This is a genomic window from Paraflavisolibacter caeni (genome assembly GCF_025628885.1).
Taxonomy (GTDB): Bacteria; Bacteroidota; Bacteroidia; order Chitinophagales; family Chitinophagaceae; genus Flavisolibacter; species Flavisolibacter caeni.
The window spans coordinates 1-57,671 of the sequence record NZ_JAOTIF010000024.1 but is presented as its reverse complement, the minus strand read 5'-3'; the positions used below and the strand labels follow the sequence as shown (position 1 = coordinate 57,671).

Genomic DNA, 57,671 nt, shown 5'->3' with positions numbered 1-57,671 from the left:
TCCATTAGTAAAAACACCTCCAATATAATATTCACCATTGTATTTGATCACACCTGCATCTGCGACCCCCGGAAGAACAGGGTTATCAATATTTATCTTTTGGCCATGAACCCGGACAGTGCCTATGATACATAGAATGAATATCCAATAAAGGCTCATTTCATCAAACCTCTTCATAATTGTTTATTATTAGCCAGTTTCCGGATAACTTCAACTTCTTCTGTTCTGTAGGCAGTACCGTTCTTCTGAAAAATATCATGAAACCATACCGGTGGCTCAGATGAATATGTTTTCGTCCAGCTATCCCATGGATAAATAGTTTGGGTTTTACCATTCACAAATCCCCAGTTGTACATGGCGACGTTGTATTTCTTGGCAACAGGCAAGGAACCCTGGAAAGTGCTTCCATTGGGCCTGGCCATATACTCAGTACATATGATTGGTTTATTATACCTTTTCATGAGCAGGATCCGCTTTTCAAATTCCTGTGCGTTATCATAGTTATGAAACGATATGATATCAGATTCTTCTATCTGCAGTTTTTCAATTGGCTTCATCACATTGTGAGTTGACCAATCTCCCACCCATATACCGGAAGTCAATGGCTGAGAAGGGTTGACAGAGCGGGACCAGGCAAAGGCTTTTTTTAATAATGGCATAACATATTCTACTTTATTGGGAATTTCTACCTTTTCATAAGAAGGACCGGTCATATTATCAGGTTCATTCCAGATATCCCAGCCCAGGATTCTTTCATCATTGGCAAACCTTGATACGACACCTTTTACATATTTTTCGAGCCGTGGATATTGGGTCGAGTCTTTCAAGGCGTACTGCCCCGGACTTTGCACCCATCCTGAATTATGCACATGGGGTTTCGGCTCGCGCTGTTTTCCAGGCTTAGGGAAAGGATCCCAGCAAGAATCAAATAGAACAAATAAAGGTTTGATACCATGACGTTGGGCTATTTGCAAAAAGACATCCATTCTCTGATACAACCCTATGGAATCCTGCTGATGTAAAAGGTCGTGCAAAAATACACGCATGGTATTCATTCCTATTGATTCTGCCCAGGCCAGTTCGCGGTTAATGGTTGCCGTATCAAAAGTTTCTGCCTGCCACATTTCCAACTGGTTGATCGCATTGCTCGGTATAAAATTGGCACCTACCAACCACCCTTGTTTTGCGTACCAATTGTTCGCTTGTTCAGAAGTCCATATCTCTCTTTGTTGAACAATGGAAGTCTTCTGTGTAGAACAGTTGAAAAAAAACAGTGAGATCAATACAATAAGAACATGAATCCTGACTTTCATTTTAAGAGATTTAGAACTTGTGATTATGGTGTTGAAGGTTATTTATCAATATTGGGGATTTTGGGTCAGGTTTGAATTGTTCTGTACTTCAATCTGGGGAAGCGGTAAACGTATATGTTTGCCTACCTGGAAGTTATTAAAATCAGGATCGCGTTCGGCCACTTTCGCTACTTTTTCCGCTGTTTCCAAATCTCCCCATCTCTTTAAGTCGGCCCATCTTACACTTTCACCGCTTAACTCCAAGACTCTTTCCATTTTCAGGCGGTCCCTGAATTTATCCTTATCCATACCAATTGTTGGGTAAGCTACTGCAAGGCTTGCCATCTTTACACGTGAGCGCACCTTATCAACATATTGATATGCATTTGCTGTTTGGCCCAACTCATTCAATACTTCAGCATACATGAGCAGGATATCAGCAAAACGAACCAACCTGAAGTTATTTTGTGCAAAGTAGTCTTCATTATTGCGGTAATAATCACGGGCATATTTCCTGAACCAGGCTTCATCACTATCCCACTGCCAGGAACGGCCGTAGATCTTATCATTGAAATCTGCCTCCAAAGCAGGATAAAACAGGCTGTGTTGTAATCGAGGATCTATTTTCCCCTCTGTTGTCTTTTCTTTCTTGAACTCATTCACCAGCCAATACCTTGCCTGTCCATCGGACCAACCAATGCTACGAGGTGCAAAAAATTGAGGACGGTTGGTACTCATTGTTGCATTAGGATCATCGCCATCACCACCCTTATTGACATCGGAGAACTGAATTTCATAAACCGATTCTTTATTATTCTCGTTGGTATGCGTGAAGTTATCCTTGTAGTTAGCCACCAAATCGTACTTACCTGCACCAGCCCCGGTAAAGAAATAGTCCAATGCTGTTTTTGCTTCCTGCCATTTACGTTGTTGCATATAGGCTCTTGCCAAATAAGCCATAACTGAACCCTTGGTAGGCCTGCCTACATTTGGAGCATCCCATTCAACCGGAAGTACCTGGGCAGCCTCAGTCAGATCCTTCTCCACTTGTGCCCATACTTGAGCCAACGTACTTTGTACCGGCAGATCATCGGGTTTTGAAGGCTCCAGTACTAATGGAACGTTTTCCCACATAATGGCAGCATAATAATAATGAAGCGCCCGTAAAAACTTGGCCTGTGCTAATATTTTGTCCTTTTTGGTTTGATCAGCAAACTCTATGGCCGCTACATTCGCCAACACCTGGTTGGTCCTGAATACAGCTTTATAGGTATCGCGCCAGGATTGCACATTACCTTCCCAGAAATTATAATTGATGTATTGAAACCTTGTCCAGTCGGCCAGTTCTACCCATGGACTTTTACTAAACCCTTCATCGGAGGTAAGATCCAAACGAAAATATATCCAACGGGACCATAAGCCAGGTTTATAAAACATGGCATAGGCCGCATTCAAACCTTGTTGCGCATCGGATTCCGTTTTCCAAAACTGGTCTTCCGTGATTACGTTTGGATTTTCCACGTTCAATTTCTCCTTCTTGCATGATACAAGAATGAGCAGAGGCATTATGAAGTATATTACTTTATATAAAGTCTTTTTCATTGTCAGAAATTTTTAAGGATTAGAAACCAAATTGCAAGCCCAGGGAGTACATTTTTAAATTAGGGAATGAGTAGTTATCAAAGCCCCTTTCGTAGATGCTTGAGTTGTTAAACTCCGGATCTAATCCATCATACTTTGTAAATGTGATCAGGTTTTGTCCTGACAGTGTTACTGAAGCATTAGAGAAACCTATCTTATTGGTCAATGAAGGTGGAAGGTTATAGGCAATGCCAATGTATTTCAAACGCATAAAGCTGCCATTTTCCAGGAACCTTTTGGTATCACCCCTTGAATTGAGTGTTGATCCATAATAGGCCCTTGGAACATCGGTGTTCGTGTTCTCCGGAGTCCAAGGTTGAATTCCTTTCCTGTAATTGCTATTGTCGTCAAAACGGTCGACCAGGCTTTTCATTCCGTTATACACAGTAGCTCCAAAAGCGCCAAACCAGTTCATGGACAATTCAAAGTTTTTGTAAGAAGCACCCAAATTCAAGCCCAGCTCCCAATCGGACCAGGGAATACCCACTAAAGCTTTATCTGCATTGGTGATCTGGCCATCGCCATTGTTATCCTTGAAACGGATATCGCCGGGTTTTGAAGTGGGCTGGATAACCTTGCCATCCTTATTTTTATAATTATCTACCTCTTGCTGGCTTTGGAAAAGGCCATCGGTTTCCAGCACATACCACATGCCTATAGGTTTGCCAATCTCGGTTACTGTGTTGCCCACATAAATGTTGTTTCTGCCGTAGCCCAGTTCCAATACTTTATTTTTCAAAGTTGTTATGTTGGCTGTAGCGTAGTATTTAAAGGGCTTGAGGTCCTCCCTATATGTTGCCGATAACTCAAAACCCTTGTTCCTCAGGCTGGCAGCATTCACAACTGGATTGCCTCCATCATTACCAGTAGTATAGGCAATAGGCATTGCGGTCAGGACATCTTTCGTATCTGCAATGTAATATTCAGCAGTCAATGACAACCTGTTATTCAAGAATGTAGCATCGATACCAATGTTCTTTTGCGTTAACTTTTCCCATTTCAGATCATCGTTGACCAAGCGAACTACGGTAGCTCCCGATTCGATATGCTGGTCGGCGCCCATTGCAATCGTAGAAAAGGTATTGATCGTAGCGAGGTAATCCCAATAACCGATATTGCTGCTTCCCAACGTACCATAACTTGCTCTTAATTTCAGGTCGTTGATCCAATCTACATTAAAGAAAGACTCTTTAGATATCCTCCACGCAGCGGAAACAGAAGGGAAGTTGCCCCATTGATTTGCGGTACTTAATCTTGATGTTCCATCCCTGCGAATGACTGCATTTAATAAATACTTATCGGCATAGTTATATTCTACCCTGCCCAAATAGGAAAGCAAAACAGCACGTTGGTTATAGCCTCCGGTCTGGGGTTCGTTGCCCTGATCCAAAACATCGATGAACTCACCAGTTGAACTCCTGATGATATTACGTTTCCTTCCGGAAATCCTGGCGTAATCATCCCTTTGATACGTTTGTCCAACAACCGCATTCACTGAATGACTGCCAAATGTTTTATTAAAGGATAAAGTATTTTCAACCAGCCCGGATTGCCATCTGGCCCTGTTTTCTTCGGCAATGGCAGGATCATAAGGCTGATTGAGTGTCCAGTTGCCCTCTTTTCTCAAATAGTCGTAGTGATCATTACTGGTTTCGTAACCCAGGTTCAACCTGTATTTGAGGAATGGTAAAAATTTCAATTCGGACCAGAGGTTACCACGTACCCGGAAGTTCTCATTGGTCCTGTCCTCAAGATTTGCAATCGCCACAGGGTTGGTACCAAATGTTCTTGCTTTTGCTTCATTGCCATAACCATAGCCACCCGGGTTAGCGGGGTCATGAACCGGAATTGTCGGAAGCAGCCGGGTTACGTCTGCATAAGGATTTCCGGACATTTCATCAGTCTTGGAATTTGAGATCGCCAGGTTTTCACCGATACTGAAAATCCCCTTTGAGCCCTGCGTATTGACCCTGAAACTTAAACGGTCGAAGTTTGTGCTAATAACTGTTCCTTTGTTACCAAAATAGCCCCCCGATACCATATAACTTCCGTTGGAACTTCCACCGGAAAAAGCCAGGTTATAATCATGCATATTTCCCACCTGGAAGGCTTCATCCTGCCAGTCTGTATTCACAGACATATCCAATTGTTGCCTGGGCTTGCCTGCATTGTCATATGCCATATTGTTCAGCCGGGCAAACTCTTCTGTTTCAGCAAGCTCAAATCGAGGCGTTACCTCTAAGCTGCTTTTGCCGGAGAACTCAACTTTCATTGGTCCCTGGCGCCCCTTTTTAGTGGTAATAATGATCACGCCGTTAGCAGCCCTAGAGCCATAAATGGCAGCTGCAGAAGCATCCTTTAAGATTTGGATGGATTCTATATCGTTGGGATTGAAGTCGCGGTTTGCCGTTGTGATCATACCATCGATCACATATAAAGGATTGCTGTTGCTCAGGTTCTTGATTCCCCTGATCTGAATATTTGCCTCAGAACCCGGACGGCCTCCACCTCTGACATATACTCCGGAAGCCAATCCCTGCATCGCTTCAGCAACGGTAGTTGCTTGCCTTTTTTGAACTTCAGAAGCTTTAACCAATGATATGGCACCAGTCAGGTCCTTTTTTTGCTGGGTTCCATAGCCAACTACGATCACTTGTTGTAAATCCTGTGCTGTTGATGGCTGCAACTGTACATCAAGTGCAGACTGATTTGTTACCTTAATTTCCTGTGGAGTGTAACCAACATAACTCACCACCAACGTACTTCCAACAGGAACATCAAGGGAAAATGCCCCCTTTTCATCAGTAACTACAGACTTATTGGTTCCTTTGAGGATAATTGTTGCGCCACTTAGAGGTTCTCCGTTGGCTGAGCGCAACTGACCTTTGATCGAATGCTGGGCAAGTAACTGCATACTGAATAAAAGCGCAGCACATGTTCCCATGGCATAGTGAAACAATCGTTTTTTCATTTTCATTTTGGCTGTTTAATCGTTTTTATAGAATAATAACCCTCCAAAGGGTCAATGTCACTAGATTTAAGGGCCTGTCTTTTAAATTACTTGTGTAAAGGAAAGAATATGGCAGAAGATCTTTTGATCAATAAGTATCAGAATTTTATCAAAAAATATCAATCTTTCTACCACCAGTTAGAAGTATTTTTAAAGACCAGAATATATGTATTGCAGCTACATTTATATATCTAAACTTTTGTATACCATTGAATAAGAGCCTATTTTTAGTATTCTTCTTAATAATTACCAATGCATGTGCCTCTGCACAGAACTATTATTTCAAACATTACAAAGTTGAAAACGGGCTTTCCAATAATTCTGTTTTCTGCAGTTTGCAGGATAAAAATGGCTTTCTATGGTTTGGAACAAAAGATGGATTAAACAGGTTTGATGGTTATACATTCAAGGTGTTTAGAAATGATCCGGATGATAAAGCTAGTATTGGCAATAACTTTATTTTAAGTCTCCATGAAGATAACAATGGTGTATTGTGGGTAGGCAGTAGTAATGGCCTGTATCAATATGATGCCAATTCCGAAAGCTTCAGTTTGCTGAAAGGAACAGATAATGAAATCAGGGATATAGAAATTGATAAACAAGGAAATATCTGGTTCATTTCAGGATTAACGATTCACAAGTATCATAAAGAAAAGAAGTTGCATCAAACCTATCCAACGAATCAATTCTTCAATGCGACTTCTATCTGCTCTTCACCGAACGGATCTATTTGGGTATCATCAGATGATGGCACTATCAAACAGTATGATCCTTTACATGATTCATTTTACAGTTATGATGTTTTTGAACATTCCAAAAAGAGTGTATCAAAATGGATTGAAGAAATCTATGCTATAAATGACACGATGCTATTGATAGGCACTTCGAACCAGGGTGTAAAATCATTCAATGTAAAATCAGGTGCTTATACCGATATCCTTACCTACAATGCTGATAAAACAGGAATTTTCGTAAGGGATTTCATCAAGAGTAATGACAAGGAATATTGGATTGCAACAGAAAGTGGAATATTCATTTACAATTTAAAAACAAAGGGTATCATCAATCTCAAAAACAAGTTCGGGGATCCATATTCTGTTTCAGACAATGCGGTTTATACTTTATACAAGGACAAAGAAGGCGGTATCTGGGCCGGCACCTATTTTGGCGGGGCTAACTACTATTCCAAACAGTTCAATTCATTTCATAAAGCTTATCCTACCATCAGTAAAAACTCCTTGATGGGAAAAGTAGTGCGGGAGTTTTGCGAAGACCAGTATGGCAATTTATGGATAGGCACTGAGGATGCAGGGCTGAATAAACTGAACACAAAAACAGGATTCTATGAACATTTTCAACCTACCGGTTCTAAAAGCAGTATATCCTATTCCAATATTCACGGATTGTTTGCAAACGGAAATGAACTTTGGATCGGGACTTTTGAGCATGGAATGGATGTAATGGATATTAAAACGGGGAAAGTGATCAGGCACTACGATGCAAGCAATAAGAGATACTCACTAAAAAACAATTTTATTCATGATATACACCTTACAAAGTCGGGAGAAATCATCATAGCAACTGCAAGAGGCTTATACCGGTATAACAGGAACAATGGAAGTTTTTCCACAATGACCGGGTTTCCGGATTATTTATTTTATACTAAAATATTGGAGCGTAATGACCATACCTTATGGGTTGGCACCTATAGAGATGGAGTTTATTACTATAATCCACGGACAGGTGCGCAGGGAAACTTTAAAAATGAAGCCTTCAATAAAAACAGCATCAATGGAAACAGGATCAACGATTTGTATGAAGACAGCAATCAAAACCTCTGGCTGGCAACTGAAAACGGGTTCAGTAAATACAATCCAACCCTTAAAAACTTTACCAGGTATACTACAAAGGAAGGATTGCCCAGTAATGTTGTGTATGGGATACTTGAAGATAACTATAAAAAATTATGGCTCAGTACTTCAAAAGGATTGGTCGCTTTTAATCCTGGTAACGGAGAAATTGTGGTTTACAGTAAATCGAATGGACTTTTAAGTGACCAGTTCAATTATAACTCTGCTTATAAGGATGCTGATGGAAGGCTGTATTTCGGAAATGTATCTGGCTTTATCAGCTTCCAGCCATCACAATTCATTCCAAACACCTTTACACCTCCTGTATACATTACAGGATTTCAATTGAATAATAAAGAAGTCTTTGCCCGGAATGAAGGATCACCTTTGAAAGAGTCTATTTCCTACACCAAAGAAATTGAATTGAAATACAACCAATCATCGTTTAGCATTGACTTCGCAGCTTTAAGTTTCACAGCCCCTGAAATGACCAATTATGCTTACAGACTGGAAGGACTTGATAAGGACTGGACTTATCTAAAGACCAACAGGAAGGTTTATTTCACAGAACTGTTACCAGGAACCTATACATTCAAAGTTAAAGCAGCCATATTCGGGGGAAACTGGAGTGCAGAAGAAGTGAAATTAATGATCAAAATACTACCGCCTTTCTGGGCAACTATATGGGCTAAAAGTTTATATACACTCATTATATGTGCCTTATTATTCTACCTAATACGCAGTTATCATCGCAGAACTGAAGAAAAGAAAGAAAAGGAAATTTATGAAGCTAAAATTGATTTTTTCACCAATGTAGCTCATGAAATAAAAACACCTCTTACACTGATCAAGGGACCAGTTGATCATTTGATTGAAGTGAAGGATGAAATGCCTGGGTTAAAAGGAATGGTAATGATCCTGGAAAAAAACACAAAGCGGCTACTTGATCTTGTTACTCAAATTCTTGACTTCAGGCAATTAGAAATCAATAGCTTCAGCATTGATTTTTCTAAAGTAAATATGACGCAACTATTAATTGAAACATCCGAGAATTTTCAACATCTTGCCCTAAAAAGAAATTTACGTTTCACGCTCGATATCCCACCTGGTGATCTATATTTATTTGCTGATGAAGAAGCCTTAAATAAAATCCTGAGCAATCTTTTCAGCAATGCAGTAAAATATGCCGACAATGCAGTAAATATTAAACTTTACCCATTACAGCAAAATGATCAATTGATCTCCATAGAGTTTCAAAATGATGGATATCTTATACCCGCTGAAATGAAAGAAAAAATATTTGAACCATTTTTCCGGCTGAAAGAAAACAGGAAGCAGAAAGGTACCGGGATCGGATTATCTCTTGCAAAGTCGTTAACAGAATTACATCAGGGGAACTTATACGTGAAAGATTCCCAAAACGGAATGAACTGTTTTATACTTAACTTACCACTACAACCTGAAAGTTATCAATATTCGAAAAATGACAAAATTAAAAACCAACTGATCAAATAAACATTGAAACTATGTTACCGCCAATATTGCTTGTAGATGACGAAGAAGATATCTTAGAATACCTGACCTTGATATTAAGTAAAAAATATTCCATATTGACAGCAGATAATGGACAGGAAGCTTTGCAAATATTAAATAAGGAAGCAGTTCATCTGGTTATCAGTGATGTTATGATGCCGGAAATGAATGGCTTTGAGTTGTGTAAAACCATCAAGTCGAACTTAGAATATTGTCATATCCCCATTATATTACTTACTGCAAAAAATACCATTCAATCGAAAGTAGACGGCCTGGAACTTGGGGCGGACGCTTATATTGAAAAGCCTTTCTCAAAAGAGCATTTGCAAGCACAAATTGCAAGTTTGCTTTCTAACCGGAATATGATCAGGGAGTATTTTGCAAGTTCACCGCTCGTACATTTAAAGAGTATAGCTCATTCGAAAACAGATGAACGTTTTCTTGAAACCTTACATGAAATAATATACAAAAACATAGAAGATGTAGATCTGGATGTGGAAAAGCTGGCCAAAATCATGAATATGAGCAGGCCCACCTTATTCAGAAAGATCAAGGCTATTTCAAATATGACACCTTATGAATTGATCACACTCACAAGGCTAAAAAAAGCAGCAGAACTATTGATTGATGGTCAATATAAAATTTATGAAGTTTCTGACATGATCGGTTATCATCACCAGTCAAACTTTACAAGGGACTTTCATAAGCAATTCAAAATGACACCTACTGAATACATGAATAGTAAATTATCTGGAAGAAGTTTGAAATCTAAGGCGGAGTAATAGCACTAATACTACCTTTTTCCTTTGAATCTTGTTTTGTTGTTTAAAGATAGCGATGGTCCCCTGCTATTGCCATGCTCATTGTGGTCTCGCTCTATGTTTTTTCCAGCTAATACTTTCTTGCTGAATAGAGTATTAATAAGTTTTATTTATCTAAACTGTCCTTTCAATAGTTGTGCATTTAAAGCTACAACGACAGTGCTTAAACTCATGAGCACAGCACCCATTGCTGGACTTAGGATAAATGTTGGGTACAAGATACCTGCTGCCAGTGGAATGGCAACTACGTTGTACCCTACCGCCCAGAATAGGTTTTGCACCATTTTCCGGTAGGTTGCTCTGCCGAAGGCAATCATATTGACTACGTCTTTTGGATCGCTATTGACCAATATGATATCTGCAGTCTCGGCAGCTACATCGGTACCAGAGCCAACTGCAATTCCAACATCTGCCTGGGATAGCGCTGGAGCATCATTGACACCATCTCCAGTCATGGCCACTATTTCACCTTTGTCCTGGAACTCTTTTAATTTATTCTGTTTGTCGTGCGGGAGCACATTGGCCAGGTAACCATCCATGCCTAATTTGGAAGATACTGCACTGGCAATTCTTTCATTGTCCCCTGTTAGCAGGAATGATTTGATGTTCATTCCTTTTAATTCCTGAACCGCTTCCGCTGATGTTTCCCTAATAGCATCAGCAAGAGTAATAATTCCTACTGGTTGGTTATCGATTATTAGGAAACTAATGGTTTCTACATTCTGATCGATAGAACTTGGGACTTCAGGGGACGTTGTATTATTTTGCTTGAAATAGTTAGGACCAACAGACAATACTGATCTACCATTTACAGTACCACCGACACCTATACCCTGCATGTAATTAAAATTTTCAACTCTCCATAATGGCAAGTTTTTTTCTTTTAGCTTTCTTAAAATACCATGGGCAATGTGGTGTTCTGAATTTTGCTGTACGGCAGCGGCGTATTGCAAAATGTCATTTTCACTGTATTGGTTATTTAGAGGGATCACCTTTTGTACTTCGTGAGAGCCGTTTGTGAGTGTGCCAGTTTTGTCAAAAATAATGGTCGTTAACTTTCTTGCATTTTCAAAGGCGGTGCGGTTACGGATCAACAGGCCATGCGTTGCTGACAGGCTTGTGGATAAGGCTACAACCAGTGGAATTGCAACGCCTAAGGCATGGGGGCAAGCTGTGACCATAACTGTTACCATCCTTTCCAAGGCAAATGCCAGATCCCTTCCTGCAGTGAACCAGTAAATGAATGTTGCTGCGCCTATAATGATTGCTATAATAGTAAGCCATTTTGCTACTCTATCTGCAAGGTTCTGAGTCCTTGATTTCGCGTTTTGCGCCGACTGTACCATATTGATTACCTTGTTGAGGTAACTGTCTGAACCAACACCAGTGATTTTTACTTTTAAAAAACCATCTCCATTGATGGAACCACCAATCACTTTTGCTTCTTTTTCTTTCCTTACAGGTACACTTTCACCGGTAAGCATACTTTCATTGACATTAGAACTACCTTCCAGAACCATTCCATCTGCCGGGATCTTTTCTCCTGGTTTAATCAAAGCGACATCGTTATTCTTAAGGTCCTTTAGATCAATATCTACTACACTTCCATTTCTTTCTAAGTGAACTTTGGAAGGTAACAAGGCAACTAAACTTTCTAGTGCCCTGGAAGCTGCCATCTGGGAACGCATCTCCAACCAGTGGCCCAACAGCATAATATCGATCAAAGTAGCTAACTCCCAAAAGAAATCCATTCCCTGAAGACCAAACACAACTGCACCACTATAGATAAATGCAACGCTGATTGCTAAAGCGACAAGGGTCATCATGCCAATAGCGTTGTCTTTTATTTCAGAAACCATGCCTTTAAGAAAGGGCATGCCTCCATAGAAATAGACAAAAGTGCCCAGGATTAACAGAACATATTTATCGCCGGTGAATCTCAATTCAAAACCCAGCCATTGCTGGATCATGTGGGATAAGAGCAAGATGGGTATGGTTACAATCAAGCAAACCCAAAAACGCTTTAGAAAGTCTTCTGTATGATGACCGGCGTGTTTGTCGTGCATATGGCCCAGAGTATCTTTACCAGCAGAATGATCGTGGTTCATGGCAGGATGCTGATGGCTGTTATGGTGCACTGGAGATGTGTGTTCTGGTTGCTTTTGGTGATTTTTATACTGGTTATGGTGATGATTATGGTCCATGAGCATTCAGTTTTATTGAATGAGGAGTTAAGCAGAACCTGGTTAATAGGTTCTGCTTTTTATTCAAGCATTTATTTTATTGTGTCTTTTACTTCACCACATTTCATCATTTTTTCTCCTAAATAAGGATTACGGATTTCTTTGCTAGCACTGATCCAGTTGGCACCTTTTTCATTAAGAGCCATTGGACAGAAATCTACGTACAGCTCTCCACCGGATAAACCAGACTTTTTTACTAAAGCAATCATGTCATTACTTAGCTTGGAATATGCTGTCCTTTGCGCATCTATATTTGAGGCAGCGGTGATTTTAGCTGCTGAGGAAGCAATTGAAGAACCTCCATCCAACTCTTTGGAACCTGCTTCTATAGCATTGGCTGCAATTTTAGCTTCGGCAGCATCACTATTGGTGAGTGCAGTGGTTAAATGAATGTAGTGTTGATACACTGCATTGAGCCTGTCGTCTTTGATTTTTACAGGACCGGTTGGTTGTTGAGTAGTAGCTTGTTCTTTTTCCATTGCGGCATGATCATGGCCTTCTTGACTTTCTTCTTTGCTTTCGCTGTTTTGATTTCCGCAAGCAGCTAAAGTAAAAGCTGCAACTAGAGGCAATGCCACTCTGATTAAATGTTTCATTTTGTTTGGTTTTTTGTTTAGCGTTATATAAAGTTTTTAATGATTATGCCCTGCCATGGGGTTTTTACCTTTTTTCAGTACAAACTCGCTGGTTAAAAGATAGGCGCCGGTAACGACAACTTTTTCACCTTCTTCTAACCCGCTTGTAATTTCTACCTGGTCGAAATTTTCCATTCCAGTTGTAACCATCTTAGACTGAAACTTGTTTTTATCCTTCTCTACCCATACATGGGCACCATTGCCATCCCTGATCACGGCATCCATAGGTAAGGTCAAAGCTTTTCCTTTATTGGTTGAAGAAAGTAAAACAATGGCTTGTAAGCCAGGTTGCCATTGATTGTTTGGATTAGGTATTGTACCACGTATTTGCATAACCTGGCTTCCAGCCTGTAAAGACGGAGTAATAAAGCTAATGGTCATGGCTTGTGGCCGGTCTTCATACCCGGCAACAATCACTTTCACCTGCTGGCCGGTTTTCACCTTGTCAGCTTCAGATGGGTATACGTCGGCTTCTACCCATAGTTGATTATAAGCTTCCAGCTTCATTATGGTACCACCTTCTGGTACATATTGACCTTCTGCAATTGAAAGTTCTGCAACAACTCCTGATTCAGGAGCAAAATAGGTTACGAACGGATCTGTCTTTTTGCTTCTGACAAGTGCACTTAACTGTGCCTCGGTTTGGCCATAGAGCAACAATTTTTGCCTGGCTGCTTTTTCCATTTGTTGGAAGCGCTGGTCGCCTGGAAAAGAGGCAGCCTGGTCTGCCATTAACATATATTCCTGTTGCAAGGTAGAAAGTTGTTCTGAGTATATTTTATAAAGTGGCTGACCTTTAATAATCCGGACACCAGTTTCCTTTATATATAATACTTCAATTCTGCCCGGAACACGGCTAGATACATAAGTTGTCTGCTCGGGATTGATGGTCAGGCGGCCATTCAATTGTGTGAAGCTGGAAAACTCATTTGTGCCAATGGTTATTGTTGTTATGTTCGCTAAGGCCTGCTGGCTTGCTCCTAATGTTAATACATCCGCAGGACTGCTTTTGTCGAATGGAATCAGGTCCATTCCGCAGATAGGACAAGTGCCTGGTTTATTCTGAACAATTTGCGGGTGCATCGGGCAAGTGTAGGTTTGCTCTTTGCTACCTGCAGCAGTATTTGTTTTTTTATCTACGCAAGCAGCAAGCAAGACAGATGGCACCAACACTGCTATGGATATATTTCTAAGAAAGTCTTTCCTGTTCATGGCTACTGTTACTTTAGATTATTGGAATTGAGTTTAATGAAGCTTTCACTGTCCACTAAATAAGCTGCATTTCTTGCGATATCCCACCCACTGACATCATCATTGATTAAGACCATTCCTTCAGCATTCATTTTCGTTTGTACTGTTTTTGGTGTGAATACTCCGTTTTCTTTCTTGAACACAATAGACCGGCTACCCAATACCAGTACAGCACTTTGTGGAACCCACCAGCCTTTGTTGACTACAGGAATGTTGGCTGTAACCAACTGACTGACCTGAAAGCGTGGGTCTTTTAAATAAACTCTTGCTAAGGTGAAATTGCTACCTGCCCGAAAAGTGGGTTGTATCAGACCAATGGACCCGGAATAAACAGTTTCCGGATCTGAGGTTTTATAAAAAACCAGCTTTTGCCCTTTTTTAATCTGTGACGCTAAGTATGGATCAAAAGAAAATTCAGCCACAAGGCTAATGTTATTATAAATGGTAAACAAGGTTTGCCCTGCATTGACATATTGACCTTCACGCAAGAGTACTGGGGTATTTTCATTAGAAACCGGACTGCTACCAACACTGCGAGAAGAGCTACTTCCTGAACTCATTCCGCTCATTCCATCTCCACCAGTGGTAGCAGCTGAAGATGAGGGTATAGCTGGGGTAGGCGCAGTACCACCAGTAGCTGTTGACTTTTCCAAGATGTAACCACTTGTATTGCTGTAAACAGGTATGCGGTATAAAATCTTTCCTGTTTTCAGGATCCCGCGAATTTGGGCTTCCTGCATGCCTAGTAAAAGCAATCTTTGTTTTGCTTTTTGAAACATGTTATCGTTCCTATCGGTTTGATAAATAAACAATAACTCCCTCTGTGCTGCAGCTAAATCAGGGGAATAAATCTCCATGATCAATTGTCCTTTTTGAACAGGCTGATAATTGTATTTAATTAACAACCTTTCTACCCTACCAGTAACACGGCTTGATATACTTGTTTGACTTCGGGTATCATAAGTAATTGAACCCTGTACCTGCATGGAGAAAATTCGTGTACCGCTCTCTGGCTTTATAGTTGAAATATTTGCAACGACCAGCTCATTGACTGGTTTTATAAGGTGTGCAAGGCCACTGTCAATTTTAGTTTCTGTACCAGGAATATGTTTGGGCACTAAGGTCATGCCACATATTGGACATTTGCCAGGCTTGTCCTGAACAATCTGGGGATGCATAGGACAGGTATACTCCTGTTTTGCTTTATGATTGTGTTCACTGGCAATTTGATTATTGTCCTTGCTTTTACAAGCAGCAAGTGCCGTCACAGCGAACAAAAAGAATATGCATAGTCTAACGATAGATCTCTTTTTCATAATCAACGATCATTTGATACAATTTTTGTTTTTCATTGAGCAGGTCCATCTTCAGCATGTTTAATGCTTCCCAGGCATCTATGACTACTGGTATCTGCAGTTTATTTTCCTGGTAATTGATGAAGTTGGCATCCAAAGACTTTTGCATTGAGGGAATCACCTTGGTTTCTAACCCCTGGATTCGCTTTTGCATGGATTGGATTTCAGCCTGCATTCCGTATAGCATTCCCTGTGTTTCCTGTAACATAGATGATTTCTCTTTTACCATTGCCTGTACATTGTATTGCATGGCCTTTACTTCTGACTTATACATTTTTGAAGCCCAGGGCACGATGGGAATAGAGATCATACCCATTGCAGAAAAGGCTCTAGGCATCATGTTATCAAACGGACTCATGTGGTCGAACTGGACCCTGAAATCAGGCTTCCTTTCCTGTTTCATGGACTCGATATTTAACTGCATGGAACGAATGCTTTCATTCATTTTGAATACATCCCCGCGAACATTCGCCAGAGAAGATGTATCATGAGAAGCAGGATTAAATACAGGGGCATAGCTGGTATCAATTGCAAATTCTTCATTACCAGGTTTATTCATCAGGCTATTTAACCAAGCCCTTGCCTTGGCTATTTCCCCTTCCTGCATCCGGATCATGTTCCTGTTCTCTTCTATGCGTGCATCTATTTTATATACATTGCCTAATTGAGACTGATTGTAGGGATAACGCACCTCTTCTATCTTTTTCATAGTTATCATTATCCTTTCGTTTTGTTGCAGCACTTTGATGCGTTCCTCAGCCACCAGCCAGTTATAGTACAGGCTTTTGGCCTGGGCCTTAAAATCATTCAGGGTTACGGCTCTTGTGGCCAATTCAACATTACCTTGGGATGCGATGTAATTCTTCTTGGCATTTAGCTTTGCCCTGTTTGGAATATCCTGTTCAGCCCTCAGCATTATGGATCCCTTGTCCCTATCTTCCATTACTTTTTGGAACGGATAAGGCGTCATGAACGTACCTACGCCCACCATTGGTGCCATCCAGGCTGTAGCTGCTTCTGCACTATATTTATAGCCTTTGGCACGGAGGCCGTAGCTTTGAAGAAGTACATTATTTTGATCAATTCTTTGCAGTACTGAATCAAGTGATAATACAGGCACCTGCTGGCTAAAAAGCTGCAAAGGCAGCAACATTAAAATCCAGGCTATTTTTCTAGTGAGGAACATCATACACCTCCAGTTTTCCATATTTGCGTAATTCGTATTCTTTTGCCATTAAAAAGATAAGGGGCGTCACCAACAGGATATGCACAGCCGACGTCAATACACCACCAATCATAGGGAGCACAATGGGCTTCATGGCGTCTGTACCTACGCCAGTGGACCAAAGAACAGGTACCAAACCAAACAATGAAACGCAGACCGTCATGAGCTTAGGACGTAAGCGTTTCGCTGCGCCATGAATGACATATTCCTTTATGTCTTCTTTTGTGATCGTTTCGCTTGAATTCCCTTTAAGTCTTATTAGTTGGTGCATGGCATCATTGAGATAAATTACCATGACAATACCGGTCTCCACAGCAATACCAAACAAAGCAATAAAACCCACTGCTACAGCCACCGAAAGATTGACTCCCCAGAAGTAAATAATATAGGCTCCACCAATTAAAGCAAAGGGAACTGTAATGAGGCTTAAAAATGCCTCTCGAACAGAGTGAAAAGCAAAGTATAAAGAAAAGAAAATAATGATGAGCACCACAGGAGCAATCCACATTAAAGTGCGCTGGCCGCTGATCAAGTTTTCATATTGACCACTCCACTCCAGGAAATAACCTTCCGGTAAAACACCTTTCTGTTTATTCATTCTCCGAATAGCTTCTTCCACAGTGCTACCCAAATCCCTGTCCCTTACATTAAATAATACAGCACCGCGCAATAAAGCATTTTCGGAGTTAATCATTGGTGGACCGTCTTCGAATTTCACATCTGCTACTGCAGAAAGCGGCACTTCACCAAAAACAGGGGACTGAAGAGGAATGCGTTTAATTCTTTCCACACTGTTTCTGAATTCCTGTGCCAGGCGTACATTGATGGAGAAACGCTGGCGGCCTTCGATTGTTGTACCAATAGATGCACCGCCCAAAGCTGTTTCTACAGTCTGATTCACATCATCAACACTTAACCCATAGCGGCTTAGTTCAGGACGCTTTACATCAATACTCAAGTATTTACCACCTGTTATAGGTTCAACATATAAATCACTGATGCCCGGTGTTCCTTCCAAAACCGTTTTCACTCTTTCTGAAACAGATGCAAGTGTGTCGAGATTCTGTCCGTACACTTTTACCCCTACATCTGTTCTAACACCAGTAGAAAGCATGTTGATACGATTGATAATAGGTTGCGTCCAACCATTTACGACACCAGGTATCTGCAGTTTTTGATCCAGCTCGGCGATGATATCCTTTTTAGTGATGCCTTCCCGCCATTGGTCTTTTGGCTTCAGCGTAATGATTGTTTCAATCATGCTGATGGGGGAATTATCGGTAGCGGTGCTGGCACGACCTGCTTTTCCTAAGACTTTGTCTACTTCAGGAACGGATTTGATGATCTTATCCTGAACCTGTAATATTCTTTTTGCTTCTGAATTAGAGATATCCGGAAGCGTTACTGGCATGAACAAAATGGTCTGCTCATCAAGCGGAGGCATAAACTCCTTACCCAGACTCATCAAGAGTGGGATACTTACCAGTAAGGCAATAATATTAACTGCCAGAGTCGTTTTTCGCCATTTTAATACACCTTTGATCAGAGGGGTATATGCCTTTTCTAAAAAGTGATTGATAGGGTTCGCCTGATCTGGCCTGAACTTTCCCTTCATAAAAAAAGAAATGAGCACCGGCGCCAAGGTTATTACCAAAAGAGCATCGACAATCATGATGAAGGTTTTGGTAAATGCTACAGGATGGAAGTATTTACCCTCCTGGCCTGTTAACATAAATACCGGCAGAAAGGAAGTAATGATAATAACGGTGGCAAAGAAAACGCCCCGCGAGACCTGTTTGCTGGACTTTTCGATCACCTGAATCCTTTCTTCTTCTGAGATCCATTGTTCTGGCCTTCGAAAAAGTCTTTTAAAAAAATTCATATCGCTAAATAGTTTTATTTTTTTGTTCCTTTTGCCATAGGGCATACCGTTCCGCTAAATGTTTATAGGCATTTTCACTCATGATAATGCCGTTATCGACAATCACCCCAATAGCCAGGGCAATACCTGTAAGCGACATGATATTGGAGGATATACCGAATGCATTGAGCAAAATGAAGCTAATAGCGAGCGTAATAGGTATCTGGATCACGATACTTAATGCGCTGCGCCAGTGAAAGAGGAAAATGATCACGATCAAAGAAACCACGATCATTTCTTCTATAAGGGTTCTCTTGATAGAACTTATTGAGTCTTTGATCAGCTCACCACGGTCATAAACAATATCAAACTTTGCACCCTCTGGTAAGCCCTTTGCGATTTCGTTCATCTTCTTTTTAACTGCATCGATCACCTTATCTGCATTTTCGCCATAGCGCATCACGACTATTCCTCCTACCCTTTCACCTTCACCGTTCTGATCAAAAATGCCCAGACGTGTTTCCCCCGTCATTTGAACAGTAGCCACATCAGCAATACGAACAGGAACACCTCCTACATTTTTGATGGGGATGTTTTGAATCTGTTCTATTGATTGTAAATAACCTGAGGTTTTGATGATATAGCCGATTTCGCTCATTTCAAACTTTCGACCACCACTTTCATTGTTATTGGTTCTTACCGCATTAATGACACTGGTTACCGGCAATTTGTAGTAAAGCAGTTTATTGGGATCCAGCGTAATGGAATATTGCTTTTGAAATCCTCCAAAGGAAGCGATTTCACTTACTCCGGGGACATTCTGTAAAGCGAATTTTACATACCAGTCCTGAACGGCCCGCTGCTCTCCAAGGTCAAGCCCCGGGGCATCCAAAGTATACCATAAGATATGACCAACACCAGTACCATCAGGACCTAATTGAGGAGTTACCCCCTGTGGCAGGGTTTGTGAAATTGTACTTAAGCGTTCCAGTACCCGTGACCTGGCCCAATAAATATCTACATCGTCTTCAAAAATGACGTAGATAAAGCTCATACCAAACATGGAAGTGCCACGAACATATTTAATTCTGGGCATTCCTTGTAGGTTGGTTACAAGAGGATAGGTAATCTGGTCTTCAATCAACTGCGGTGCGCGGCCCATCCATTCAGTAAATACAATCACCTGATTTTCTGAAAGGTCGGGGATTGCATCAATGGGATTTTTACGAACACTGAGGAAGCCCCAGACGAACAAAGCTGCCGTCAGCACCAGTACAATAAACCGGTTGCGTAAAGACCATTCTATAATTCGATGTACCATTATTCTATGTATTATTAAGCTATTCTTTAATAGCTCTAAAGCGAGATTATAATCAACATTAAAAGGTGGAAATAAGGCAAATAGAGATGCCTTTAGCCAGACATGTATTGTCCGGCTCAATCAAAGAGAAAGATTTAAATACGGAAAACGCGGTTGCGTATAAAAGCGGCCACTTTACCTGTTCGCGGTGGTGCGTGGGCGTTGGGATTTGTAATTGCAAAAGAAGGTATGACTGCAGAAGGTGAATCGGAATAAGTTGGCGCTGCAACATGAATTTGCAGATCTGTATATTCAAACTTTGGTATCGGCGCAACCTGATCTTTTTCAATCTTTAAGGATTGATGTTTGTCTTCGCAGCAACCCTTTTTATTGGTCATTCCACACTTGGAGCATTTTTTCTTTGGGTCTACTTTATGCCATAGTTTCCAGGAAACCATTTCACCCATACAATAATGTATGTGCACCGTAGCTCCTGTGGAAGCTACGAAATACAAAATTGCTAATATGGTAACTAAAAACTTTTTCAAAAGGGTAAAAGTTATGCTTAAAGAAACCGGATAAATGGATATTTGATTCTTCAGATCAAAGTTTAGACAAACATTCTTTTAAAGGCAAAAGTAAACGATAACCTAGATTTGAACATTACAGAATTTTGCAAAAAGTTATATTTTATTCTGACCTATTAAATAAGATACAATAATTGAAAATGTTTAAACCTAACTAATTGAAATACAAATAATTAAAAATTATAATTACAAAATTTAAATGTGACTATAAAAACTACCAGATTTAGTTTCCAAGGTAGAATTGAAACAGATTAAGTTGCTAACATTCAATTGTAAGATGATGAGTTTAATGCACTAAAAGTTTTTCAAAATGACTAACTCAATAGGATCTAAGTGAAGTTTTATGTAACTGATTTCGATACCTGGTTGATCACAATGATGTATAGGCACATGGCATTTATTACCATATACAGTTTTCATAAGGTTCCGGGTTTTATTCAGTTGACCATCTATTAAAATGCATTCTTCTTTTGCTTCACTATTGGATGAATTATAAATAAATACAACCTCCTGATCAAACAATACCCTGGAAAAAGCCAGCGTGCATTTATGGCAATTAGGTAGATGAAAGTGTATGCCATCATTGGAAAGTTCACGAACGAACATTCGGCCAAACCGTAGCACATTGCTTTCATTTCTGAATCTGGCGATAGCAGCAATGGCCTGGTAAATTGCGGATTGTGTATTTAGGAGGTTGGTATTTTTATCTTCCAGGTTAAACATGCATTCTCTAATTGCACTATCATTTTCGCCACAACCATCAAAGCCCTGTTCGGTTCCATAATAAATACAAGGGGTACCTAAAGCACATAACAGGAAAGCTATGCCTGCTATAATCTGTTCAGGAGCGGCATTATTCCCAAAGCGCTTTTTAAAGTCGAAGCCGATCTGGTCATGGTTGTCAATAAAGGTGATAAGGAATTCACCATATTCTCCACGCTCTATTGCATTTTTTTGTAGCTGTACATACCTGTCTATGAGCCTTCCAGGAGAATCTTTTCCTTTGATGACACCTTCCAATAAAAAATACAATTGAAAATCAAGTACAGAATTCAGGCCATAATAGATGTTTTGATCATTATAGGTGACGAGTGTTTTAGGGCCTACATAAAGGTTGCAAACGTCATCAGCTCCCACAACTTCTCCAAACAGGAAAAAGTTTCTCTTACCAAGCGAATAAGCATACTCACGTATATTGGAACAAAAGCGGCTGATAGCTAATGCTCCCATATGCTTTACGGCATCCAAGCGAAAACCATCCACATCTGTTTCCCGGATCCAATAACAATGAATCGCTGTTAGGATTTGCTGTACATATATGGCCTCCCAGGATTCATCGCTCCTGAAAGCTTTAAGGGTAAAGAAATCTCCTTCACGGGTTTCAGGATAAGCATCGAAATTTTTGATCTGGCCTTTACGGCTATACAAAGCAGGATTGCGCAGCTCAATGGGTACAACAGGCTTGTCAGGGTATCTCCACTGTCCAAAAGGAAACTCCAGTCCACCATTATAAAAATATTCCTTCCCTTCTGCATAGCCCCAGTTGTTGCCACTGTGGTGTAATACAATATCGAGAAACACCCGCATGTCATAGCTATGAGCTTTATCCACCAGTTCTTCCAGATCAGCTTTAGTTCCAAAACGTTCATCTACCTCCAAATAATTTTCAATAGCATAACCATGATACGATTCAGGATTGTTTTTGAAAACGGGACTTAACCAAATGGCAGTACATCCAAGCTGATTAATATAGTCGAGATGTTGCGTTATACCACGCAATGTTCCGCCACATAATTTTGTTAATTGTTCCCCAGATCCAAAACCATGGTGCCGCACTTCAAATTCAGCAGTTTGCCTGCTATGGCTGTCATGAAAACGGTCAACCAAAAGAAAATATCACCACCGACGATACTTACTTTTAAGGTAAGTATTGATTTTTCCAAAATAGATAACGACTATCAGGTCTTTTGATGATTTCAGTAACTAAACCGAGCGGGCAATTTTTTCCATAATCTTGTGGCTATCACCAAACCTGCACAAAGCATCGCAATGCTGCCTCAATTCAGAAAAAAGTATATATTTTATAGGTGTATGAATGTTTTTGATGGCAGGCCTGGAGAGTTGAAGTATTACATCTTTCTCTCTTTTTTCGGGTACAACCAGGTAAAAGACGTTATCGCTTTCAGCAATGGAATAACACAAATCTGTTAACCGTAAGATACCTGAATAAATGCTTGTACTTTTCTCCACCTCAAAGGCTGCAATTACATTGCTGGTACCTTTTTCAAACCATAGAACATCTATTAGTTTCACAGTATTTAAAGTTTCTCTATCCAGTTTGTCGCGCTCGGTTTGAGGGTCTGCATTTGTTTGGCTTTCTAGAACAAATATCTATTATTGAAACCTTTCAAAGTTTGCCAATCTTGCTATTATAAAATTATTAAGTTCCATTTTGCAAATATTATAGAATTTTCCTATCTTAATTTCCACAACCTTCAAGACTCCGTCCCTGTTAAACCATCTTGTATTTCCTTATCCAGTAATTCTGAATATGAAAAAAAGTATTCTTCTTTTTAGTTTGGTGCTTGCATTGCAGCATATCTCTGCAGCGCAGAACAATACTATTGATTCTCTCCAGGTAATTTTAAAAACTGCTGGCGAGGATACCAATAAAGTAAATATTCTGAATGCCCTCTCTTATGAATTATTGTACAGCAATACCGACACAACTATCTACTATGCCACCCTGGCAAAAGATCTTTCCGAAAAATTGAATTATACCAGGGGCACTGCCTCAGCATATTTAAGGTTAGGCCAGGCATATAATAACTTGGGAAGCTATGACCAGTCGCAGTTATACTTATCAAAAGCACTTGCCTTCAGCACCGACAAATTAACAACGGCAAAAATTTATGTCAACATTGGGATTAATCATTATGAAATGAGTAATTATCCGGAGGCATTGAAAAATTATTTTACCGGGCTGAAAGCATTTGAGGAAGCCGGTGATAAAAGAGCAATTGGCAGCGTATATAACAACATTGCGCTTATATATACCGATATGGGCAATTATGACGAAGCGTTGAAAAATCATGTTGCTGCGAAAAAAATTCGCGAAGCGAACGGAGACAAAAGAGGCATTGCCGGTTCATTTCTTAACATTGGAATTATCTATTTCGAACGAGGCAATTATGCTGAGGCACTGAAAAATTATTTTGAAGCCAAGAAAATGTATGAAGAGCTTGGAGATAAAAACGAAGTCGCTTTAGCTTACAACCACATCGGAGTAGTTTACAAAAACCAGCAGAAATATGTCGAGGCATTGAAAAATTATTTTGCCGCATTAAATATACAAGAGGAAATTGGTGATAAAGAAGGTATTGCCGTTTCATACACCAATATCGGAACTGCACACTTGGAAGACGGTAAAGCACGCGAAGCAATGGAATGGTTGATGAAGGGCCTGCAACTTGCAAAAGAGATCGGAATTAAAACTACGATACAGGATTCTTACCTGAGCCTTGCCGCTGCTGACAGCGCCTTAGGTAATTATAAAGATGCCTATGCGTATTACAAGATGTACATTGTATATCGCGACAGTATTGCCAACAAAGAAAACACTGAGAAAATAGTACAGCAGAAAATGCAGTACGAGTTTGACAAAAAAGAAACTCAGTCAAGAGCAGAGCAGGCCGTGACAAAAAAAGAGCTGCAGAGACAAAAGCTGCTACGAAACGGCTTTGTAGGTGGCTTTGCCGTTGTTCTGCTCTTTGCAATGTTGTTCCTGGGCCAGCGCAACAAAATAAAGAAGGAGAAAAAGCGCAGCGATGAATTGCTGCTCAATATCCTTCCGCATGAAGTGGCGAATGAAATAAAACTGAACGGGCGTTCCATGCCAAAAACCTTCAGCATGGTAACGGTTATGTTCACCGATTTTAAAGACTTTACCCGTGTAAGTCAAAATATAAGCGCGGAATTATTAGTAGCTGAACTGGATTATTGTTTCAGCGCTTTTGACAAAATGGTACAGAAATACAAGATTGAGAAGATTAAAACTGTCGGCGATGCTTACATCTGTGCAAGTGGACTGCCTATTTCCAGTTTCACACATGCCACCGATATGGTAAGTGCAGCCATTGAAATACGCAACTTTATGCTGGAGCGTAAAAAAGAAAAGGAATCGAAAGGTGAAATTCCATTTGAAATGCGCATTGGAATTCACACCGGACCCGTAGTTGCCGGAATAGTAGGCGTAAAAAAATATGCTTACGATATCTGGGGTGATACCGTGAATGTTGCTGCGCGAATGGAACAAAATTCAGAAGCCGGAAAGATAAACATTAGTGGTAGTACTTATGAATTAGTAAAAGACAAATTCAAATGTGTTCACAGAGGAAAAATACTGGCAAAGAATAAAGGAGAAATTGATATGTTTTTTATAGAGGGTTCTTTCGCATCTATTTGATTAAAAATGAAAAGTAGAATTCCATGTAGGTACCTCTACAATTGTCACAACCACACCCTGTTGGAGTTAACCGGATTTTTTAGCTTTGTGCTGAGCTGGCTCGCCGGGAGAAATGGAGTCGGGAGTAAACAGTTAGGGGTTAGAAGTTAGGAGTTGCAGGCTTTCTGCCCAGCATAGACATCAAATCAATAACTTGCACGCCAACCATAGGCTTTTACCATGAGAACATTAATGCTTTTATTGCTAATGATTTGTTCCGTATTTGTTGTAACAAATAGCACAGCTCAGCAAATAACTGATTATCCAATCATACCTTATCCATCATATCTCAAACCAGGTAAAGGCTCTTTCATAATTAATGAACATACACAAATAAACGCCGATAACATCTTCGAAAGAGAAGTAAGCTTTCTAAAGGAATTATTGCGAAATGCAAGCGGCTACTCCATAAAAGAAACCAAGCTCCAGGCTAAGGGTACCATCAACCTGCAACAAGACAACAATTTATCAAATGAAGAAGGTTATTATCTTTCTATAAAACCAGAAACCATCCTCATTACTGCGAAAACAAATACTGGCATATACCGTGCCTTGCAAACGATAAGACAATTACTGCCCTATAATGTTGAAACAAATAACACAACCAAAAAAGCAATTAGTTTACCGACATTGGAAATTCAGGATGAACCGGTATATCACTGGCGTGGAATGCATTTGGATGTATCAAGACATTTCTTCTCCATCGACTATCTGAAAAAGTTCATGGATGTTATGGCCTTATATAAGATGAACAAACTCCACCTGCATCTTACTGATGACCAGGGTTGGCGGATTGAGATCAAAAAATATCCAAAATTAACCGAAGAGGGTGCATGGCGAACATTCAATAATCAGGATTCGGCATGTATGAAATTGGCAAAAGAAAATCCTGATATGGCAATTGATACGATGCATATCATACACAAGAATGGCAAAACATTGTATGGAGGATTTTATAAACAGGAGCAAATCAAAGAGCTGGTAGCTTATGCAACATCCAGGCATATCGATATTATTCCTGAAATAGATATGCCTGGACATATGATGGCCGCCATATATGCTTATCCCAATCTATCCTGTGAAGGTGGCAGTCAATGGGGAGCACTGTTTTCTACACCAATTTGCCCATGCAAGGAAAGCACCTTTGCATTTGCGGAAGACGTTTTCAATGAAATTTTTGAACTCTTCCCTTCTGAATATGTGCACCTGGGAGCAGATGAAGTGGACAGAAAAACCTGGATGAATGCGCAGGCATGCAAAGAGTTGATGGAAAAGGAGGGCCTGAAAAGTCCGGAAGATTTGCAAAGCTATTTCGTAAAACGTATGGAAAAATTTTTCCATTCAAAAGGGAAAAAGCTCATTGGCTGGGATGAAATCTTGGAAGGTGGTGTTAGCAAAACGGCTTATGTAATGTATTGGCAAAGCTGGGTTCCTGAGGCACCGGTAAAAGCAGCAAAGAGCGGCAATTATGTGATCATGACACCAGGCAATCCTTTATATTTTGATTATCCACCAGATATTCATTCCCTGAAAAATATTTACAGCTTTAATGTCGTACCTGCTGCCTTGAACGCAAACGAAGCAAAGTTCATCATGGGTGCACAGGCCAACATTTGGACAGAATACATTCCTTCTGAAAAAAGAGCTGATTTTATGTACATGCCGAGAATGACAGCTCTTGCCGAACGTTTATGGAGCAAACAACTCGATTATACGTCCTATCGCGGAAGACTCATCAAACATTACCCTCGCCTGGATGCTTTAAAAATAAATTACCGCCAGCCAGACCTTACCGGCTTTACACAACAAAATGTCTTTACAGATAAAGCCATTTTACAGGTTCAAAAAGAGCTGCCTACACTAAATGTCCGCTATACACTTGATGGCAGTATACCAGCTGCTACATCTCCGGTTTTACCCGGGCGATATACAATCACAAAGCCTCTGACAATAAAAATGGCCGCATTTAATGAGCAAGGCGTAAGAGGGGAAATTTATACCATCCAATACAGAAAAGAAACGTTTGCAAAACCAGTAGTTGTACAAACGAATAAAGAGGGATTAAAAACTTCATATTATAAAAAATACTTTAAATCGGCCACTCTATTAGATGGGCAAGATCCTGATAGCATTTTTGTATCAAAAGATTTCATTGTACCCTCTTCAATCACGGCTCCTTCCTTCGGACTTCAGTATGAAGGATATATCCAAATACCGGAAACAGGCATCTATAGTTTTTACCTGACCTGTGATGATGGAGGTATACTTTACATAGGTGACAAAGAAGTAGTGAATAATGATGGACTTCATTCTGCCATTCAAAAAACAGGACAAGTGGCTTTGCAAAAAGGCCAGTATCCCCTCAGGCTTGCTTTCATAGAAGGAGGTGGCGGCTTCAAACTCGAGTTAAAATATGGTAAGGGAAACACCGAAGCTCAAGACATCCCAGGAAGATGGTTAAGAAATTAGCTCCTAGATATCTATAGGGTTTAGTAAGATTTGATACTTGAAATGAATAATTACTGCTTATGGTTTTTATCTACTATTAACAGTTTACTAATTACTGTTTACTATTTTCGCGGCATGAGAATTTTGATTTGCCTGGCTTTTATACTCTTTGTTAAACCTCTGTTTGCCCAGACAGAAATTACAGAAAAAGAAATAAAAGATCATATTGATTTTTTGGCCTCTGATAAAAACAAAGGTCGCTTTCCGGGAACGAAGGGAAATTGGAAAGTGGTTAAATACATCTCCAAACAATTTAAAAATGCCGGTTTGGCCACTATAAAAGGAACTTATCTTCAACCTTTTGAAGCCAAACTTAAAGTTCCTAAGGGAGCAACCGATACACCGATTGTAAAAACATGGAATGTGATCGGATTAATTGAAGGGGCTGATTCCAAATTAAAAGAAGAATACATTGTTGTTGGTGCCCACAATGATCATTTGGGCATGGGCGGACCTTCTTCCAAGAAGGATACCATAGCCATTCATCATGGCGCCGATGATAATGCCAGTGGCACTGCAGCCTTGCTTGAGATTGCTGAAAAGTTAAGCGCCAACAGAAAGCAATTAAAGCGCAGTATTCTCATTATATCTTTTGGTGCCGAAGAACAGGGACTTTTAGGTTCTAAATATGTTACCAATCATCCTCCGGTTCCTTTAGAAAAAATCAAACTGATGATCAATATGGATATGGTAGGCCGCTTGAATGGGGAAAATCAAATTTATATGGGTGGTGCCGGAACATTTGATGGAGGTATGGAGTTGATGAAAAATTTGGGCCCTCAATTTAATTTAAACCCGGTGGTACATGCGGGAGAGGTGGGAGGCTCTGATCATGTGTCTTTCTATAAAAAGAATATTTCGGTGTTAGGATTGCATACCGGTGGGCATCCGCAATATCATACACCCGAAGACGTGGCAGCATTAATTAACATAAAGGGTGAAAAAAGGGTATGTGACTATATTTACAGCGCAATCTTTTACATGGCAACAGTTGATCGTCCAATTACGTTTATAAAACAAAATTAATTGAAGTGAACGGTTTGCGGCTTGCCGAAAGTGGGGAATCCAGCAGGAGGCGTTTGCGTAAAAGTTCAAAGCTGGCCAGCTGTTTGAAGAAGTTCGGAAGGCTGTACTAACCCCTCCCGGCAACAACACCTGATAAGTTCATTAATGCGGCAGTCTTTCTCTGAAGTAGCCATATACCCAAGTACCTGCAACAGCACTTAATTATAGCGTATTTGATGTTATGATACCATTTGTGTTGTAAATGAGATTCATTGACACATATAGTATCCTGAGCACGCACTTCGTAGTCAATATCAGGAAGTTGTTCCAATGCTATGGGTTGATGAGCTTTATGTTGATGAGAAGTGTCAATCATTACATTAGTATTTTTATGATATTAAATGTTATAGTTCCAGAGTTATAGTTTCATTATAAAAGGTAAAAGCAGGTTAGCCATAATAAAACCGCCCACCATAAAACTGAGGGTTGCAATGAGGGAAGGTTTTTGCAGATCGCTTAGTCCCATTATAGAATGACCACTGGTGCAGCCACCTGCATACCGGGAGCCAAAACCTACCAGTAAACCACCTCCAATTAAAAGCACCGAGCCTCTGAGGGAAAACAGGCTTTCAAAGCTGAAAATCTGGGACGGAATCATCTGACTGTAATCATTGATGCCATAACCTTTAAGTTCTTCTACAAGTTTTGGACTTACCTGTATTGGATCAGGACTGGATAAGAACTGAGTGGCAAGAAATGCACCAAGCAGGATACCGCCTACGAAAAAGAAGTTCCATATTTCCTTTTTCCAGTCGTATTTAAAGAATTTGATGTTTGCAGGCAGGCAGGCTGCACAGGCATGCCGAAGATTAGCTGAAATGCCAAAGTGCTTGTTGCCTAATATTAATAAGGCCGGCACTGTCAAGCCTACAAAAGCTCCCGCGACATACCATGGCCAGGGTTGTTTCAATAGCTCAATCATTGTTTTTAATTTTGAATGCAAAGGTGACCACTGAAGAGAAGAGGGTTCGTGATACTTGTCACGCTACTATTTATTTTTTATTGAGTTTAGTAGGACATATATAATCTGTAACGGACAACTGCCCAGATTCTTTGATAGCTTTAAATCCTCCCTGCACATCAATTAAGTTTTCAAAACCCCTTGCTTTTAAAATTGAAGTGAAGATCATGGACCTGTACCCACCAGCACAATGCACGAAATAAGTTTTATCCTTATCGAGTTGTACCATGATTTCATTGATGTAATCCAAAGGTGCATTTTCTGCTCCGTCTACATGTTCACTGATGTACTCGCCCTCTTTTCTCACATCCAGAATATGAACAGGCTCTCCCAGTATACGATGAGCCAATTCCTCTGCTGAAACCGACTGAATGGTGTCTATTTCTTTTCCAGCGGCTTTCCATGCTTTGATTCCACCATTCAAATACCCTATGGTATAATCGTACCCTACTCTAGCCAGACGTGTGATTACTTCCCCTTCCCTGCCTTCATCTGCCACAATCAGGATCTGTTGCTTGATATCGGGAATCAGAGCACCTACCCAAGGGGCGAAGTTCCCATCAATACCAATATTGATAGAGTTAGGAATATAGCCCCTGGCAAAGCTTTGAGGATTTCTGGTATCTAATAGAATAGCATCAGTTTCATTGGCTGCAGCTTCAAATTCATCCGGATCAAGTGCATGCTGCCCCCTCTTCATCACTTCGTCTATGCTTTCATAACCTTGCTTGTTAAGCATGACGTTCAGTGGGAAATATAATGGAGGCGGTGTTAACCCAGTGGTAACTTCCTTGATGAATTCTTCCCTGGTCATATTGGCCCGTAGAGCATAGTTGGTTTGTTTCTGATGCCCCAGGGTATCGGTAGTTTCCTTACTTATGTTCTTGCCACAGGCACTGCCTGCACCATGAGCCGGGTAAACGACAATTTCATCCGGCAAAGTCATAACCTTAAACCTCAAAGAATCGAATAAAGTACCTGCTAATTCTTCCTTTGTCATGTGGGCTGCTTTCTGGGCCAAGTCAGGCCAGCCTACATCACCGATGAATAAGGTATCACCAGAGAACAAAGCCACTTCCTTTCCACTTTCGTCTTTAAATAAATAACAGGTGCTTTCCATAGTGTGACCAGGGGTATGCAATACCTTAAACGTTATTTTACCTACCTTGAATTCTTCTCCGTCTGCTGCTATATGAGCTTTAAAGCTTGGATTGGCATTTGGTCCATATATAATCGGAGCGCCAGTTTTCTTTGAAAGGTCTACGTGGCCGGATACAAAATCTGCATGAAAGTGCGTTTCGAAAACATACTTGATTTTTGCATTGTTGTTTTCAGCTTTCTGAAGATAAGGCTCCACTTCTCTGAGCGGATCAATGACTACCGCTTCACCTTCACTCTCAATATAGTTAGCACCTTGTGCTAAACAACCTGTATATATCTGCTCTATTTTCATATTTATCGTTTGTTTTTCGTTGTGCAAAATTGATGATTGTGTCCGCCTTATTTCGTGATATGAGTCACGACATTTACTATATTGATAGACGTTAACTTTTTAGAAATACTTCCTTAACGATGATGTATATACCCATGATGAGCACAAACCATCCAAAACCCTTTTTCAACTTTTCACCAGGTATTTTTTTACTCAGAAGACCTCCGACAAAGATGCCGGCTATAGCAATCAAACTAATAAAGATCAAAAAGGACCAGTTGATTTGAAAGTGACCAATGTCACCAGCAAAACCCATTAAAGAATTCAATGCTATAATGAGCAGTGAGGTACCTACAGCCCTTTTCATAGGCATTTTAATCAGAAAGACCAGGGCAGGAATCAGTAAAAAGCCGCCACCGGCTCCCAAAAGCCCGGTAATCAGACCAATCAATACACCATAACCAACCAGTTTGAAGAATCTGACACAGTCCATGCACTCTTTTTCCGGAGCTTTTTCTCGGCGATCCTTTATCATGTTCACTGATGCCAGCAGCATCAAAACTGCAAAGAGCACCATGGTAAGCAGCGATTCTGTAATGGTAAAGCCGCCAATGGTAACTATATTTTTGGGAATGAGGGGAATGAGAAACTTACGGGTAATAAAAACAGTAATGATGGAAGCTGCACCAAAATAAAGTGCTGCCCTGATATTGACTAAACCCTTACGATAATTGTTGATTGCACCTACAAGGCTGGTAGAACCTACTATAAACAGCGAATAAGAAGTAGCTAGCAGGGGGTGCAGACCAAAAAGGTAAACCATTACCGGAACAGTAAGTATAGAACCTCCTCCGCCAATAAGACCTAATGAAATACCTACCAAAGCTGATGCAACATATCCAAAACGCTCCATTGATTTTCGTTTTTGCAAATATCAATGGAAGCAAGAAAAAGAATCGTGACTTGGGTCACGCCAGTAATCTTATTCTCTGCTGCGCGAATGATCATGAAATAGAAACTCCAATCAGTTTACCAATGCAAAAGGTGATAGCTGCTGCTGATATGCCAAAAAGCACTTGTCTTAGACCTGAATAAAGAACCCTTCTGCCTGTAAACAAGGTGATTGCAGCCCCAATTAAAAAAAGTCCTGAAGCACTTAAAACAACACTGATCAACACCGCCTTCATACCGCCTGTAAACATAAATGGTAAGACAGGAATGACAGCACCTATGGAAAATAAGATGAAAGAGTAAACAGCTGCTTCTAGGGCAGACCCCTTGAGTTCTTCCGGGTTAATGCCTAGCTCTTCTCGCACCAAAACTTCATGAGCAAGCTGCTTATCTTTCATTTGATCTGCGGCCATCCTGTAGGCCTGTTGCTCAGGAAGGCCCTTGGCTATGTAAATCAAAGCTAATTCTTTCAGCTCTCCTTCGGGATCAGTTTCAATTTCCTCCATTTCGATCTGCATCTGGTTTTCATATAATTCCTGTGAACTTTTTACCGATATCCATTCACCCAAGGCCATAGACAAGGCACCGGCCAGCATCCCCGCAATGCCCGCCAACAAAACACCTTGCTGCCCTGCTGTAGCGCCGGCAACGCCCATGATCAAAGAAAAATTGGAAACCAACCCATCATTACCGCCTAAAACAGCAGCCCTAATGGCATTGCCACCAACAGAACGGTGCCTCTTCTCAAATTTGGAGATTTGCGCTCCGCTCACCTTTCCCTCTTTTTCAAGAATGGACCGGAGAATGCTTACATGGGTGGTTTCTGTACCAGAGATGGACTGATGGTTCCTTTTCTTTGTGGCGATCATTGCATTGGAAATACTTTTCTCAGTCTCCATTAGTACACCCAAAACATAATCATACCCAAATATTTTCCCAATGATGTTCAACGTTTTTGCCCTCCAGGAAGGCTGCAATAATTGCTCACTATTTATATTGCTTTTCCTGGCAAGAGCTAAAGCATGGCCTTTTTCAATGTCGCTCATTTGCCGGAATACATTGGCAATTGTGTCATCTGTTTCATGCTCTGCTAGCTTTTGATAGAGATAAGCGGCATCTACTTCGGTTTGAATATTGTTATTTTTCATTTCATAAGAGTTAATTATTGCAGTACAGTCAGGTGACCAGTAAGATACATTGACTTTTACAAATATTTAACCGCAAAAAGATCGAAATCATACAAAAGCAACAGCCGGTGTCGTAAATTGAACGTAACCACATATGATAAAGGCATTAACCATATGTTTACTTTTCATTTTTTCTGTAACCCAAACGGAACTGGGACAACTATTGAAGCTGCCTTTCCTGTTTGAACATTATAGTAAGCACCACCAACAGAATAACGCTTTATCATTCATTGGTTTTTTAAAAGATCATTATTCAAGGAGTCACCAGGATCAGGACCAAAAAGAAGACAGCAAGCTTCCATTTCTTTCGTCTATATCACAACCGCCCATTATTGCAATTGTTTCTTCAACTGCACTTCCCCAAAGGTCATTTAAAAGTGTATTGAATAAATATTACTTACTGAATGAATTACACCATTTACCCCAGATTTTTCACAGCATTTTTCACCCTCCTCAGGATTTCATAAGCTAACTATTTTGCTTTCTATCAGAATTTACAAACCTAAAATTTTAGTTTATGAATAGCGCACAAATTCATTTAGCGTTAACACATGTGCCTGTGATCTTATCATTGACAGGACTTGTTATATTAATTGTTTCCCTTATTAAAAAAAATAACGCTCTTGTTAAGACCGCCTATTTTATTTTATTCATAGCCGGATTGGCAGCCATACCGGTGTATTTGAGTGGTGAGGGTACTGAAGAACTAGTGGAACGGCTTCCTGGCGTTTCAGAAACCATCATTGAAAGGCATGAAGAAATTGCTAAAATGGCCATGATTAGTATGGCAGTTGCAGGTTTAGGAGCATTCATTGGGCTTTTCTTATTTAAGAGGAGTGCAGTTGCCAAGATCATAAAAGGTGTTGTTTTGCTTTTGGCATTTTCATCAGGTGGCTTGTTAGCGCAAACAGCACATTTAGGCGGACAAATTAGACATACCGAGATCAGGAGTGGATCTACAGCACAAAATAGTATTGGTAATAGATCAAACCAGGCGACAGATATGAGTGAACAAACAAAAGATAATGATTAGCTATTGAACTAAAGCTAATACATACCCAATATCTGAAATTGCATAAAGGCAGGCTTGCATTACAAGCCTGCCTTTATGCAACAGCGCTGATAATAATTGGCCGGAGCTTGCTATATGCTAAAGATTCAATCGTAAGGTTTTCCGGTGAAGCAATGGAGAGGTTCGAGAATGGGCGATCCGGGAATTTAGTGTACTCATCTAACTTTTTCCTTCTGCTACTCTTCTTTGATAATCCTCTTTGAGTTCTTTGTTATGTTGTTTAGCTTTTTTTATTGGCATAATCGCTTACTCTGCTTTTACCTCGGATATTGGTGCCAATACTATGCTCAAAAAGCGCAACCCCTGCATAGCAACTTAACAGCCGGCTGTTGGAAAACTTTTGAAAATTGTCCGTATAAGCGATTATATAGGCTGCTGTATCGGTTGTACAAAACACGGAAACCTGATTGTTGATCGGATGCTTCTAAAGCGAAGATCCCGGCCAGACAGTGCTCTCTTCATCATTCCAACTGGGTTTCTACAAAATCGGCCGTTCTTGGCTCCAGATGATGACGCATGATCAGGCGGGCGCAAGTATTCCAGCGCAGGATGGCATCATCGTTACCTGTCGGGCGGACAGCTTCTGCTTTCTCATAACAGTCCATTGCATCACGGAGCCATTCAAAGGCAGTGAAGCCGGCATCAGGAACGTTTTTGTCGAAAGCCGTTTTTCCTTTCCGTTCGCAAATGATGCCCTCGTAGTAATAACGCTCATATACATTGGATAGCCGGGGCAGCAACTGTTTGGCCTGACTCAGACCTTCCGAAGAAGAACCAAATTGATCCGTTATAGCTAAGAGCATGATGACCACAGCACGAGTATTCTGCGGGTCTGCTTCCAGGATGTCGGAGCAAATGCTTTCTGCCAGCGCAGGTTCATTGAGAAACCGGTACCGTTCTGCTTTTTCCAGCGCAGCCGGTATGCTTTCCTTTGAAATCTTTTTGAGTTGCAACATATAGCATGTTTTAGAACGTGAATAATTAGTGTGAATGGTGATTGGAGGTACAAGCGCCAGTCTAAAATCTAAATCGTACATCTGCCATAATACCCCTTATTTCTTGCCTCGCCATCTCCCAAACAACCGTTTCAGAGGGTCATAAAATTTATCCACCACCCTTTCCTTGAGTGGAATGATGGCATTGTCGGTAATATGGATGTCTTCCGGGCAAACCTGGGTGCAGCACTTGGTGATGTTACAGTAGCCGATGCCATCCGCTTTTTTTAATTCCTCCCTGCGGTCCTCTACGTCGAGAGGATGCATTTCCAAAGAAGCCACATGCACAAAAAAGCGGGGACCAATAAACTCCTCGAAGAGGTGGTGTTCGCGGAGCACATGGCATACGTCCTGGCATAAAAAACATTCGATGCATTTGCGGAACTCCTGCACCCGGTCCACATCTTCCTGCGCCATGCGCCAGGTACCGTCGGCGGCGTCGGGTGGCCGGGGTTTGAATTTTTTGATCATTTTCTTTACCCGGAAATTCCAGGACACATCGGTCACCAAGTCTTTGATCAGGGGAAAGGCTTTCATGGGTTGCAGCAGTATGGGCTTGCCGGGGGGGAGATCGCTGAGCCGGGTCATGCACATGAGTTTGGGCATTCCATTGATTTCGGCTGAGCAGGAACCACAACGGCCTGCTTTGCAATTCCACCGCACGGCCAGATCAGGCGCCTGTTCGGCCTGTATCTGCAGCACGGCATCCAGCACCACCATGCCTTCGGCGACTTCGGTGGTATAAGTTTCCAGCCTTCCCCCACCGGCGCCCCCCCTTTGTACCTGAAAGGTTGCTGAGGGCATAATTTTATGTGTTAATTTTTATTGTTTTTTGGCCACATGATCCCACCATAGGCGGGATTCATCGCTATTGGTATGAATTTGTTCGAAAATTTTTAAGGCTCATTTCATCTCATTTATGATGTGTTGCAATTCAGCAGGTAGTTCCGGAAGCGCCTCCTGCCTGAGCTCCATCCAACCCTCTTCACTCTTCCTGATCACGATATTAAATTTACCGCTTTTTTCGTCCCTATCCGGGTAGTCTTCCCGGAAATGCGCCCCCAAACTTTCTTTCCGCTCCAGGGCCGCCAGCGTGACGGCTTCCGATACGGTGAGGAGGTTTTGCAGGTCCAGCGCCGTATGCCAGCCCGGGTTGAATTCGCGGTTGCCTGTGACCCGCACGTTGGCAGCCCTTTCCTTTAACTTTTTTAGTTCTTCCACAGCCCGCAGCATGTCGGCCTCATTACGTACGATACCCACCAGGTCCTGCATCATGTCCTGCAGATCAGCTTGAACTTGGAAGGAGTTGTCAGCCCCCTCCGTTTCAAAATAACGCAGAGCCTCTCGGGAATATTGATCGAGGTGTTCCCCGCTTATGGTAACGCTTTTGTTTTCTTTGGCAAATTGGGCGGCATACTCCCCAGCCCGCTTTCCAAACACCAACAAGTCGGAAAGGGAATTGCCACCGAGGCGGTTGGCTCCATGCAATCCTGCGGCACATTCGCCGGCGGCAAACAGCCCGGGTACCGTGGCCATTTGGGTGTCGGCATCCACTCGGATCCCGCCCATGATGTAATGAGTGGTTGGCCCCACTTCCATGGGTTGTCGGGTAATGTCAATATCCGCCAGCTTCAGAAACTGGTGATACATACCTGGCAATTTTTTCCGGATATGGTCTTCGGCGTGCGGAAGCTTTTTTTTGATCCAGGAAATATCCAGCAGCACGCCACCATGGGCAGTGCCCCTTCCTTCTTTGATCTCGCGGACAATACACCGCGCCACATGGTCGCGGGTGAGCAGCTCCGGTGGCCGTCTTGCATTTTTGTCACCCTGTGTATAGCGCCAGCCTTCTTCTTCATTATCAGCGGTCTGGTTGACGTACAAGGCAGGAATATCATCAAACATAAAACGCCGGCCCTGGTTATTGAGCAGGATGCCGCCCTCGCCTCGAACACCTTCCGTGACCAGGATACCCCGGACACTGGGCGGCCAGATCATCCCCGTAGGATGGAATTGCACAAATTCCATGTCCATCAGTTCGGCCCCGGCATGAAAAGCCAGCGCATGACCATCTCCAGTATATTCCCAACTGTTGCTTGTGATCTTGTAAGCCCGGCCAATGCCGCCAGTAGCCAGGATGACGGCTTTGGCAAAAAACACAAGGAACCGTCCTTTTTCTCTTTCGTATCCAAAGGCACCTACTACACGACCTTCTTCTTTCAAAAGTGTCGTGATGGTACATTCCATATGTACAGCGATGCCCTGGTAAATGCCATGATCTTGCAGGGTGCGGATCATTTCCAGTCCCGTGCGGTCACCTACGTGCACCAACCGTGGGTATTTATGTCCACCGAAGTTGCGCTGCAAGATTCGTCCGTCTTTAGTGCGGTCGAACAGAGCGCCCCATGCCTCCAATTCAAGCACCCGTTCGGGAGCCTCTTTGGCGTGGAGTTCGGCCATGCGTCCGTTATTGAGGTATTGCCCGCCGCGCATCGTATCGGCAAAGTGTACTTTCCAGTTGTCACGGTCATCCACATAGGACAGGGCTGCGGCAATACCACCCTCGGCCATCACAGTGTGTGCTTTTCCGAGAAGTGACTTACACACCAGTCCCACAGAAACACCGTGAGCAGAAGCTTCTATGGCTGCCCGAAGACCGGCACCACCGGCGCCAATGACCAGAACATCGTAGGTATGGGTATCGTAAGAAGGCATTGATCAAATATCAGCTTCAATCAGGTTTTATACTTTGTAAGGGATAAACCCAGGAGCAAACAAGCTTGCAGCTTCCCTTATATAATTTTCCAATCCGTCCATACCCCCATAGAACACAGGCGCACATAGACATCCGAAAAGGCCACCCACAATAAACTCATCCAGGCCCACATCATATGCCGCCGGTTCAGGCAGGAGACACAGCGGTAGGCGGTTCTGCGTACGGGAGCCCCAGAAAGCCGATCCCTGATACCACCCACCAGGTGGCGCAAGGAATGACAGCCGAGTGTATAGCCACCCAACAACACCACATTGATCACCAAAACCAAGGTTCCAATGCCGATGCCAAAGGTTTTTTCACCGCTAACCGGATCAGTGAACCACAGGGCTCTCCACACATCATAGGAAAGAAAGATAAGAAAGAAAAAAGCGATATACAAAAAGTAGCGATGAATGTTCTGCAGGATCAGCGGAAAGGAATGCTCGCCCCGGTAAGTTTTGCGCGGCTCCGACACGGTACACGACGGCGGATCGGCCCAGAAGGCCTTATAATAGGTGCCCCGGTAATAATAGCAGGTGAGGCGAAACAGTCCCGGGGCCCACAGGATTAGCAGGGCCGGTGACCAGGGTATGAACTGGGGCCACCAATCGGGCCGGGGTCCGAACCAGCTATGTGGCGAATCACCAAAAAGCTCCGGTGAGTAAAGCGGCGAAAGATAGGGCCCGTAAAAGTAGTGCTTGCCCTGGAAGGCCGCCCAAGTAGCATAAACAACAAAGGAAGAAAGCACCAAAAAAACAAGCAAAGGCTGTACCCACCAGGCATCTTTTCTGCTGGTGGATCCGAAGCGGGAAAAAGGGCCCACATAGTTGGTCTCCGCCATAAGATTGCTTTGAGAATCCGCTTGAAAACCCTGCGCCACTAACCTGCTACAAAATTAGACGTTAATATCCTCTTCGGTTGAAAAAGTTTGAGAAGAAGGAAGCAAAAACCTTGCGCCCAAGCAGAATACCCGGTACCATCGCCCACTCACTCCAACCCAACATTGAAGCTTTCATCCATTACCAGCTTTCCTTCGATTTCCTGATCATTGCCCGGTATTTTTAATCCTTTTATTTTACCGGTTTTCCCCTTGCTCAGCAAGTCAATGATTTGCTTATCACTTAATTTCTTTCCCAGAATTTCAAAGGGTATTTTAAAACCGCACGCATGGTAATTGGCGCATCCATAGGCGCTATGCCCTTTCTTCAATAAATGCGTTTTACATTTCGGGCAATGCAACTGTTCTATGGACAAGGGTTCTTTAGTGGTCTTTGGTTTGCTCTCCTTTTTGGGTATTTCATTTTTTTCGGCAGGTGCCGATTTTACCATGGGTTCCGGGGCGATACTAATCGATTTGGCGCTACTCATCTTTACTTCCCTGGTAAGCTCCACTACCATGTCAATCAGTTCCTGTTTAAAGGAGGCCGGCTCGTAACTTCCTTTTTCAATCATGCGCAGTTTGCGTTCCCAGATCCCTGTTAGCTCTGCACTTTTCAATAATTCGTTTTGGATCGTATCAATTAAGTCGATACCCGTTTGGGTCGCAAAAAGGTTTTTCTTTTTCTTCTCAATGTATTTACGGCTGAAAAGGGTTTCAATAATATTGGCCCTGGTAGAGGGGCGCCCGATGCCATTATCTTTCAACAGTTCGCGCATTTCTTCGTCTTCCACCTGTTTACCGGCTGTTTCCATGGCCCTTAGGAGGCTGGCTTCGGTAAAAGGTTTGGGTGGTGTGGTCTTGCCCTGGTGGATCCATGGTTCGTGCGGCCCATGCTCTCCTACTTCAAATACCGGCATGATCTTTTCCGCCTCCTCCCCTTCTTTGTCTTTTTTGGCTTTGGCCTCGTGGGCATACACATCGCGCCAGCCGGCTTCCAGCACCTGCTTGCCCGTGGCTTTAAACACCACCTGTCCCACTTTGCCCATCACGGCGGTATTAGCCACTTTACATTCGGGGTAAAAAGCGGCAATAAAGCGGCGGGCCACCAGGTCGTAGACCCGCTTTTCTTCGGTCGACAAATTCGCAGGCAATATGTCGGTGGGAATGATGGCATGGTGATCCGTTACTTTTTTATCATCGAATACCGTCTTCGGTTTTGGGATTGGTTGCGCTAACACCGGGGCCGTTAGCGCTTTATAATAAACCATGCTTTGCAGAATACCTTCGATTTTGGGGTACATGTCCTCGGGCAGGTAAGTAGTATCCACACGGGGATAAGTCACCAGCTTTTTCTCATACAGGTTTTGGATATGCTTCAGCGTTTCATCGGCGGAATAAGCATATTTTTTATTGGCTTCCACCTGCAGGGCCGTCAAGTCGAACAGGCGCGGGTTACCCTCTTTGGCATCTTTCTTTTCAAATGCAATGATCTCGAACAAATGTTCTTTCAGGTAAGCCAGGCCCTTGTTTGCTTTTTCCTGGCTGCGTAAGCGGTCGATCGTAGCAATGAACTCCGTTTCGCGGTACAGGGTCTTCAACTCCCAGTACTCTTCCGATACAAAGGCATTGATTTCTTTTTGCCTTTGTACGATCATGGCCAGGGTGGGCGTTTGCACCCGCCCGATCGAAAGCACCACTTTCGACTGGGCAAATTTTTTGGTAAAGAGCCGGGTGGCATTCATACCCAGCAGCCAGTCGCCAATGGCGCGGGAGCTACCCGCTGCATACAGGTTATTGTATTGTTCACTGTCTTTCAGTTTCTGAAAACCTTCGCGGATGGCTTCTTCGGTAAGCGATGATATCCACAGCCGTTTTACGGGTTTGTTGCATTTGGCTTTGAGCAGCACCCAGCGTTGGATCAGCTCTCCCTCCTGTCCGGCGTCACCGCAGTTGATCACTTCCTCGCAATTCTGGATCAGTTTTTCGATGATACCGAATTGTTTTTTTACCCCATCGTTGTTGATGAGTTTGATGCCGAAGCTGGCGGGTATCATGGGCAGATCTTCCAGCCTCCAGAATTTCCATGCCGGTTGGTAATCTTGCGGTTCTTTGAGTGTACAGAAATGCCCAAAGGTCCAGGTGACCTGGTATCCAGCACCCTCGTAATAGCCGTCTTTGCGCTGCTTTGCCCCCAATACTTCCGCAATATCTCTTGCCACACTTGGTTTTTCAGCAATACAAACCTTCATAATTCATTCAATATTGACAGGCGAAAATAAGTTGATTGCAATTGGCGAAAAAGCTATGTGGAAATCTATGCAAACAATTCGTGGTGAAACCCTTGGGTAGCCTGGAAAATCTAATCAACTAGGTTCTTCTTCAATTTTGGTGGAAGACTAGCTGGAATCCAGCAGTCGCTTGCGTAAGAGTTCAAAGCTGGCCCGCCCATACATCTGCCGTTTAATAGTTTTTAGCTGATTGCTCAGTAAATATTGTTATTATAATCGCTGTTTACCTGTATAATATCCGGGGCTTTGACATAGCTGTTGTTGTATCTGAAACGAAGATTGGTAGTAAGTGTGAGTTTAAATGTATTATGTTGCTGTGATTTGCGGGGGAAATACATGAAACGCAATTCTATTGTATTGAACAATAAATTCTCATTCCGTGTACGCATACCACCACCAAAACCAGAATAAAAGCCTGAATTAGAAGTTTTTTCATGTTCAGGAGTAAAAAGTGCAAAGTCGGCTGATGCAAAAGTTGCAAATTTAAAACCCAGCACCTTGCGCCTTAAAAAAAATATTGTTTCTGTGTGCAAACTAGAACGCTGGTTTCCGCTTGCTGAATCCAGGGAGATGTATGGAAGTCCGAATACATTATTAATGCCAAGCGGATCCAGGCCAATGCGGTTAAATTGCTTCGAATAACTCAATCTCAGGTATTGGCGTATTTTTAAATTTTTATAGCTGAAAACACGGCTGAAGGAACTGGCGCCTATTAAGACAACTGCATCCTGGATTTTGCCTTTATTTAAAAAAGTCCCTGTCCGCAAAAAGTACTGTATCACATTTCCCCTGCCAGTTACTACATAGAGGTTGGCGTCAGCTCCAGCATAGGCTCTTTCCAGGTGCAACTGTTTGTACCAGCCGCCGGTTAAAGCTATATTGTACCCATAAGGAACGTCCTCGGTGATACCAAAACCAAAGACATAATTGGTTTTATAAAAATTTTGCCTGAAAAAAGTGAACTGGCCCAGTATGGCTTCACGGTCATTAAATAGGAAATTGAACTTTTCACCTACCTGGTATGGAACCCTTGAAAACCTGTTTTGGAAATAACGGATACTGAGAAACTCCCGGTTTAGTACAGATTTCAGGAACAGGAATTTCCGCACTCCAAGGTTATATCCAACCCATGCATCAAAAGTATTATAAGCATAATTATAGAATAAGGTATCAGGCCTGGAATAATTATTGAAAGTTTGGCCATGGGCAAGTAATATGCCGCCTGCAACATGCAGGTATTGGGACACCAATGGCCTTTCGATCCTTGCATGCCAGGTATGTTCATCTGAAATTCTGTCGTTGAGGTTGTTATTGATCTTTGAATAGCCGATGGTTGTATTAATAAAAGTATTGGCAATACTGTTATTCCTGTACAAAATTTCATACCCAAAAAGGGGGTCACGTCCTTTTTCGAGCAATGTTGTAAACTGAACTTTTTGTGCCGTTCCCACTATATTGGCATCACCTATCTTTGATTTAAACCGGTTGCTGGTAGCGCTTTTGAGCTGAAAATAAATGCTAAGGAAGTCTTTGGTGATAACTACCAAATCAACAGAATCGGGTTCGTCTTCGATTTCATTTACCAGGATGCGTGCATCATGTATGTATTCCAGCGAACGAAGATATCGTTCATTATCTGCAACAACATTAGCCCTGAACGCAGTCTTTTCTTTAATGAAAAGATTGTTTCGAATTACCCATTCTTTTGTGTTCCTATGCAGGTGTTTTACAAGGTCTTTACCGAAATAATTGATCTCTTTTGCCGTGTCTACGAATGTTTTTTCAAATCCAAATTCCCTGATAAGAATATGCCTGATACCCTTACCCTCATAAGAGAGAAAGGGCTCATCATTTTTACTGATCAGTATGCCTGGCTGTATAGTTGAATCAACACTTTTTCGTGTTATTGCTTTTCGGATAAATTGTAAAAATGCATTAGGTTTTTTGGGCAAGCTATCATCCCTCTTAGCATTGCTATTTTGAGGATACAAACTTCTACAGGGAAGCAATGCTAAACAAAAGATAACACAAAAGCGAACAATATTTTTTCCTACAAGCATTTTCAGAGCGCTTGCTGCTGGCTCTTAGCAAATAAAAAATTAAAACATTTTCCCTTTTCGTCCTCCGATTCTACATTTACTCCAACATAATTTGACCGGATAATATCCTATGTTGCTGTTAACCCAAAACCGAGGCCGCCGGGTTTATTGGCCAAAAGCTGATCAACACAATTTATATGAATCTAATAATGTTTCTTCATAATCTCATAAGTTTTAGGTATGAGACTATTTACCAATACAAAATTGGGACCTCAGGCAATGGAAATATAAGACTTTGTTACTTTATTTTTTAAAAGTTGTCAGAACGAACATTCTTTGATTCCGTGCAGGGCAGATCCATGATTATGCGTTGGTAGTGGCTGAGGATAATGTGGCTGAACTTGTTTCAAGAGGACAGCGGCAATGTTTGGAATGGCTTTCCAAAACAAGGATGAGCTCTTCTGGTGATCTTTCAACACGGTGCAGGGTAAGGCGGCCGGCCTTCCAATTAAGCAGTTGACAGTCATCATGGCAACCATTTAATCCTGCAAGCTAAAGCATCCTGGCAGTAAATGGGGATTTTGCCGTCTTCTGACTGTTTGAGTTTGAACAGCCAAAACAGGATTGATGTGTTTTGGTTAATTTTCATGTTTTGGTGATTTTTGGTAACCGAATTTTGATTGTTTTTGATGGGATTTTGAAGAGCTGAACTGCACTTTAAATTTACAAAATAAGAAACACAGAAGTTAACATTTTGATTCAAATCTTATTTTGGCTAAACAATAATCAGGTTCTGCCAAATCAATCTTAAAATTTACTAACGGATATGGTTAAATGAAATATCCTTGCTATTTGGTTTGGGGACCTGATGGACCTTTATATTTTGATCAATAACAGACTAGTAAACAATTATGGAAGAAGAGAAATTGAACGGCACATATTTCGGCACTTTTACTTTGATTTATTCTTGCGTTATTTATAGTACTGCATACACTATTTTGCCACAATCATGCCTTAACCTGCCAGCAATGGATTTATCAACTATCATTGCTCAAACTATTATGGGTTTTCAGAAATAATCGGTTCACTTCTCCATGATCCTTTTCCTGTGCTTCTTGCCCCATTCCTGTAAGGACAATAGAACAGGCTTCAGATCCTTGCCATAGTCGGTCAACGAGTATTCGACGGTAAGTGGTACGGTGGGGAATACTTCTCTTTTCACCAGACCGTTCATTTCCAAGTCCTTCAACACAGTTGTCAGTGCTTTTGGCGTTACCCCATTGAGGTCTTTTTCCAACTCCTTGAACCGCTTCTTACCTGAACACAGGCTGTAGATCACAGGAAACTTCCATTTACCACCAATAATGTCAAAGGCATCCTTAACGGGTTGTATTTCGATAAACTTTTCTTTTTCCATTTCACTTCAATTTAGATACTATACTAAAGTATACCAAGTCTACCAGAGGCTACTACTATACTTTGTATACCAAATATAGTGAGCTTTGTGTCATCAAACAAACAACCGCCGAAAGTGATCAAAAGAATGGCGCCTTCTGTAACACTCACGAGTCGGCAACAAAAGAAAAAACAATGAAAAAGGTAAAAGTAGCATATTGGACAACCACACTCTTAGTGAGTGCACTATTCACCATGAATGTAGTGATGTATGTCACAAGAAATCCTCAAATCGTTCAAGGGATCAACTTCTTGGGTTATCCAGAATATCTCCTGGACATCTTAGCTGTGGCAAAAATCATTGGACTCATCGTTCTGCTGGTACCGAAGTTGCCCCGCCTGAAGGAATGGGCTTATGCAGGCTTCACCATTGACATGGTAGGTGCCTATTGGTCTCATGCCGCTAAAGGTGACTACAGTTCAGGGGTGTTCATCGGAGCCGTTCTGGCGCTGCTACTTACCTCTTACTTTTTGCTCAGAAAGCTGCAGGATAATAAAGAGTTGGTGAGTTTACAAAGAGACAACCGATCCTTTCACCTTTTATCTGCAAAGCAAGCCTGAGCTAATCTTCATTCATTATTTAAAAACATTAAAAAATAATCATCATGAGTTTTTCACGTTTAGCAGCCGACAATGTAGCCGTACTTTTCATCGATCACCAAACTGGACTTTCTAACGGTATCCAGGATCAGAGTGTTCCTAGTACCTCACAGCTATAACAGCCCTGGCATAACTGGCCAAAGCCTTTGATCTGCCTACAAAGATTACCACAAGCGCAGCCAATAGTCCAAATGGTCCTGTGCTGCCTGTGATCACAAAACACGCCCAGAAGCACCAGTGATCCACTGCGCAGGTGAGATCAATGCCTGGGATTACCAAAAGTTTGTGGATGCGGTAAGGGCTACAGGACGTAAAAAGCTGATCATTGCTGGCGTATCTACCGAAATATGTGTAGCTTTTGTAGCACCCTCCGCTATCCTGGATGGCTATGAAGTGTACGCTGTGATTGATGCAAGCGGTACCTGGTACAAGTTGGTTCAGGAAGTAGCAGTGGCTCATATGGTTCAAGCGGTCATTATACCGATCACATGGGTTGCTGTTGGTGTAGAGTTGCAAGGTGACTGGCGTAATCCCACTGGACAAGACCTGGGAGCCATCATGAGTGAACACCTGCCCTTTTACAGCAATTTGATCGGCTCATTTTTGGCTGCAAAAGAAACTGAAGCCCTTGTTTAAATCATCTCTCAACAGCCTCCGATAAATGACCATCGGAGTCTTTAAAAAATCTGGAAATGCAAAACAAAAAGAACAAATTAGTTGAAATTATAGAGTTTACCGACCCGGTGTGCACTTGGTGCTGGGGTAGTGAACCAGCTTTACGCAAACTGGAGACCCGCTACGGAAACCAGATAAAGATCAGTTTTATTATGGGTGGGCTTGTAAAGGATATCACCGCTTTTTACGACCACTTCAACAACATTGGTGGCGATCCGGAAAGATCCAATAGCAATATTGCCAGGCACTGGGTAGAAGCTTCGGAGCGTCACGGCATGCCCGTTAAAAGTGAAGGATTCAGGCTCTTCTCCAAAGAACATCCCTCTACCTATCCGCAAAACATTGCTTACAAAGCAGCCCTGATGCAAGATGAAGTGCTAGCCAATAAATTCCTGCGTCGAATCAGGGAAGCATCGGCGGCAGAGGCTAAACAAACCAATACCACCGAAGTGCTGGTAGAACTGGCATCCGAAATAGGGCTGGACGCTAGTCGCTTTCTGAACGATTTTACCAGTGAGGGCGCGCAAATAGCTTTTGAGCAGGACCTGGCCACAACAGCAAAGTACGGCGCTCATGGCTTTCCTTCCTTTCTGATCAGGTATGGTGAAAAGGAAATGATGGTGCGTGGCTATCAACGTTATGAAGGCTTTAAGGCCATCATCAGCCATCTCAGTGAGGGCGCAATCAGGGAACAACTTTTTATGGTGAACGAAGGGGCTATACTGTCCTTCATCGCTACATTTGGTTCCGTAGCTCCCGTGGAGATTCAGACAGCCTTTGATTTAAGTGACCAGGAATTGGAAAGCATCCTGATCTCCCTTGATGAAAAGGATCAGATTACCAGGCGGGAAGCGGGCAACGGCTACTTCATTGGCCCCAAAGTAAGTGTTATGGCATGTGATTCCAGGACAGGAGTTTGCCAGGCCTAAATTGTGTAACATTAAAAATGGTATGATCTTCATTAGTCAACCTAACGAACGAAACATCATCAACCAGGGCAAGTTCATTATTCGCATGATTGCTCCAGGACTGAAACTGCAAAACCCAAACGACAACGGAATAGGACCACTGGGAAGAGTGGATCATGCCACTCTTCAACCTGGCTGCAGGTTGGGTTTTGTGGGTTTGGTGCAGCTATAAAGTTTTTGAGCGGTATGTTGATCAAAGACATTTACCTTTTGGAATTGCTTAAAAGATTACAGAAAGTTGAATGGAGCATATTCTAAGATGCAGTCATTGGCAAATACACGTTAACATGGCAGAGGACCGTAGAGAAAATTTAATAACCCAAGTTCCGGTACTTGCTTCTATCCCAGGCACAGTAGGGAGAATTAATCTGAGCGTGAGCAGACAAACAAACAGATTTCAGGGCAAGCGAACGGCATCAATAAATCATCCGATACTGAAAGCAGCGCGGTATGATCTGAGACCTTTGTTTATCTTTCATTTAAGATTCCGCTCTCGACCTTTCAATAACTTTTTCACGATGTTGCTTACCCCAATTATGCATTGCAATAATTACTTCAGAAAGCGTTTCACTATATGGTGTAAGTGCATACTCCACGGTCACAGGCTTTGTATTACAGACGGTCCGGCTTACAAGCCCATTCATTTCCAGCTCCTGCAATTCTTTGGATAATATTCGAGGTGAGATTTCAGCCTCCCTAGCTAATTCCCGAAACCTCAATTTGCCATCCCTTAATATGGAGATCAATATAAGTTTCCATTTACCACCTACAACGTCGAGGGTATCCTGGATGGTCAATCTTGCTTTAACACATTCATCTTCCAATCCAGTTATGCAAGTATGTTTTTTTGCCATAGTATTCTTTTTGTAACCAGTATCCTTTATGTAACAGGTAACAAAAGTATATCATTTTGGTCTAAGTTTGCTAATACAAAAAAAATAAATAGAAACGGTTGTTTCTTATTTGCGGTTTTACTAAAAATACAACCATGCTACAGAAAATAAATAACACAATGTTTCTCGGCAACGGGCCAATAAAAATATTGTATCCCGGTCGTGCTATTTCCAAGACAGATACAGGCATTGGAAGTATCGGCAGGATCGATCATCCCGAGATTCATGGGAATACGGTCATCGCCATGCATCCGCATATCAATGATGAAATACTTTCTTATTTCAGAACAGGAAAAGCAGAGCACAGCGACTCTGAAGGTTTTGTAAAGACGATAGGAAGAAATACGTTGATGCTCATGAAAGCGGGGAGGTCATTTTTTCATGAAGAAAAAATCATTGGTGAGGGTGAGCCGTTGGAAGGACTGCAAATTTTCATTAGACCGGGCAAAAAAGACTTACAGCCAGAAGTAATCTTTCATGATCTGGACAGCATGCACAGTGAAAATAATTGGCGGTTACTTGCCTCCCCTGACGCCGAGACTAAGTTTCAGTTCAGTAGCCAAACGTGGCTATATGATATAAAGCTTCTAATAAATTCAAGGATCCAGCTTCCCAAACTTCCGAAAAATAACCTTACCTGTTTGTTATACGTGTTTAAAGGAAACGTAAAAATAAATGAAGAGATAGAATTGAATAAAAAGGAAAGCCTTATCATCAAAAATGAGGACGTTATGATTGGAACCCTAGATAAGGAAGCTGAACTGGTTTTATTCGTAACGGACGAAAGTGCTGAAAAATTTGATGGAGGAATGTATAGTGGTAATCAGTTATAAATAAAAAAGAGGCGCTCAGGCCTCATTATATAATATTCAAAATTAAAAAGAATGAAAATTTTAAGTGAGACAACATTAGGAAAATTAAAGCTTAAAAACAAAATGGCCATGGCACCTATGACAAGGAGCCGTGCCAATAGTAAAGGCGAGGTAACAGATGTTACTGTTTTATACTACTCGCAAAGAGCTAGTGCAGGATTAATCATTTCCGAGGGTATAAATATTTCCAACCAAGCTCTTGGCAGCCCTTACACACCGGGTTTATACACACAGGAACAAATTGATGCCTGGAAAAAGGTTACTAAAGCCGTTCATGACAATGGTAGTGTTATATATGCCCAACTTTGGCATACAGGTCGGGTAGGCCACTCGATACTTAAAAATGGTGAACTTCCTGTAGCGCCTTCTGCAATAGCTATTGAGGGGCAGCAGCATTTCACCGGCGACGGAATGAAAGATTATGAAACGCCGAGAGCCTTAAGTACTAAAGAAGTAAAACAAATTGTTCAAGACTACAAACAGGCTGCCATCAACGCTATGGAAGCAGGTTTTGACGGTGTTGAACTTCATGCGGCCTTTGGCTACCTGCCGAACCAGTTTTTAGCAGATAGCGCAAACCAAAGAACAGATGAATATGGAGGAAGTATTGAAAACCGTAATCGGTTTGTATTGGAAGTAATGGAGCAAATGGTGCTGGCAATTGGCAGCGACAAGGTAGGAATTAAGCTATCTCCTACTATCCCTTACAACAGCATTATTCATAATGAACCTACAGCGCAGTTCACTGAATTAATGAACGGATTGGATAAAATGCCTCTGGCTTATATCCATTTAATGAACGCACTTTTTCCATTGGATAAATTACCTCATTACCCTAAAAATGTATTAGAAACTTTTGGCAAACTTACCCGACATACAATCATCGCCAACGGTGGATATAATGCTGAAACAGGAGAGGAAGAACTTGAAAAAGGAATTGCAAAAATCATTTCATATGGTGCCTTGTTTTTAGCCAATCCTGACTTACCAAAGCGTTTTCAATTGAATGCAGAGCTAAATGCGGCAGATAGGGCAACAATGTATGGAGGGAAAGAAAAAGGATATACAGATTATCCCTTTCTGGATCACAAACAATACGCAGGAGCCTGACGTTTTAAAAGGATATTGAAATTTTACAGACTACAATAAGTAGATCATGCTTACAAATCTTTCAGATAAAACATTAAATGAGTTGTTTTCTCTTCAAGGAAAAACAGCTGTTATTACCGGCGGTGCAAAGGGAATAGGATTAGCAACAGCAAAAAGAATCGCTGAACTTGGAGCTCATGTTATATTAGCCGACATGGACATAGACTCAGCTCAAAAGGAAGCCGAAGTTTTCAGAAAAAAAGGTTACGCAGCCTCAGCAGCCCAAGTGAGATTGCCTGACGAACAAAGCATCAACGATGTTGCGGAGTTCGCAGTGAAAGAGACCGGACATCTTGATATCTGGTGCAATATTGCTGGGATCTTTCCTAGGCGCCCGCGCAGGTATTAAAAAAATGATTGAAGGAAAAAGAAGGGGTGTTGTAATCAATATCCATTCCACAACGGCCTGGAAAACAGTACCAGGACTTCCACATTATATCGCATCAAAGGGAGGAATTGAGGCATTGACCAGGGCACTTGCCGTTGAGTTTGGCCCAAATGAAATCAGGGTTGTTGGTGTAAGTCCCACTATGACAGAAACCCCGGGAATGGATGTACAAAAAGTTGATCTTGATAAGGCATTTGGTGGTTTTGACTCTCACAAGGTTTATGGAAGCAAGCTGCCCTTGGGTCGCACTGCTTATCCTGATGAAATTGCCAGAGTCATCGCACTGCTGTGTACCGATCTGGCTCAATCGATAACAGGCAGTATTATCTCGGCAGATCTTGGAGACTCAGCATTCTAAAAGAAGAATATCCACATAATTATCTTTAAAAATAAAATGATTATGTGGCTTGATTTACTACATTCCTAACAGCTTTTTTTCTCTTGCTTTTACTATTTCATTCTCCAAATAAATCAAAAGACGATTGAAATAAAATATAAAAACATGGATTTAAAAAACAAATCTGCCATTGTTGCCGGTGGGTCCGGCAATATTGGTATTGGAATAGTAAAACAACTCATCAATCATGGAGCAACAGTTTTTGTTCCTTATCGAAATGAGGATAAGCTGATATCTTTAAAGGAATACATTGGATTAGAATTGGATCAAAAACTTATTCCAATAAAAGCCGATTTGAGTTCTTTTGAAACAGCTGTTCAATTGAAACAAACCTTAGAAAATCAGCATGCCGTAATTGATATTGCAGTTGCGTCTTTAGGAAGTTGGTGGCAAGGAAAGAGGCTATCTGAAGTTGACGGAAAGGATTATAACCAGGTAATGAATGAAAATGTTCATCCTCATTTTTACTTTGCAAGAGCCATTTCACCAATATTAAAAAAGCAAGGATTCGGAACCTACATTTCCATAAACGGACCGGGAGGTCTTGTAGCTATGCCAGGAGCCGAACTCGTCACAATTGCTGGTTGGATGCAATATAAAATGACTGAATTTCTTAATACTGAATTAAGGGAAACCGGAGCAAAAGCATTTCAATTGATCATTGCAGGAATTCAAACAAGACAACAAGGCAGAGTTGGTGGGCCCAGTATGATTACACCGGAAGAAATTGGAGATTACATTGCCAAGCTCCACTTTGGTGAAGTAGAAGAGCCTGAAAAACTAGCTCAAACCTTTTATAGAGTTAAACTTCCATGGTTCAAACTCTAAATCTTAAAATAACGCAAACAATAAAAGAAATGAAAAAACAAAATCAAAATAAAGCTGTTCTGCTTATTGGCAGTTCCGGCAAATTGGGAGGCATGATCGCAAGAGAATTAATAAAAAAGGGGGTAAACCTTCGGTTACTACTACGTCCGGGCAGCCGTAAAAAATTAGCCGAAGACATTATTGAAGCTTCAGAGATAACAGAAAATGAAGCTAATGCTTTCAACAACGTATACTCTGTAATTTCAGCAGTACAGGGCGGACCAGAAACGATTATTAATGATCAATTACGATGGCTCCAAGCAGCGAAGGAAGCTGGAGTCAAAAGATTTATACCATCAGATTACAGCTTCAACTTTTTCAATTTGGAGGAAGGTGCAAACATTAATTCCGATTGGAGGCGTTCATTTGCACTTCAGGCAGAAGATCGTAAAGGTAATGTAGAGATCGTACACATATTAAACGGCGCATTCCTTGATAAAGACGTTCTTTTTGGTTTTTTAGGTGCTTTCAATTTAGAGAAAGGAGAAGCCTATTTGTGGGGTAATGGTAATGAAAAAATGGAGGTTACTACATATGCTGATACAGCTGCTTATATAGCTGAGGCAGCACTTGATGACGATTCCCTACCAGACAAGCTCTTTTTTGCGGGTGATTCGTTAAACTTTCACGAACTGGTGAAGAGTAGTGAAGCTGGATTAGGTAGTGCAATCACTATCCGAAAAATGGGAACGCTAGAGGACCTGAACACAGAAATCAGCCAGCGTATGCAGACTCATCCTAAAAATATTTTTGCGTGGTTACCACTAATGTATTGGCGTGCAATGTTAAACGGAAAAGGAAGGCTTGAGGCTCCAATGAATGAACGGTATCCTAATGTGAACCCAATCGGAGTTACTGATTATTTAAGGCAAACAGTTATTACCGAATGATGATAATCAATCTGTAATTTAAATTTAAGAAAAAACAAATCCGAAATTTCCTTTATTACCATTTCTTTACTCACTCGAATTTGCTCCGGTACACTTTATTACAGGTCAACCTATAAGTACGGTTCTTATTATTAAAATTCTGATCTGGATTGCGTCAGCTTTGCGTTTCCCCGAATTACCGAAATGGTTATCACCGGCTTCATAAGATATATAAAATGAAAATGACATATCCCTATAAAACAAAAGGTACAACTGAACAGATGGGCAAAGCATTTACACACTTTCTCCGTTTTACGCTTACATGGTTAATCACTCTCAACAGTATTCACAGTTTCTCACAACAATCAGGATCAAATTCCATGCATAATCCTCCTGTTAATGTTGAAGTGTTGTTGAGCAACAGAGGAATGACTTTTCAGATGCTAACGGACAAAAAATTCCAGAGCGTTCCACGATTAGGTTTTTTCAGTGTAACGAACCTGGTAGGAGAATGGGGTACTTATACCGTTGATGATTATATGACGCAGGCCAGCATTACCTATGATTTGGTAAACCGGTTAAGGCTTAATGGCGGTTTCCACCTTTCTTCGGCGACAGGTATCAGGCCGACAGCGGGATTGATTTATTCTTTTGCCAATCCCGATTGGTTGTTGATATTTTATCCAAGGATAGATATATCCAAAGATGCCAATGTAGAGGGGCTTGCTTTAGTCGAATACAAACCGACAATTAATGAAAAATGGCGTTTTTATTCACGCTTGCAAGGTTTATATGCCCACACTATGTCAATTGACAAACACTCAAGAAGTTATGTGGTGGCACGGGCAGGTGTCACCTATAAAGAGTTCACATTTGGAGTGGGAACTAATATTGATTACTACGGGCCTATGAAACACAACGAAAACAGCTTTGGCGGGTTTTTGAGTGTTTTACTATTCTAAATCAGAAAAGGCCTTTCCAAGAACAACTTATAAAAAAGACGAAACTTAAATAAGTTCAATAATCTATAAATTAAATAAAAATGAAACAGTTTAAAAAAGACGACACAATGATGTTGTTGGTAGACCACCAGGTTGGTACACTTAACTTTTGTGCTAACAGACCTCACGAAATGATAGTGAGCAGAACAAGAGCGTTGGCAAAATTGGCAAAGGCACTTGACATTCCGGTGGTTCTTACGAGCAGCCAGGAAGATCATGCTCAGGGCCCGCTAATTCCTGACTTACAAGAGATTCTTCCCGAAGAATACGCAATCCGTGTAAAAAGAGCAGGGATTACTAATGCCTGGGATGACGAAGCATACAAAGAAGCAGTATTGAAGGCAGCTAACGGAAGGAAAAATGTTATCATGGCAGGGCTTACCAATGACGTATGTATCGTTTGGCCATCTATCTCAATGCAGGCAGAAGGGTTTGATGTTCAGGTGGTCATTGACGCGGGAGGCTCACCAAGCCAAATTGCTGATGATATAGCCAAACAAACTTGGGAAAGCCAGGGCGTTCGGACTACGAGCATCAATCAATTGATTTCAGAACTGGTACACAACTGGGCCACAGAGGATGGTCAGAAGGTGTTGCCAATTCTTTTTGAAGAAGTAATGTCAAAAGTAGGTCAGTTTTCTTAATAATATAATGATGAGAGCCGGACAAGGATTACCTCATTGTTCGGCTCCCATAAAAATAATTATAATTCAGCCACCAATCTTCCAATTATGCTTACCGTATCTTATACTAGAAGCAAGGACAACTTTGTCATATAGGGAAATATCATTTACCTGATTATCTATGGTTACTAAATCAACAGAATGATGGGCGTCAACCAATATATCTTTAAGCCTCTGACATATTTTTTGGGTTTGCCCATCAATTGAAGAATACATGATTAAAGTTCTTATATCCATTCCTTATATAATTCTAACTAAAAATTACTATTTACCTTTTCATCAGTGTTGCGTACACTAAGATTGCAGTAACTATTGCCTGTTAAAAACAATTCAACTAGTGCAAAACTAAGGCTTAAGCTTCCAGTATGGCAGTAGTCTTGTATCGACCCCTTATCAATTGGACAGTTTTGTAAAGGTAATTGAGATATTTTTTAGTTTTCAAAAGGGTTAGGATTAAAATAATGATCGTAAAAACATTGGGTGTCTTTCTTTGTAGCGAACCATGTCTTCTTTTTCCCTCTATAAATAGAGCGAGATAACCTACGTTACATCGTAGGTTTTTTTGAACAAACAGCTTGATTTTCAATACTGCTAATTTTTAAACAAAATCATCCAAATTCAAGTGAAGTATTGTCAATTACTTTTCGTTACACTTCAGTAATATGATTAAGGAATATTAACTGTTTACCAGGAAAGTTGATTGTAAATAGATCTTAAAAATGTTAATTATCGCCAACTAAATGACTAACTCAAAAAAAGCATCAATTAATCGATTCACAATTATTTGATGCTGAATCATTACAGGCCAGACAGGCTTGATTAATTTACCTATAATGGATATCCCCAAAGTGTTCCTAAAGAAGGAATGGCTCCTGCTATGAGCATCTGTATCTGGATATCTTGCTGGATGATCTACACCATTTCATACACTATCCATACTCTATCCTAGCTGTATCTATGCTTCACTCCTACTCTATCCTGGCTTTTACCGGGTAAGAAACTGGCGGACCCTTACTTCACTCAGGCCGGTGTGCTCGCAGAATTCGTAGATGGTGACGAGGTCGCCGGGCTTTTTATTGTATTTGCGGCGGATCTGGGCAATGATCTTGCGGGCAGTGCGCTCCTTCCTACCAGTTATATTGCTGATGTCTTTCGCATAGATGACTATGCGAATTGGTACATTTTCATGCATAATGCTGCAATAGCGGTACCGCTACTTTGGGTTTCTAATATGGTACAATAATCTTGTGGTGAGGAACTTAAAATTAATCATTATTCATCATTTCTTGTTGGACTTGTAATTGCCTCCTCCATGCTCAATATGATCATTAAAAACTTTATCCTATGACTAAACAAATGGGTAGCATCAAACTGCAAGAGACTATTGGTGATAGTACTTTTTACAAATCCAAGGACGGCTACATGGCTCGCCAGAAAGGCGGCCAAGCTCCTGTGTGTTATTCTATCCAGGGCTTACTGCAAAATGATTCAGATAGCTGGGAAAATCTTGTTTGTAATGAGTTAATCGTGCAAGTGTCTCTTTCTATAAAATACCTTTTTGTTTGTTTCACAATTCTATCATTCAGTCACCTACTTTTATGAGGAATATGAGGAATACAAGCAATAATATATCTGCTCGTATTAGATTAATAGCGTACCTTACATGTATTCTCCCAAAGCTCCTGGCAACTATTCCTACTTAAACTTCATTGATTTCAATTTGTGCAGCAGCTTTCTCTGAATGTCGCAATCAAAAGTTTACTTCAGCTTCTAATCCGTGCTCCAATCAATATGATTTGTAGTTGACAATTATTCAATTCTTTAAAAAGAAAAATTATGAAAAATAAAATTTATATGGTCTGTTTTTTAATGTTAATAACAACAACATTTACTGCTTCTGCCCAAATGTATAAATCGGCAGAAGACACCACTAAACTAAATAAAGAGTTTACAGAGGTGAGCAATGATATTGCAAGCCTTACAGCTAAGTTAACAATAACACAAAACAACCTGCCTGGCTACAAAGACAAAGCCAGCACGGCAGATGCAAATGCCCAGGATGCAGCCGTTACCAGCAGTGTGCAGGCAGATAAAGCAACAAAGGGCGGCGTAAAGGAAGCAAGAAAAGCAAAGCGCTCATCTAAAAAAGCCTTTCATGAAGCAAAAGATGCTAGGTCGGCCAATAATGATATAGGCAACCAGGACGACAAAATAGCCTCTCTAAAAGGGGAGTTAGCCAAAAAGCAAGCTAGGTTGGAGCAATTACAAGCGATGCGCGATGCCATCAATGTTCAACTAACACAGCAATAAACCTGGATCCATTTGTAAAGACTCTGCTATTTGTCAGAGTCTTTATTTTGTTCATATCTAAATAATAATAACTCTATGTCATTTCTTAACCGTGCAACAGTACTGAATACTATGCTGAAGCATGAAACACTCCTTTTTCAGGATATAAGTAAAGAGGAGAATATGGGTATTGTGGCTAATAAAGAATACTTACAGTTTTTATTAGACGAACTGACGGAGAGTGGATATTTGGTTATTCTGTCGGGTGTGACGCCAACTACTTATAGCATAACAGGTAAAGGCATAATAGAAGCTACAAGGTTGCAAGATGAAGTCTATATGCAATTTTATTTCGATGAATATTGAATCTGTAATGTGAGGTATAAGCAAAAAAAGAAACATCGGCGAATTATTAAATTAAAAAAGAACTTTGGATAAAGCTTGCCTGTATGGAACCGAAGAGCGGGTCTAAAGCTCATCCATTTTATATTAAAGCAACGCTCGTCTTATTTGGATTAGTGTTGTTTTTTTATATATTGGATGTTTTAGCTGACATCATCATACCATTGGCCCTTGCAGCATTGGCTGCCATTTTGCTTAACCCTTTAAACAATCGCCTGCAGCACAAACTACCCAGGGTATTAGCCATAATAGTCTCTATGCTGGTGGCTGTAATTGTCATCAGCGGTGTCTTTTATTTTCTTTCTACGCAGATATATTTATTCACAAAGAGTATTCCGTTGCTTAAACAAAAGTTTGCCATTTTACTGACCGATTTGCAGCAATGGATGCTACTACATTTTGGATTATCTATAGACAGCCAGGTGCAGGTGCTTAAAAGTGCTATCAACAACAGCCAGCACCTCTTAACAAACACGTTAGGCACGATAGCAGGTACTGTTGGCATTATTGTCCTGATCCCCATTTATGTGTTCCTGCTTTTATTTTACAAACCATTGATCCTTAACTTTTTGTTCCAGGTGTTCCTGGAACAAAATTCACTTCGAGTGGCAGAGGTATTGACCCAAACCAAAACGGCTATACAAAGCTACATGATCGGCCTGTTGATGGAGACAGCCATCATTTGTGTGCTCTACAGCATAGCCTTATTAATTATCGGAGTACCTTTTGCCATAGTGGTTGGGGTAATTGGAGGCATTTTAAATTTACTGCCTTACATAGGTGGGTTGATCGCTTTGCTTTTATCTATAGTAGCGGCGACCATAAATACCACAGGTTTTTCTACGCAAATCATTATCATTGCTGTTTATTGGTTCATTCAATTTATTGATAACAATATATTAGTTCCCAGGATCGTTTCCTC

At 41.3% G+C, this 57,671-nt stretch carries 50 protein-coding genes and 1 pseudogene (1 of these 51 running past the window's edge); 21 read left to right on the top strand and 30 right to left on the bottom strand.

What is annotated here, in order from left to right; translation table 11 throughout:
• The 4 genes in view from OCK74_RS22205 to OCK74_RS22190 are tightly spaced (at most 45 nt apart) and all read right to left on the bottom strand, a layout consistent with a single transcriptional unit that may run on beyond the window.
• Positions 1-177, bottom strand: partial view of a family 43 glycosylhydrolase gene (locus OCK74_RS22205; RefSeq protein ID WP_279299290.1) — the start only. 2,643 nt of this gene lie to the left of the window's left edge; only the first 177 of its 2,820 coding nucleotides appear in the window; the start codon lies at positions 175-177; its stop codon lies off the left edge, out of view.
• A complete protein-coding gene (locus OCK74_RS22200; protein ID WP_279299289.1) occupies positions 174-1,313 on the bottom strand; it encodes a cellulase family glycosylhydrolase in 1,140 nt (379 codons plus the stop codon). The genes OCK74_RS22205 and OCK74_RS22200 overlap by 4 nt, the downstream gene beginning before the upstream one ends.
• Before the next feature lie 45 nt (positions 1,314-1,358).
• Positions 1,359-2,894, bottom strand: a complete 1,536-nt coding sequence (locus OCK74_RS22195; protein ID WP_279299288.1) for a RagB/SusD family nutrient uptake outer membrane protein — start codon at positions 2,892-2,894, stop codon at positions 1,359-1,361.
• A 19-nt stretch (positions 2,895-2,913) separates the two neighbouring features.
• The gene (locus OCK74_RS22190) at positions 2,914-5,910 is read right to left on the bottom strand and encodes a SusC/RagA family TonB-linked outer membrane protein (protein WP_279299287.1); all 2,997 of its coding nucleotides are present in this window, start codon (positions 5,908-5,910) and stop codon (positions 2,914-2,916) included.
• 242 nt (positions 5,911-6,152) lie between these two features.
• Between OCK74_RS22190 and OCK74_RS22185 the strand changes: the two genes are divergently transcribed.
• Together OCK74_RS22185 and OCK74_RS22180 are read left to right on the top strand one after the other, a co-directional pair.
• Positions 6,153-9,308, top strand: coding sequence for a ligand-binding sensor domain-containing protein (locus OCK74_RS22185; protein ID WP_279299286.1), 3,156 nt, complete (start codon positions 6,153-6,155; stop codon positions 9,306-9,308).
• Between the two features lie 11 nt (positions 9,309-9,319).
• Complete coding sequence (locus OCK74_RS22180; RefSeq protein WP_279299285.1) at positions 9,320-10,108, top strand: response regulator transcription factor; 789 nt, start codon at positions 9,320-9,322, stop codon at positions 10,106-10,108.
• 149 nt (positions 10,109-10,257) lie between these two features.
• Here the strand turns inward: OCK74_RS22180 and OCK74_RS22175 are convergent, their stop codons facing one another.
• The 10 genes from OCK74_RS22175 to OCK74_RS22130 all read right to left on the bottom strand — a co-directional run bounded on the left by OCK74_RS22175 (position 10,258) and on the right by OCK74_RS22130 (position 22,917).
• The gene (locus OCK74_RS22175) at positions 10,258-12,351 is read right to left on the bottom strand and encodes a heavy metal translocating P-type ATPase (protein WP_279299284.1); all 2,094 of its coding nucleotides are present in this window, start codon (positions 12,349-12,351) and stop codon (positions 10,258-10,260) included.
• 71 nt (positions 12,352-12,422) lie between these two features.
• A complete protein-coding gene (locus tag OCK74_RS22170) occupies positions 12,423-12,986 on the bottom strand; it encodes a DUF3347 domain-containing protein (protein ID WP_279299283.1) in 564 nt (187 codons plus the stop codon).
• Between the two features lie 36 nt (positions 12,987-13,022).
• The gene (locus OCK74_RS22165; RefSeq protein WP_279299282.1) at positions 13,023-14,237 is read right to left on the bottom strand and encodes an efflux RND transporter periplasmic adaptor subunit; all 1,215 of its coding nucleotides are present in this window, start codon (positions 14,235-14,237) and stop codon (positions 13,023-13,025) included.
• 8 nt (positions 14,238-14,245) lie between these two features.
• A complete protein-coding gene (locus tag OCK74_RS22160; RefSeq protein ID WP_279299281.1) occupies positions 14,246-15,592 on the bottom strand; it encodes a heavy metal-binding domain-containing protein in 1,347 nt (448 codons plus the stop codon).
• The gene (locus OCK74_RS22155) at positions 15,570-16,820 is read right to left on the bottom strand and encodes a TolC family protein (protein WP_279299280.1); all 1,251 of its coding nucleotides are present in this window, start codon (positions 16,818-16,820) and stop codon (positions 15,570-15,572) included. The genes OCK74_RS22160 and OCK74_RS22155 overlap by 23 nt, the downstream gene beginning before the upstream one ends.
• Entirely contained in the window at positions 16,804-18,738 is a 1,935-nt protein-coding gene (locus OCK74_RS22150) for an efflux RND transporter permease subunit (protein ID WP_279299279.1), read from the bottom strand. Before OCK74_RS22150 ends, OCK74_RS22155 begins: the two co-directional genes overlap by 17 nt.
• 4 nt (positions 18,739-18,742) lie before the next feature.
• Entirely contained in the window at positions 18,743-20,038 is a 1,296-nt protein-coding gene (locus OCK74_RS22145; protein ID WP_279299278.1) for an efflux RND transporter permease subunit, read from the bottom strand.
• A gap of 134 nt (positions 20,039-20,172) precedes the next feature.
• Positions 20,173-20,565, bottom strand: a complete 393-nt coding sequence (locus tag OCK74_RS22140; RefSeq protein WP_279299277.1) for an HYC_CC_PP family protein — start codon at positions 20,563-20,565, stop codon at positions 20,173-20,175.
• 333 nt (positions 20,566-20,898) lie between these two features.
• Entirely contained in the window at positions 20,899-22,491 is a 1,593-nt protein-coding gene (locus OCK74_RS22135) for an alpha-amylase family glycosyl hydrolase (protein ID WP_279299276.1), read from the bottom strand.
• A 96-nt stretch (positions 22,492-22,587) separates the two neighbouring features.
• Positions 22,588-22,917 carry a hypothetical protein gene (locus OCK74_RS22130; protein ID WP_279299275.1) on the bottom strand — a complete coding sequence of 110 codons (330 nt, stop codon included), beginning with the start codon at positions 22,915-22,917 and terminating at the stop codon, positions 22,588-22,590.
• 238 nt (positions 22,918-23,155) lie between these two features.
• Here OCK74_RS22130 and OCK74_RS22125 point away from each other — a divergent pair, with 238 nt between their 5' ends.
• From OCK74_RS22125 to OCK74_RS22115, 3 genes are all read left to right on the top strand, one after another.
• On the top strand, positions 23,156-25,069 hold the full coding sequence (locus OCK74_RS22125; protein ID WP_279299274.1) for an adenylate/guanylate cyclase domain-containing protein: 1,914 nt from the start codon (positions 23,156-23,158) through the stop codon (positions 25,067-25,069).
• Between the two features lie 246 nt (positions 25,070-25,315).
• On the top strand, positions 25,316-27,577 hold the full coding sequence (locus tag OCK74_RS22120) for a family 20 glycosylhydrolase (protein WP_279299273.1): 2,262 nt from the start codon (positions 25,316-25,318) through the stop codon (positions 27,575-27,577).
• Positions 27,578-27,691: 114 nt separating this feature from the next.
• Complete coding sequence (locus OCK74_RS22115) at positions 27,692-28,642, top strand: M20/M25/M40 family metallo-hydrolase (protein WP_279299272.1); 951 nt, start codon at positions 27,692-27,694, stop codon at positions 28,640-28,642.
• Positions 28,643-28,748: 106 nt separating this feature from the next.
• Here the strand turns inward: OCK74_RS22115 and OCK74_RS22110 are convergent, their stop codons facing one another.
• The 5 genes from OCK74_RS22110 to OCK74_RS22090 form a co-directional block, all read right to left on the bottom strand.
• Positions 28,749-28,997, bottom strand: a complete 249-nt coding sequence (locus tag OCK74_RS22110; RefSeq protein WP_279299271.1) for a hypothetical protein — start codon at positions 28,995-28,997, stop codon at positions 28,749-28,751.
• Positions 28,998-29,039: 42 nt separating this feature from the next.
• Complete coding sequence (locus OCK74_RS22105; protein ID WP_279299270.1) at positions 29,040-29,624, bottom strand: YeeE/YedE family protein; 585 nt, start codon at positions 29,622-29,624, stop codon at positions 29,040-29,042.
• A gap of 49 nt (positions 29,625-29,673) precedes the next feature.
• Entirely contained in the window at positions 29,674-31,095 is a 1,422-nt protein-coding gene (locus tag OCK74_RS22100) for an MBL fold metallo-hydrolase (RefSeq protein WP_279299269.1), read from the bottom strand.
• 91 nt (positions 31,096-31,186) lie between these two features.
• Positions 31,187-31,987: a sulfite exporter TauE/SafE family protein gene (locus OCK74_RS22095; RefSeq protein ID WP_279299268.1), complete on the bottom strand. Its 801-nt coding sequence runs from the start codon at positions 31,985-31,987 to the stop codon at positions 31,187-31,189.
• 91 nt (positions 31,988-32,078) lie between these two features.
• Positions 32,079-33,173, bottom strand: a complete 1,095-nt coding sequence (locus OCK74_RS22090; protein ID WP_279299267.1) for a VIT1/CCC1 transporter family protein — start codon at positions 33,171-33,173, stop codon at positions 32,079-32,081.
• A gap of 133 nt (positions 33,174-33,306) precedes the next feature.
• On the opposite strand from OCK74_RS22090, the gene OCK74_RS22085 reads away from it, so the two are divergent.
• Together OCK74_RS22085 and OCK74_RS22080 are read left to right on the top strand one after the other, a co-directional pair.
• Positions 33,307-33,684, top strand: coding sequence for a hypothetical protein (locus OCK74_RS22085; RefSeq protein WP_279299266.1), 378 nt, complete (start codon positions 33,307-33,309; stop codon positions 33,682-33,684).
• 45 nt (positions 33,685-33,729) lie between these two features.
• On the top strand, positions 33,730-34,245 hold the full coding sequence (locus tag OCK74_RS22080) for a DUF2231 domain-containing protein (RefSeq protein ID WP_279299265.1): 516 nt from the start codon (positions 33,730-33,732) through the stop codon (positions 34,243-34,245).
• A gap of 259 nt (positions 34,246-34,504) precedes the next feature.
• Here the strand turns inward: OCK74_RS22080 and OCK74_RS28030 are convergent, their stop codons facing one another.
• From OCK74_RS28030 to OCK74_RS22045, 8 genes are all read right to left on the bottom strand, one after another.
• Positions 34,505-34,681: a transposase gene (locus OCK74_RS28030; protein ID WP_423803173.1), complete on the bottom strand. Its 177-nt coding sequence runs from the start codon at positions 34,679-34,681 to the stop codon at positions 34,505-34,507.
• Between the two features lie 64 nt (positions 34,682-34,745).
• On the bottom strand, positions 34,746-35,240 hold the full coding sequence (locus OCK74_RS22075) for a hypothetical protein (RefSeq protein WP_279299264.1): 495 nt from the start codon (positions 35,238-35,240) through the stop codon (positions 34,746-34,748).
• Between the two features lie 96 nt (positions 35,241-35,336).
• Complete coding sequence (locus tag OCK74_RS22070) at positions 35,337-36,083, bottom strand: succinate dehydrogenase/fumarate reductase iron-sulfur subunit (RefSeq protein ID WP_279299263.1); 747 nt, start codon at positions 36,081-36,083, stop codon at positions 35,337-35,339.
• A 99-nt stretch (positions 36,084-36,182) separates the two neighbouring features.
• Positions 36,183-37,994 (bottom strand): fumarate reductase/succinate dehydrogenase flavoprotein subunit, encoded by a 1,812-nt coding sequence (locus tag OCK74_RS22065; RefSeq protein ID WP_279299262.1) that lies wholly within the window; start codon positions 37,992-37,994, stop codon positions 36,183-36,185.
• A 77-nt stretch (positions 37,995-38,071) separates the two neighbouring features.
• Positions 38,072-38,875, bottom strand: coding sequence for a hypothetical protein (locus tag OCK74_RS22060; RefSeq protein ID WP_279299261.1), 804 nt, complete (start codon positions 38,873-38,875; stop codon positions 38,072-38,074).
• 146 nt (positions 38,876-39,021) lie between these two features.
• Entirely contained in the window at positions 39,022-41,163 is a 2,142-nt protein-coding gene (locus tag OCK74_RS22055) for a type IA DNA topoisomerase (protein ID WP_279299260.1), read from the bottom strand.
• Positions 41,164-41,396: 233 nt separating this feature from the next.
• Positions 41,397-43,262 (bottom strand): BamA/TamA family outer membrane protein, encoded by a 1,866-nt coding sequence (locus OCK74_RS22050; protein WP_279299259.1) that lies wholly within the window; start codon positions 43,260-43,262, stop codon positions 41,397-41,399.
• Positions 43,263-44,325: 1,063 nt separating this feature from the next.
• Positions 44,326-44,658, bottom strand: coding sequence for a winged helix-turn-helix transcriptional regulator (locus OCK74_RS22045; protein WP_279299258.1), 333 nt, complete (start codon positions 44,656-44,658; stop codon positions 44,326-44,328).
• Positions 44,659-44,831: 173 nt separating this feature from the next.
• Here OCK74_RS22045 and OCK74_RS22040 point away from each other — a divergent pair, with 173 nt between their 5' ends.
• The 4 genes from OCK74_RS22040 (at position 44,832) to OCK74_RS22025 (ending at position 47,111) form a co-directional block, all read left to right on the top strand.
• Positions 44,832-45,257 (top strand): DoxX family protein, encoded by a 426-nt coding sequence (locus OCK74_RS22040; protein WP_279299257.1) that lies wholly within the window; start codon positions 44,832-44,834, stop codon positions 45,255-45,257.
• Positions 45,258-45,533: 276 nt separating this feature from the next.
• Complete coding sequence (locus OCK74_RS22035) at positions 45,534-45,932, top strand: isochorismatase family protein (protein WP_279299256.1); 399 nt, start codon at positions 45,534-45,536, stop codon at positions 45,930-45,932.
• 56 nt (positions 45,933-45,988) lie between these two features.
• Positions 45,989-46,900 (top strand): DsbA family protein, encoded by a 912-nt coding sequence (locus tag OCK74_RS22030; protein WP_279299255.1) that lies wholly within the window; start codon positions 45,989-45,991, stop codon positions 46,898-46,900.
• A gap of 22 nt (positions 46,901-46,922) precedes the next feature.
• Positions 46,923-47,111: a hypothetical protein gene (locus OCK74_RS22025; protein ID WP_279299254.1), complete on the top strand. Its 189-nt coding sequence runs from the start codon at positions 46,923-46,925 to the stop codon at positions 47,109-47,111.
• A 307-nt stretch (positions 47,112-47,418) separates the two neighbouring features.
• On the opposite strand, the gene OCK74_RS22020 is transcribed toward OCK74_RS22025, so the two are convergent.
• Positions 47,419-47,793 (bottom strand): winged helix-turn-helix transcriptional regulator, encoded by a 375-nt coding sequence (locus OCK74_RS22020; protein ID WP_279299253.1) that lies wholly within the window; start codon positions 47,791-47,793, stop codon positions 47,419-47,421.
• A 134-nt stretch (positions 47,794-47,927) separates the two neighbouring features.
• Here OCK74_RS22020 and OCK74_RS22015 point away from each other — a divergent pair, with 134 nt between their 5' ends.
• The 7 genes and pseudogenes from OCK74_RS22015 (at position 47,928) to OCK74_RS21985 (ending at position 54,019) form a co-directional block, all read left to right on the top strand.
• Positions 47,928-48,665, top strand: coding sequence for a pirin family protein (locus OCK74_RS22015; RefSeq protein WP_279299252.1), 738 nt, complete (start codon positions 47,928-47,930; stop codon positions 48,663-48,665).
• Between the two features lie 51 nt (positions 48,666-48,716).
• Entirely contained in the window at positions 48,717-49,814 is a 1,098-nt protein-coding gene (locus OCK74_RS22010) for an alkene reductase (protein ID WP_279299251.1), read from the top strand.
• A gap of 46 nt (positions 49,815-49,860) precedes the next feature.
• A pseudogene (locus tag OCK74_RS22005) lies at positions 49,861-50,599 on the top strand (SDR family NAD(P)-dependent oxidoreductase).
• A 144-nt stretch (positions 50,600-50,743) separates the two neighbouring features.
• A complete protein-coding gene (locus OCK74_RS22000; protein WP_279299250.1) occupies positions 50,744-51,466 on the top strand; it encodes an SDR family oxidoreductase in 723 nt (240 codons plus the stop codon).
• Between the two features lie 29 nt (positions 51,467-51,495).
• Positions 51,496-52,395 (top strand): NmrA family NAD(P)-binding protein, encoded by a 900-nt coding sequence (locus tag OCK74_RS21995; protein WP_279299249.1) that lies wholly within the window; start codon positions 51,496-51,498, stop codon positions 52,393-52,395.
• Positions 52,396-52,610: 215 nt separating this feature from the next.
• Entirely contained in the window at positions 52,611-53,336 is a 726-nt protein-coding gene (locus OCK74_RS21990) for a hypothetical protein (protein ID WP_279299248.1), read from the top strand.
• 80 nt (positions 53,337-53,416) lie between these two features.
• Positions 53,417-54,019 carry an isochorismatase family protein gene (locus OCK74_RS21985; protein WP_279299247.1) on the top strand — a complete coding sequence of 201 codons (603 nt, stop codon included), beginning with the start codon at positions 53,417-53,419 and terminating at the stop codon, positions 54,017-54,019.
• A gap of 66 nt (positions 54,020-54,085) precedes the next feature.
• Here the strand turns inward: OCK74_RS21985 and OCK74_RS28025 are convergent, their stop codons facing one another.
• Both OCK74_RS28025 and OCK74_RS21980 read right to left on the bottom strand, forming a co-directional pair.
• Positions 54,086-54,274, bottom strand: coding sequence for a flavodoxin domain-containing protein (locus OCK74_RS28025; RefSeq protein WP_423803174.1), 189 nt, complete (start codon positions 54,272-54,274; stop codon positions 54,086-54,088).
• Positions 54,275-55,043: 769 nt separating this feature from the next.
• Positions 55,044-55,250 carry a hypothetical protein gene (locus tag OCK74_RS21980; RefSeq protein ID WP_279299246.1) on the bottom strand — a complete coding sequence of 69 codons (207 nt, stop codon included), beginning with the start codon at positions 55,248-55,250 and terminating at the stop codon, positions 55,044-55,046.
• 644 nt (positions 55,251-55,894) lie between these two features.
• Here OCK74_RS21980 and OCK74_RS21975 point away from each other — a divergent pair.
• From OCK74_RS21975 to OCK74_RS21965, 3 genes are all read left to right on the top strand, one after another.
• Positions 55,895-56,368 carry a hypothetical protein gene (locus OCK74_RS21975; protein ID WP_279299245.1) on the top strand — a complete coding sequence of 158 codons (474 nt, stop codon included), beginning with the start codon at positions 55,895-55,897 and terminating at the stop codon, positions 56,366-56,368.
• A 75-nt stretch (positions 56,369-56,443) separates the two neighbouring features.
• On the top strand, positions 56,444-56,713 hold the full coding sequence (locus OCK74_RS21970; RefSeq protein ID WP_279299244.1) for a hypothetical protein: 270 nt from the start codon (positions 56,444-56,446) through the stop codon (positions 56,711-56,713).
• 83 nt (positions 56,714-56,796) lie between these two features.
• The coding region (locus tag OCK74_RS21965; protein WP_279299243.1) for an AI-2E family transporter at positions 56,797-57,671 on the top strand (875 nt) is incomplete at its 3' end.

Excerpts from the sequence above, each read along its gene's own strand:
- OCK74_RS22065 (WP_279299262.1), bottom strand. The coding sequence starts at position 37,994 with ATGCCTTCTTACGATACCCATACCTACGATGTTCTGGTCATTGGCGCC.
- OCK74_RS22000 (WP_279299250.1), top strand. The coding sequence starts at position 50,744 with ATGGATTTAAAAAACAAATCTGCCATTGTTGCCGGTGGGTCCGGCAAT.
- OCK74_RS22200 (WP_279299289.1), bottom strand. The coding sequence starts at position 1,313 with ATGAAAGTCAGGATTCATGTTCTTATTGTATTGATCTCACTGTTTTTT.
- OCK74_RS22025 (WP_279299254.1), top strand. The coding sequence starts at position 46,923 with ATGATCTTCATTAGTCAACCTAACGAACGAAACATCATCAACCAGGGC.
- OCK74_RS22155 (WP_279299280.1), bottom strand. The coding sequence starts at position 16,820 with ATGATGTTCCTCACTAGAAAAATAGCCTGGATTTTAATGTTGCTGCCT.
- OCK74_RS22040 (WP_279299257.1), top strand. The coding sequence starts at position 44,832 with ATGAAAAAGGTAAAAGTAGCATATTGGACAACCACACTCTTAGTGAGT.
- OCK74_RS22170 (WP_279299283.1), bottom strand. The coding sequence starts at position 12,986 with ATGAAACATTTAATCAGAGTGGCATTGCCTCTAGTTGCAGCTTTTACT.
- OCK74_RS22070 (WP_279299263.1), bottom strand. The coding sequence starts at position 36,083 with ATGCCCTCAGCAACCTTTCAGGTACAAAGGGGGGGCGCCGGTGGGGGA.
- OCK74_RS22090 (WP_279299267.1), bottom strand. The coding sequence starts at position 33,173 with ATGAAAAATAACAATATTCAAACCGAAGTAGATGCCGCTTATCTCTAT.
- OCK74_RS22160 (WP_279299281.1), bottom strand. The coding sequence starts at position 15,592 with ATGAAAAAGAGATCTATCGTTAGACTATGCATATTCTTTTTGTTCGCT.
- OCK74_RS21970 (WP_279299244.1), top strand. The coding sequence starts at position 56,444 with ATGTCATTTCTTAACCGTGCAACAGTACTGAATACTATGCTGAAGCAT.
- OCK74_RS22030 (WP_279299255.1), top strand. The coding sequence starts at position 45,989 with ATGCAAAACAAAAAGAACAAATTAGTTGAAATTATAGAGTTTACCGAC.
- OCK74_RS22180 (WP_279299285.1), top strand. The coding sequence starts at position 9,320 with ATGTTACCGCCAATATTGCTTGTAGATGACGAAGAAGATATCTTAGAA.
- OCK74_RS22045 (WP_279299258.1), bottom strand. The coding sequence starts at position 44,658 with ATGGAAAAAGAAAAGTTTATCGAAATACAACCCGTTAAGGATGCCTTT.
- OCK74_RS22080 (WP_279299265.1), top strand. The coding sequence starts at position 33,730 with ATGAATAGCGCACAAATTCATTTAGCGTTAACACATGTGCCTGTGATC.
- OCK74_RS22095 (WP_279299268.1), bottom strand. The coding sequence starts at position 31,987 with ATGGAGCGTTTTGGATATGTTGCATCAGCTTTGGTAGGTATTTCATTA.
- OCK74_RS28025 (WP_423803174.1), bottom strand. The coding sequence starts at position 54,274 with ATGTATTCTTCAATTGATGGGCAAACCCAAAAAATATGTCAGAGGCTT.
- OCK74_RS21990 (WP_279299248.1), top strand. The coding sequence starts at position 52,611 with ATGAAAATGACATATCCCTATAAAACAAAAGGTACAACTGAACAGATG.
- OCK74_RS22085 (WP_279299266.1), top strand. The coding sequence starts at position 33,307 with ATGATAAAGGCATTAACCATATGTTTACTTTTCATTTTTTCTGTAACC.
- OCK74_RS21985 (WP_279299247.1), top strand. The coding sequence starts at position 53,417 with ATGAAACAGTTTAAAAAAGACGACACAATGATGTTGTTGGTAGACCAC.
- OCK74_RS22075 (WP_279299264.1), bottom strand. The coding sequence starts at position 35,240 with ATGTTGCAACTCAAAAAGATTTCAAAGGAAAGCATACCGGCTGCGCTG.
- OCK74_RS22110 (WP_279299271.1), bottom strand. The coding sequence starts at position 28,997 with ATGATTGACACTTCTCATCAACATAAAGCTCATCAACCCATAGCATTG.
- OCK74_RS22015 (WP_279299252.1), top strand. The coding sequence starts at position 47,928 with ATGCTACAGAAAATAAATAACACAATGTTTCTCGGCAACGGGCCAATA.
- OCK74_RS22175 (WP_279299284.1), bottom strand. The coding sequence starts at position 12,351 with ATGGACCATAATCATCACCATAACCAGTATAAAAATCACCAAAAGCAA.
- OCK74_RS22120 (WP_279299273.1), top strand. The coding sequence starts at position 25,316 with ATGATTTGTTCCGTATTTGTTGTAACAAATAGCACAGCTCAGCAAATA.
- OCK74_RS21995 (WP_279299249.1), top strand. The coding sequence starts at position 51,496 with ATGAAAAAACAAAATCAAAATAAAGCTGTTCTGCTTATTGGCAGTTCC.
- OCK74_RS22055 (WP_279299260.1), bottom strand. The coding sequence starts at position 41,163 with ATGAAGGTTTGTATTGCTGAAAAACCAAGTGTGGCAAGAGATATTGCG.
- OCK74_RS21980 (WP_279299246.1), bottom strand. The coding sequence starts at position 55,250 with ATGCATGAAAATGTACCAATTCGCATAGTCATCTATGCGAAAGACATC.
- OCK74_RS22100 (WP_279299269.1), bottom strand. The coding sequence starts at position 31,095 with ATGAAAATAGAGCAGATATATACAGGTTGTTTAGCACAAGGTGCTAAC.
- OCK74_RS22190 (WP_279299287.1), bottom strand. The coding sequence starts at position 5,910 with ATGAAAATGAAAAAACGATTGTTTCACTATGCCATGGGAACATGTGCT.
- OCK74_RS22050 (WP_279299259.1), bottom strand. The coding sequence starts at position 43,262 with ATGCTTGTAGGAAAAAATATTGTTCGCTTTTGTGTTATCTTTTGTTTA.
- OCK74_RS22060 (WP_279299261.1), bottom strand. The coding sequence starts at position 38,875 with ATGGCGGAGACCAACTATGTGGGCCCTTTTTCCCGCTTCGGATCCACC.
- OCK74_RS22010 (WP_279299251.1), top strand. The coding sequence starts at position 48,717 with ATGAAAATTTTAAGTGAGACAACATTAGGAAAATTAAAGCTTAAAAAC.
- OCK74_RS22165 (WP_279299282.1), bottom strand. The coding sequence starts at position 14,237 with ATGAACAGGAAAGACTTTCTTAGAAATATATCCATAGCAGTGTTGGTG.
- OCK74_RS21975 (WP_279299245.1), top strand. The coding sequence starts at position 55,895 with ATGAAAAATAAAATTTATATGGTCTGTTTTTTAATGTTAATAACAACA.
- OCK74_RS22145 (WP_279299278.1), bottom strand. The coding sequence starts at position 20,038 with ATGGTACATCGAATTATAGAATGGTCTTTACGCAACCGGTTTATTGTA.
- OCK74_RS22150 (WP_279299279.1), bottom strand. The coding sequence starts at position 18,738 with ATGAATTTTTTTAAAAGACTTTTTCGAAGGCCAGAACAATGGATCTCA.
- OCK74_RS22195 (WP_279299288.1), bottom strand. The coding sequence starts at position 2,894 with ATGAAAAAGACTTTATATAAAGTAATATACTTCATAATGCCTCTGCTC.
- OCK74_RS22125 (WP_279299274.1), top strand. The coding sequence starts at position 23,156 with ATGAAAAAAAGTATTCTTCTTTTTAGTTTGGTGCTTGCATTGCAGCAT.
- OCK74_RS22115 (WP_279299272.1), top strand. The coding sequence starts at position 27,692 with ATGAGAATTTTGATTTGCCTGGCTTTTATACTCTTTGTTAAACCTCTG.
- OCK74_RS22020 (WP_279299253.1), bottom strand. The coding sequence starts at position 47,793 with ATGGCAAAAAAACATACTTGCATAACTGGATTGGAAGATGAATGTGTT.